This window comes from Halorientalis sp. LT38 (genome assembly GCF_037031225.1).
GTDB lineage: Archaea > Halobacteriota > Halobacteria > Halobacteriales > Haloarculaceae > Halorientalis > Halorientalis halophila.
The window spans coordinates 274,430-328,295 of the sequence record NZ_JAYEZN010000001.1 but is presented as its reverse complement, the minus strand read 5'-3'; the positions used below and the strand labels follow the sequence as shown (position 1 = coordinate 328,295).

61 protein-coding genes (1 of these 61 only partly in view) are annotated in these 53,866 nt (G+C 66.8%); 36 read left to right on the top strand and 25 right to left on the bottom strand.

Translation table 11 applies throughout. The features are described from left to right. From U5918_RS01785 to U5918_RS01760, 6 genes are all read left to right on the top strand, one after another. A protein-coding gene (locus tag U5918_RS01785) for a class I adenylate-forming enzyme family protein (protein ID WP_335999031.1) crosses the window boundary here: on the top strand, positions 1-1,434 show its 3' portion. 144 nt of this gene lie to the left of the window's left edge; the window shows 1,434 of its 1,578 coding nt (coding positions 145-1,578); its start codon lies off the left edge, out of view; the stop codon is at positions 1,432-1,434. 161 nt (positions 1,435-1,595) lie between these two features. Continuing rightward, complete coding sequence (locus U5918_RS01780; RefSeq protein WP_335999029.1) at positions 1,596-2,585, top strand: MBL fold metallo-hydrolase; 990 nt, start codon at positions 1,596-1,598, stop codon at positions 2,583-2,585. Then, complete coding sequence (locus U5918_RS01775) at positions 2,582-3,337, top strand: HAD family hydrolase (RefSeq protein WP_335999027.1); 756 nt, start codon at positions 2,582-2,584, stop codon at positions 3,335-3,337. The genes U5918_RS01780 and U5918_RS01775 overlap by 4 nt, the downstream gene beginning before the upstream one ends. Positions 3,338-3,488: 151 nt before the next feature. Then, positions 3,489-4,265 carry an SDR family NAD(P)-dependent oxidoreductase gene (locus U5918_RS01770; protein WP_335999025.1) on the top strand — a complete coding sequence of 259 codons (777 nt, stop codon included), beginning with the start codon at positions 3,489-3,491 and terminating at the stop codon, positions 4,263-4,265. A 322-nt stretch (positions 4,266-4,587) separates the two neighbouring features. Then, on the top strand, positions 4,588-6,495 hold the full coding sequence (locus U5918_RS01765) for a PAS domain-containing sensor histidine kinase (protein WP_335999023.1): 1,908 nt from the start codon (positions 4,588-4,590) through the stop codon (positions 6,493-6,495). Next, the gene (locus U5918_RS01760) at positions 6,488-6,955 is read left to right on the top strand and encodes a response regulator (RefSeq protein ID WP_335999021.1); all 468 of its coding nucleotides are present in this window, start codon (positions 6,488-6,490) and stop codon (positions 6,953-6,955) included. Before U5918_RS01765 ends, U5918_RS01760 begins: the two co-directional genes overlap by 8 nt. A gap of 51 nt (positions 6,956-7,006) precedes the next feature. Here U5918_RS01760 and U5918_RS01755 read toward each other — a convergent pair whose 3' ends face one another. Beyond that, positions 7,007-7,987 carry an LLM class flavin-dependent oxidoreductase gene (locus tag U5918_RS01755; RefSeq protein ID WP_335999020.1) on the bottom strand — a complete coding sequence of 327 codons (981 nt, stop codon included), beginning with the start codon at positions 7,985-7,987 and terminating at the stop codon, positions 7,007-7,009. 184 nt (positions 7,988-8,171) lie between these two features. Between U5918_RS01755 and U5918_RS01750 the strand changes: the two genes are divergently transcribed. Next, positions 8,172-8,828 carry a helix-turn-helix domain-containing protein gene (locus U5918_RS01750; RefSeq protein ID WP_335999019.1) on the top strand — a complete coding sequence of 219 codons (657 nt, stop codon included), beginning with the start codon at positions 8,172-8,174 and terminating at the stop codon, positions 8,826-8,828. A 1-nt stretch (position 8,829) separates the two neighbouring features. Here the strand turns inward: U5918_RS01750 and U5918_RS01745 are convergent, their stop codons facing one another. Then, positions 8,830-9,111 (bottom strand): DUF7111 family protein, encoded by a 282-nt coding sequence (locus U5918_RS01745; protein WP_335999017.1) that lies wholly within the window; start codon positions 9,109-9,111, stop codon positions 8,830-8,832. Positions 9,112-9,249: 138 nt separating this feature from the next. On the opposite strand from U5918_RS01745, the gene U5918_RS01740 reads away from it, so the two are divergent. Then, a complete protein-coding gene (locus tag U5918_RS01740; protein WP_335999016.1) occupies positions 9,250-9,606 on the top strand; it encodes a four-helix bundle copper-binding protein in 357 nt (118 codons plus the stop codon). Between the two features lie 13 nt (positions 9,607-9,619). Here U5918_RS01740 and U5918_RS01735 read toward each other — a convergent pair whose 3' ends face one another. Together U5918_RS01735 and U5918_RS01730 are read right to left on the bottom strand one after the other, a co-directional pair. After that, entirely contained in the window at positions 9,620-9,925 is a 306-nt protein-coding gene (locus tag U5918_RS01735; protein WP_335999014.1) for a chorismate mutase, read from the bottom strand. Further along, on the bottom strand, positions 9,883-10,734 hold the full coding sequence (locus U5918_RS01730; RefSeq protein ID WP_335999012.1) for a shikimate kinase: 852 nt from the start codon (positions 10,732-10,734) through the stop codon (positions 9,883-9,885). Before U5918_RS01730 ends, U5918_RS01735 begins: the two co-directional genes overlap by 43 nt. Before the next feature lie 90 nt (positions 10,735-10,824). On the opposite strand from U5918_RS01730, the gene U5918_RS01725 reads away from it, so the two are divergent. Then, a complete protein-coding gene (locus U5918_RS01725; protein ID WP_335999010.1) occupies positions 10,825-11,253 on the top strand; it encodes a DUF5796 family protein in 429 nt (142 codons plus the stop codon). A 10-nt stretch (positions 11,254-11,263) separates the two neighbouring features. Here the strand turns inward: U5918_RS01725 and U5918_RS01720 are convergent, their stop codons facing one another. Both U5918_RS01720 and U5918_RS01715 read right to left on the bottom strand, forming a co-directional pair. Continuing rightward, entirely contained in the window at positions 11,264-12,265 is a 1,002-nt protein-coding gene (locus U5918_RS01720) for a DUF5784 family protein (RefSeq protein WP_335999008.1), read from the bottom strand. Between the two features lie 73 nt (positions 12,266-12,338). Beyond that, entirely contained in the window at positions 12,339-12,464 is a 126-nt protein-coding gene (locus U5918_RS01715; RefSeq protein ID WP_335999007.1) for a hypothetical protein, read from the bottom strand. Between the two features lie 103 nt (positions 12,465-12,567). On the opposite strand from U5918_RS01715, the gene U5918_RS01710 reads away from it, so the two are divergent. Continuing rightward, positions 12,568-14,496, top strand: a complete 1,929-nt coding sequence (locus U5918_RS01710) for an ABC transporter ATP-binding protein (protein ID WP_335999005.1) — start codon at positions 12,568-12,570, stop codon at positions 14,494-14,496. Between the two features lie 108 nt (positions 14,497-14,604). After that, a complete protein-coding gene (locus tag U5918_RS01705; protein WP_335999004.1) occupies positions 14,605-14,988 on the top strand; it encodes a hypothetical protein in 384 nt (127 codons plus the stop codon). A gap of 14 nt (positions 14,989-15,002) precedes the next feature. On the opposite strand, the gene U5918_RS01700 is transcribed toward U5918_RS01705, so the two are convergent. Continuing rightward, complete coding sequence (locus U5918_RS01700) at positions 15,003-15,461, bottom strand: VanZ family protein (RefSeq protein ID WP_335999003.1); 459 nt, start codon at positions 15,459-15,461, stop codon at positions 15,003-15,005. Between the two features lie 305 nt (positions 15,462-15,766). Between U5918_RS01700 and U5918_RS01695 the strand changes: the two genes are divergently transcribed. Both U5918_RS01695 and U5918_RS01690 read left to right on the top strand, forming a co-directional pair. Next, positions 15,767-17,764, top strand: a complete 1,998-nt coding sequence (locus U5918_RS01695; RefSeq protein ID WP_335999001.1) for an AMP-dependent synthetase/ligase — start codon at positions 15,767-15,769, stop codon at positions 17,762-17,764. Between the two features lie 272 nt (positions 17,765-18,036). After that, complete coding sequence (locus tag U5918_RS01690) at positions 18,037-18,339, top strand: hypothetical protein (protein ID WP_335999000.1); 303 nt, start codon at positions 18,037-18,039, stop codon at positions 18,337-18,339. On the opposite strand, the gene U5918_RS01685 is transcribed toward U5918_RS01690, so the two are convergent. After that, on the bottom strand, positions 18,336-18,815 hold the full coding sequence (locus tag U5918_RS01685) for a peroxiredoxin family protein (protein WP_335998999.1): 480 nt from the start codon (positions 18,813-18,815) through the stop codon (positions 18,336-18,338). The genes U5918_RS01690 and U5918_RS01685 overlap by 4 nt on opposite strands. Positions 18,816-18,928: 113 nt before the next feature. On the opposite strand from U5918_RS01685, the gene U5918_RS01680 reads away from it, so the two are divergent. Continuing rightward, positions 18,929-19,168 carry a glutaredoxin family protein gene (locus U5918_RS01680; protein WP_335998998.1) on the top strand — a complete coding sequence of 80 codons (240 nt, stop codon included), beginning with the start codon at positions 18,929-18,931 and terminating at the stop codon, positions 19,166-19,168. A gap of 4 nt (positions 19,169-19,172) precedes the next feature. On the opposite strand, the gene U5918_RS01675 is transcribed toward U5918_RS01680, so the two are convergent. The 4 genes from U5918_RS01675 to U5918_RS01660 form a co-directional block, all read right to left on the bottom strand. Beyond that, positions 19,173-19,571 carry a cupin domain-containing protein gene (locus U5918_RS01675; RefSeq protein WP_335998997.1) on the bottom strand — a complete coding sequence of 133 codons (399 nt, stop codon included), beginning with the start codon at positions 19,569-19,571 and terminating at the stop codon, positions 19,173-19,175. 69 nt (positions 19,572-19,640) lie between these two features. Continuing rightward, positions 19,641-20,405 carry an SIR2 family NAD-dependent protein deacylase gene (locus tag U5918_RS01670; RefSeq protein WP_335998995.1) on the bottom strand — a complete coding sequence of 255 codons (765 nt, stop codon included), beginning with the start codon at positions 20,403-20,405 and terminating at the stop codon, positions 19,641-19,643. Between the two features lie 102 nt (positions 20,406-20,507). Beyond that, complete coding sequence (locus tag U5918_RS01665) at positions 20,508-20,777, bottom strand: DUF7538 family protein (protein WP_335998994.1); 270 nt, start codon at positions 20,775-20,777, stop codon at positions 20,508-20,510. Between the two features lie 266 nt (positions 20,778-21,043). Further along, on the bottom strand, positions 21,044-21,493 hold the full coding sequence (locus U5918_RS01660) for a universal stress protein (RefSeq protein ID WP_335998993.1): 450 nt from the start codon (positions 21,491-21,493) through the stop codon (positions 21,044-21,046). A gap of 100 nt (positions 21,494-21,593) precedes the next feature. On the opposite strand from U5918_RS01660, the gene U5918_RS01655 reads away from it, so the two are divergent. Next, complete coding sequence (locus tag U5918_RS01655) at positions 21,594-21,842, top strand: DUF7385 family protein (RefSeq protein ID WP_335998992.1); 249 nt, start codon at positions 21,594-21,596, stop codon at positions 21,840-21,842. Between the two features lie 37 nt (positions 21,843-21,879). On the opposite strand, the gene U5918_RS01650 is transcribed toward U5918_RS01655, so the two are convergent. The 3 genes from U5918_RS01650 to U5918_RS01640 all read right to left on the bottom strand — a co-directional run bounded on the left by U5918_RS01650 (position 21,880) and on the right by U5918_RS01640 (position 25,851). Next, positions 21,880-22,272: a DUF7522 family protein gene (locus U5918_RS01650; protein WP_335998991.1), complete on the bottom strand. Its 393-nt coding sequence runs from the start codon at positions 22,270-22,272 to the stop codon at positions 21,880-21,882. A 101-nt stretch (positions 22,273-22,373) separates the two neighbouring features. Further along, on the bottom strand, positions 22,374-23,600 hold the full coding sequence (locus tag U5918_RS01645) for an acyl-CoA dehydrogenase family protein (RefSeq protein ID WP_335998989.1): 1,227 nt from the start codon (positions 23,598-23,600) through the stop codon (positions 22,374-22,376). A gap of 130 nt (positions 23,601-23,730) precedes the next feature. Beyond that, the gene (locus U5918_RS01640) at positions 23,731-25,851 is read right to left on the bottom strand and encodes a hypothetical protein (protein WP_335998988.1); all 2,121 of its coding nucleotides are present in this window, start codon (positions 25,849-25,851) and stop codon (positions 23,731-23,733) included. Positions 25,852-26,131: 280 nt separating this feature from the next. Here U5918_RS01640 and U5918_RS01635 point away from each other — a divergent pair, with 280 nt between their 5' ends. The 3 genes from U5918_RS01635 to U5918_RS01625 all read left to right on the top strand — a co-directional run bounded on the left by U5918_RS01635 (position 26,132) and on the right by U5918_RS01625 (position 29,872). Next, positions 26,132-27,298, top strand: a complete 1,167-nt coding sequence (locus U5918_RS01635) for a CaiB/BaiF CoA transferase family protein (protein WP_335998987.1) — start codon at positions 26,132-26,134, stop codon at positions 27,296-27,298. 92 nt (positions 27,299-27,390) lie between these two features. After that, a complete protein-coding gene (locus U5918_RS01630; RefSeq protein WP_335998986.1) occupies positions 27,391-28,746 on the top strand; it encodes a sulfatase family protein in 1,356 nt (451 codons plus the stop codon). 19 nt (positions 28,747-28,765) lie between these two features. Then, the gene (locus U5918_RS01625) at positions 28,766-29,872 is read left to right on the top strand and encodes a glycosyltransferase (protein WP_335998984.1); all 1,107 of its coding nucleotides are present in this window, start codon (positions 28,766-28,768) and stop codon (positions 29,870-29,872) included. A gap of 15 nt (positions 29,873-29,887) precedes the next feature. On the opposite strand, the gene U5918_RS01620 is transcribed toward U5918_RS01625, so the two are convergent. Then, on the bottom strand, positions 29,888-31,333 hold the full coding sequence (locus U5918_RS01620) for a sulfatase family protein (RefSeq protein WP_335998983.1): 1,446 nt from the start codon (positions 31,331-31,333) through the stop codon (positions 29,888-29,890). A gap of 325 nt (positions 31,334-31,658) precedes the next feature. On the opposite strand from U5918_RS01620, the gene U5918_RS01615 reads away from it, so the two are divergent. From U5918_RS01615 to U5918_RS01595, 5 genes are all read left to right on the top strand, one after another. Continuing rightward, entirely contained in the window at positions 31,659-32,633 is a 975-nt protein-coding gene (locus tag U5918_RS01615; RefSeq protein ID WP_335998982.1) for an NAD-dependent epimerase/dehydratase family protein, read from the top strand. Then, on the top strand, positions 32,623-33,879 hold the full coding sequence (locus U5918_RS01610; RefSeq protein ID WP_335998980.1) for a nucleotide sugar dehydrogenase: 1,257 nt from the start codon (positions 32,623-32,625) through the stop codon (positions 33,877-33,879). The genes U5918_RS01615 and U5918_RS01610 overlap by 11 nt, the downstream gene beginning before the upstream one ends. Positions 33,880-33,943: 64 nt before the next feature. Next, positions 33,944-35,131 (top strand): glycosyltransferase family protein, encoded by a 1,188-nt coding sequence (locus U5918_RS01605; protein WP_335998978.1) that lies wholly within the window; start codon positions 33,944-33,946, stop codon positions 35,129-35,131. A 226-nt stretch (positions 35,132-35,357) separates the two neighbouring features. Next, on the top strand, positions 35,358-36,215 hold the full coding sequence (locus U5918_RS01600) for a polysaccharide deacetylase family protein (protein WP_335998976.1): 858 nt from the start codon (positions 35,358-35,360) through the stop codon (positions 36,213-36,215). A gap of 79 nt (positions 36,216-36,294) precedes the next feature. Further along, the gene (locus U5918_RS01595; RefSeq protein ID WP_335998974.1) at positions 36,295-37,719 is read left to right on the top strand and encodes an oligosaccharide flippase family protein; all 1,425 of its coding nucleotides are present in this window, start codon (positions 36,295-36,297) and stop codon (positions 37,717-37,719) included. Positions 37,720-37,731: 12 nt separating this feature from the next. On the opposite strand, the gene U5918_RS01590 is transcribed toward U5918_RS01595, so the two are convergent. Next, a complete protein-coding gene (locus U5918_RS01590; protein WP_335998972.1) occupies positions 37,732-38,580 on the bottom strand; it encodes a TrmB family transcriptional regulator in 849 nt (282 codons plus the stop codon). A 269-nt stretch (positions 38,581-38,849) separates the two neighbouring features. Between U5918_RS01590 and aglJ the strand changes: the two genes are divergently transcribed. Then, positions 38,850-39,881 (top strand): S-layer glycoprotein N-glycosyltransferase AglJ, encoded by a 1,032-nt coding sequence (gene aglJ, locus U5918_RS01585; RefSeq protein WP_335998970.1) that lies wholly within the window; start codon positions 38,850-38,852, stop codon positions 39,879-39,881. A gap of 13 nt (positions 39,882-39,894) precedes the next feature. Here the strand turns inward: aglJ and U5918_RS01580 are convergent, their stop codons facing one another. Continuing rightward, on the bottom strand, positions 39,895-40,221 hold the full coding sequence (locus U5918_RS01580; RefSeq protein WP_335998968.1) for a DUF5789 family protein: 327 nt from the start codon (positions 40,219-40,221) through the stop codon (positions 39,895-39,897). A 135-nt stretch (positions 40,222-40,356) separates the two neighbouring features. Between U5918_RS01580 and U5918_RS01575 the strand changes: the two genes are divergently transcribed. Then, positions 40,357-40,566: a ribbon-helix-helix domain-containing protein gene (locus U5918_RS01575; protein ID WP_335998967.1), complete on the top strand. Its 210-nt coding sequence runs from the start codon at positions 40,357-40,359 to the stop codon at positions 40,564-40,566. Here U5918_RS01575 and U5918_RS01570 read toward each other — a convergent pair. Then, complete coding sequence (locus tag U5918_RS01570) at positions 40,563-40,973, bottom strand: JAB/MPN domain protein-containing protein (RefSeq protein ID WP_335998966.1); 411 nt, start codon at positions 40,971-40,973, stop codon at positions 40,563-40,565. The two genes, U5918_RS01575 and U5918_RS01570, sit on opposite strands and share 4 nt — an antisense overlap. 156 nt (positions 40,974-41,129) lie before the next feature. Between U5918_RS01570 and U5918_RS01565 the strand changes: the two genes are divergently transcribed. Beyond that, the gene (locus U5918_RS01565; RefSeq protein ID WP_335998964.1) at positions 41,130-41,423 is read left to right on the top strand and encodes a PadR family transcriptional regulator; all 294 of its coding nucleotides are present in this window, start codon (positions 41,130-41,132) and stop codon (positions 41,421-41,423) included. A 1-nt stretch (position 41,424) separates the two neighbouring features. Here the strand turns inward: U5918_RS01565 and U5918_RS01560 are convergent, their stop codons facing one another. Then, positions 41,425-42,105: a hypothetical protein gene (locus U5918_RS01560; RefSeq protein ID WP_335998963.1), complete on the bottom strand. Its 681-nt coding sequence runs from the start codon at positions 42,103-42,105 to the stop codon at positions 41,425-41,427. A gap of 154 nt (positions 42,106-42,259) precedes the next feature. Between U5918_RS01560 and U5918_RS01555 the strand changes: the two genes are divergently transcribed. Next, the gene (locus tag U5918_RS01555) at positions 42,260-42,997 is read left to right on the top strand and encodes a VOC family protein (protein WP_335998962.1); all 738 of its coding nucleotides are present in this window, start codon (positions 42,260-42,262) and stop codon (positions 42,995-42,997) included. A gap of 115 nt (positions 42,998-43,112) precedes the next feature. Here U5918_RS01555 and U5918_RS01550 read toward each other — a convergent pair whose 3' ends face one another. Further along, positions 43,113-43,382, bottom strand: a complete 270-nt coding sequence (locus U5918_RS01550; RefSeq protein WP_335998960.1) for a DUF7571 family protein — start codon at positions 43,380-43,382, stop codon at positions 43,113-43,115. A 156-nt stretch (positions 43,383-43,538) separates the two neighbouring features. On the opposite strand from U5918_RS01550, the gene U5918_RS01545 reads away from it, so the two are divergent. Beyond that, positions 43,539-43,745 carry a cold-shock protein gene (locus U5918_RS01545; RefSeq protein ID WP_335998958.1) on the top strand — a complete coding sequence of 69 codons (207 nt, stop codon included), beginning with the start codon at positions 43,539-43,541 and terminating at the stop codon, positions 43,743-43,745. Positions 43,746-43,882: 137 nt separating this feature from the next. On the opposite strand, the gene U5918_RS01540 is transcribed toward U5918_RS01545, so the two are convergent. Together U5918_RS01540 and U5918_RS01535 are read right to left on the bottom strand one after the other, a co-directional pair. Further along, positions 43,883-44,173: a DUF5779 family protein gene (locus U5918_RS01540; protein ID WP_335998956.1), complete on the bottom strand. Its 291-nt coding sequence runs from the start codon at positions 44,171-44,173 to the stop codon at positions 43,883-43,885. A gap of 55 nt (positions 44,174-44,228) precedes the next feature. After that, positions 44,229-44,918 (bottom strand): hypothetical protein, encoded by a 690-nt coding sequence (locus U5918_RS01535; protein WP_335998954.1) that lies wholly within the window; start codon positions 44,916-44,918, stop codon positions 44,229-44,231. Between the two features lie 92 nt (positions 44,919-45,010). On the opposite strand from U5918_RS01535, the gene U5918_RS01530 reads away from it, so the two are divergent. The 8 genes from U5918_RS01530 (at position 45,011) to U5918_RS01500 (ending at position 53,269) form a co-directional block, all read left to right on the top strand. Next, positions 45,011-46,249 (top strand): LeuA family protein, encoded by a 1,239-nt coding sequence (locus U5918_RS01530; protein WP_418771144.1) that lies wholly within the window; start codon positions 45,011-45,013, stop codon positions 46,247-46,249. A gap of 287 nt (positions 46,250-46,536) precedes the next feature. Continuing rightward, positions 46,537-48,330, top strand: a complete 1,794-nt coding sequence (gene ilvB, locus U5918_RS01525) for a biosynthetic-type acetolactate synthase large subunit (RefSeq protein WP_335998951.1) — start codon at positions 46,537-46,539, stop codon at positions 48,328-48,330. A gap of 2 nt (positions 48,331-48,332) precedes the next feature. Next, positions 48,333-48,980 (top strand): acetolactate synthase small subunit, encoded by a 648-nt coding sequence (gene ilvN / locus U5918_RS01520; RefSeq protein ID WP_335998949.1) that lies wholly within the window; start codon positions 48,333-48,335, stop codon positions 48,978-48,980. After that, positions 48,973-50,013 (top strand): ketol-acid reductoisomerase, encoded by a 1,041-nt coding sequence (ilvC, locus tag U5918_RS01515; protein WP_335998948.1) that lies wholly within the window; start codon positions 48,973-48,975, stop codon positions 50,011-50,013. Before ilvN ends, ilvC begins: the two co-directional genes overlap by 8 nt. After that, a complete protein-coding gene (locus tag U5918_RS18595) occupies positions 50,006-50,104 on the top strand; it encodes a DUF7989 family protein (protein ID WP_472779937.1) in 99 nt (32 codons plus the stop codon). The genes ilvC and U5918_RS18595 overlap by 8 nt, the downstream gene beginning before the upstream one ends. After that, entirely contained in the window at positions 50,101-51,522 is a 1,422-nt protein-coding gene (gene leuC, locus U5918_RS01510) for a 3-isopropylmalate dehydratase large subunit (protein ID WP_335998946.1), read from the top strand. The genes U5918_RS18595 and leuC overlap by 4 nt, the downstream gene beginning before the upstream one ends. Next, on the top strand, positions 51,519-52,205 hold the full coding sequence (leuD, locus tag U5918_RS01505; RefSeq protein WP_335998945.1) for a 3-isopropylmalate dehydratase small subunit: 687 nt from the start codon (positions 51,519-51,521) through the stop codon (positions 52,203-52,205). Before leuC ends, leuD begins: the two co-directional genes overlap by 4 nt. An 83-nt stretch (positions 52,206-52,288) precedes the next feature. Continuing rightward, positions 52,289-53,269 carry an isocitrate/isopropylmalate dehydrogenase family protein gene (locus tag U5918_RS01500; protein WP_335998944.1) on the top strand — a complete coding sequence of 327 codons (981 nt, stop codon included), beginning with the start codon at positions 52,289-52,291 and terminating at the stop codon, positions 53,267-53,269. Between the two features lie 13 nt (positions 53,270-53,282). Here the strand turns inward: U5918_RS01500 and U5918_RS01495 are convergent, their stop codons facing one another. Both U5918_RS01495 and U5918_RS01490 read right to left on the bottom strand, forming a co-directional pair. After that, positions 53,283-53,492, bottom strand: a complete 210-nt coding sequence (locus U5918_RS01495; RefSeq protein WP_335998943.1) for a DUF7576 family protein — start codon at positions 53,490-53,492, stop codon at positions 53,283-53,285. 1 nt (position 53,493) lies between these two features. Next, on the bottom strand, positions 53,494-53,823 hold the full coding sequence (locus tag U5918_RS01490) for a HalOD1 output domain-containing protein (protein WP_335998942.1): 330 nt from the start codon (positions 53,821-53,823) through the stop codon (positions 53,494-53,496). Positions 53,824-53,866 lie beyond the last annotated feature (43 nt).

The following is a 53,866-nucleotide window of genomic DNA, read 5'->3' as shown; positions in this document are numbered from 1 at the left end:
GCGCGATTCGCGGGCGGACTGCACGACTTCGGGCTCGCGCCCGACGACCGCATCGTCCTCTACCTGCCGAACTGCCCGGCCTACGTGATCGCCGCGCTGGGCGGGCTGAAGGCCGGGACGCCGGTCTCCTTCATGAACCCCCAGTACAAGCCCCGCGAGATGGTCTATCAACTGGAGGACACCGACGCCGAGGCCATCATCACCCACTGGTGGCTCCGCAGCACCGTCGACGACGCGCTCGCGGAGACCGATCTGGACCCCGTGGTGATAACCGCCGGTGACCGCGAGCAGGTCCCCGAGGAAGACCACCACGTCGACGACGTGGCCGGCGAGCCGACCCACGTCGAACGCGACGCGGAGGACGTGGCGCTGCAGCCGTACACGAGCGGGACGACCGGTCGGCCGAAAGGGGTGCTCCTGACCCACCGGAACCTGCGGGCGCAGGGGCTCGACATGCTCCGCGAGGACGACGAGAAAGCGCCGGTGACGCCGGCCGAACTGAAGAGCCTGATCTGGTTGCCGATGTACCACATCACGGGCTTCGTTCACTGCGGGTGGCAACCCCTGCTGTTCGGCGGGTCGCTCCACCTCCGGAGCGCGATGCGGTGGGACCCGACCGACGCGATGGCGACCATCGAGGAGTTCGGGATCACGCAGTTCGTCGGCGTCACGACGATGTACGTGGACGTGGTCGAGGACGACGCCTTCGGCGAGTACGACCTGTCCAGTCTTGAGGTCGCCGCCGAGGGCGGGGCGAAGATGTCCGTCGCGGTCCAGCGCGAGTTCGAGGAGACCGCCGGCGTCAAGATCACCGAGGGGTACGGATTGACGGAGACCGCCGGGGCGACCCACACCGAGGTCGAGACCGCCTTCGGCCACCGCGAGGGGACCGTCGGTCAGCCCTTGCAGATGACCGACTCGAAGATCGTCGACGAGTCCGGCGAGGAAGTGCCCCCCGGCGAGGAGGGAGAACTGCTGGTCCGCGGGCCCCAGGTGATGACGGGATATCACGACATGCCCGAGGCGACGGCCGAGTCCTTCACCGAGCGCGGCTACTTCCGGACCGGCGACGTGGCCCGGCGCGACCGGGACAACTACTACGAGATCGTCGACCGGAAGACGGACATCGTCGTCACGGCGGGGTACAACGTCTACCCCAGCGAGGTCGAGGAACTACTGGGCGAACACGACGCCGTGTCCGAAGCCGCCGTCGTCGGCGTCGACGACGACCGGCGCAACGAGGTCCCGGTCGCCTACGTCGTCCCGCATCGCGACGTCGAACCCGGCATCGACGTGACCGAAGACGAGATCCAGGCGTTCGCCCTCACGGAACTCGCCGAGTACAAACACCCGCGAGAGGTGACCTTCGTCGACGACCTCCCGCGGACGACCAGCGGCAAGATCCAAAAGTACAAACTCGGGCCCGACGAGTGACCGATACGCGCGGTCGCGGTGCCCACCGCAACCCCTTCCCACTGAGATTGTAAAATAAATGGCCTCAAATAAACGGCTCTGTTAACTGTGGGGCGTGCGAATACTACCATCGTTGTCTTTCAGGGTAAGGTTTAAGCGTCGGAAGGCTCTCGTACTCGGAAATGAACGAGCGAGGAGAGCAGATGCAGGAGTCCCACTCGGTTCACCGACTGGAGACGACCGTGGACTGGCCACCGGGGAACGTGGCGGGGTATCTCGTGGACTGCGACGAACCCGTCCTCTTCGACACCGGCATGGCCGGGGACGACCGTCGTGAGGAACTGATCGCGGACCTGTCCGAGCACGGCTACGAACTGGCGGACGTCGAGCACCTGGTTCTCACCCACCCGCACACCGACCACGTCGGCCAGGTGCCGGCCGTCCTCGACGCCGCCGACCCGGAGGTCTACGCCCCGGCCGGCGTCGAGGAGCGGTTCGAGCGCGACGTCGACGAACTGGAGGCCGCCGTCCGCGAGAACGCCCGCCTCGCCGGCGTCCAGGGCGGTTTCCTCGACAAGGCCGTCGAGATGTCAGTCGAGTCGCTCGAACGCGACCGGGGGCTGCTCCCGAGCGACGCCGTCGATCACTGGCTCCCGGCCGGCGAGACGGTCGAGATCGGCCCGCTCACCGCCGAGACGATCCACACGCCCGGCCACCAGGCCGACCACCTCTGCTACCGGACCGAACTCGATGGGGACCGCGTCCTCTTCTCCGGCGACATGGCGCTCGGCACGTTCCGCCCGGTCGCGATGCACAAGGGCTTCGACCACGGGTACGAGGACGCCATCAGCGGGTTCTACACCGCCCTCGATCGGTTGGGAGAGCGTGACGTCGACAGAGTGTTCACCGGGCACGATCAGCCCCACGCCGAGTTCGACGAGGTCGTCGAGCGCGACCGCGAGGGGCTCGACCACCTGCTCGAACGGACGGCGGAGGCCCTCGAGAACGGGAGCGGCGAGACGGCCGTCGACATCGCCTACCAGCGCTCGGGCGACCGGAACATGGAGTACCTCGTCATCGAGACGGCGAGCGCGCTCGCCCACCTCGAGGCCGAGGGCGTCGTGACCGGCGAGACCGACGAGCACGGCGTCCGCCGCTACGAGACGGCATGACCGAGTACGACGCCGTCTTCTTCGACATCGGCGGCGTGATCGTTTCGCTCCCCTCGATCCGGCAGGGCTACGTCGACTATCTCGAGGCGTTCGCCGCCGAGTACGACCTGGAGCCGGGACCCGCCCTGGAGACCTGGCGCGAGACGCTCGGCGAGCACTTCAAATCGGCCGAGGGGACGGAGTACATGTCCGCCGCCGAGGGGTACCAGAAGGCCTTCGACGCCATCGTCGACGGGGACGTGACCCGCGAGGACTGGGAACCCGGCTTCCTGCAGGCGACGAAGGCCGCGATGGAACCGGAACCGAACGTCGTCGAAACGATCCAGGTGCTCGACGAGGCAGGGCTGTACCTGGGGATCGTCTCCGACATCGACACGGACGAGGCCCACCGGATGCTCGACCTGTTCGGCCTGGACGATTCCTTCGACGGCGTGACCACGTCCGAGGCCGTCGGCTACAAGAAACCCGACCGCCGGATGTTCGAGGACGCCCTCGACCGCGCCGGCGTGGATCCCGCCGGTGCGATACACGTGGGCGACCGCTACGACCACGACATGCAGGGCGCGTCCGAGATGGGCATCCGCACAGTTGCCTACAACGGCACCGCCTTCGAGCGCGCCGAGGAAATCGGTCGTGAGGGCTACCGGGTCGACGGCGACGAGGCCATCGACTTCGCCGTCGCGGATCACCGCGAGTTGCTCGACGTTGTCGGCGTGCGTTCGGCCGACGACGCGACCGGGGACGGGAACTGATCGGCGAGGGGTACCGATCATCACGGGTCGACCGGCGAGCGGAACGGCCCGCTACCGCCCTAATTCGACGGCGTTCGGGGTCGGCCTCATAAACCCCCCTCCCTTCTGAGGACAAACTGTTAACAAAGAGGGTAGGAAACACCACGTTGCAATGGACTTCGGACTTGACGACAAGACGGCCCTCGTTACGGGGGGTGCGGGCCGCATCGGAACCGAGGACTGTCTCACACTGGCCGAGGAAGGCGCGGAAGTCGTCGTCCTCGACGTGGACCAGGACGGCGCCAAGGAAGTCGCCGACCAGATCGAGGAGGACGGCGGCGACGCCATCGCCCTCGAATGTGACCTGACCGACCGCGAGGAGGTCGCTGGGGTCGTCGAGGACCTCCAGGACTCGACCGGCGGCGTCGACGTACTCGTGAACAACGCCGGTCTCGTGGACGCCGTGGGCACGGTCGGCGACCTCGACCCGAGCATCTGGGACCGCGACCTCTCCGTGAACCTGACGGGCACGTACAACATCACAAAGGAGATCTTCCCCAACATGTGCGACCGCGGCTGGGGCCGCATCATCACGATGTCTTCCCTCGCCGGGTGGGAGGGCGGGTACGGCCAGATCTCCTACTCGACGACCAAGGCCGGCCTCATCGGCTTCGGGAAGACGCTTGCCCTCGAAGGCGCGCCCAAGGGCGTCACCTCGAACATCCTCGCGCCGACCATCGTCGTCGGCGACCTGGCGGAGTTGCCCCACGACCAGCTCGAGAACATCAACGAGCACTGGGCCGACATCGCCCGCGCGACCCCGATGGACAAGCTCGGCAGCGAGGAGGACGTCTCCAACCTCGTCGCCTACCTCTCCTCCGAGCAGGCAGAGTACATCACCGGGCAGGTCATGGGCGTCACCGGCGGCGTCGACCTGTTCACGTACTGATCCCTGTGTACGGCCCGCGAGCGAAGCGAGCGGGGCGTTTTTGGTCCAGCTTTTTCGACGCGGGTGCGGCGCACCGCGTCGCACCCAAGGAGAAAAAGGTGGGGTGTCACCGGCGGCGTCGACCTGTTCACGTACTGAGCGGCGCGCGGTTCCCGTCCCACTAGGATCGCTCCGCCCGTCGACGCGCACGGACGGTGTTCGTCGCGGTGCCTGACCGCTTGTTTCCAGTTGGCAAACGAAGCGCACACAACGGACGAGAAAGTCTGCAATACGATCTCAGGACGTCCGAGTGCTTATCCAGTTCCGGGGGTTCTGTACGGGCATGAGTTCACGGTCAGGCGCGACTGCGGGGACCTTCTGGGACGAGGCCGACGACGCGGACGCGCGCGCTCGCTACCGGACCCTCATCAATGCGGTCGACGACGGCATCTATCAGCTCGACGCCGACGGCCGCTTCGTCGCGGTAAACGAGGCGATCACGGCGACGACGGGCTACTCGCGCGAGGAACTGCTCGGCGAGCACGTCGGACGCCTGCTCACCGACGAGGCCCTGGCCCGCGTCGAGCGATCGGTCGCGGACCGCCTCCGCGCGGACCAGCCCACGTCGACCGACGAGGTCGACGTCCGGACCGCAGACGGTGACACGATCCCGTTCGAGGTACGGAGCACGCTCCTGATCGAGGACGGTGAGTTCAGGGGGAGTTGCGGCGTCGCCAGGGCCCTGACCGCGCAGACGGAACGGGCATCGCCCGGCGGACGGATTGAACGCCACTCGGAAGTCAGTGCCACCGAACGCACCGCGGATGCCCTCCGGGAGACCGAGGAACGGTTCCAGTCGCTCGTCGACGCCGTCGAGGAGTACGCCATCTTCCGGCTCGACCCCGACGGCCACGTCACGAGCTGGAACCGGGGCGCGAAGGCGATCAAGGGCTACGAGGCCGACGAGATTCTCGGCGAGCACTTCTCGACCTTCTATACGGAAGCCGACCGGGAGGCGGGCGTTCCGGCCCGAAACCTCGCCGCGGCGACGGAGACCGGATCCGCCGAAGACGAGGGCTGGCGCGTCCGGAAGGACGGGAGCCGGTTCTGGGCTACCGTGACGATCACGTCGGTGTGGGGTGACGACGGGACCCACCGTGGCTACCTCAAGGTCACCCGGGACATGACCGACCGGTACCGCCACGAGCAGGAACTGGAGAGCGAACTCCGGCGCATCCTCGGCCGGATCTCCGACGCGTTCTACGCCGTCGACGAGGCGTTCGAGTTCACGCACGTCAACGAACGCGCCCAGGAACTCCTCCAGCATCCCGAGGAGGAACTCCTCGGCGAGACGCTCTGGGAAGTCTTCCCGAACGTCTCCGACGACGACGAGGTCCGGCGGGCCTTCGAGACCGCGATGAACGACCAGGAGCCGGTCAACCTCGAGTTCTACCACGAGGCGCTCGACTTCTGGGCGGAGGCGAACCTCTACCCCTCCGAGACCGGCATCTCGGTGTACTTCCGCGACGTCACCGACCGTCGGGAGTACGAGCGGAAACTGGAGGCGTCGAACGAACGGCTGGAGCAGTTCGCCTACGCCGCCTCGCACGACCTGCAGGAGCCGTTACGGATGGTGTCGAGCTACCTCCAGCTCGTCGAGAGTCGCTACGGCGACGCGCTCGACGAGGAGGGCCGGGAGTTCCTCGCGTTCGCCGTCGACGGTGCCGATCGGATGCGCAACATGATCGACGGCCTCCTCCAGTACTCGCGGGTCGACTCCCGCGGCGACCCGCTCGAACCCGTCGCGCTGAACGACGTCTTCGCGGACGTGCGGGACAACCTGCAGGTAAAGATCGACGAGCACGACGCCGAGATCACGGCCGAGGACCTCCCCTGGGTCGTGGGCGACGCCGAACAGCTCGGCCAGCTGTTCCAGAACCTGCTCGACAACGCAATCGAGTACAGCGGCGACGAGTCGCCACGGGTCCACGTCGCCGCGAAGCGGGCCGGTGACCGGTGGCGGATCGCCGTCAGCGACGAGGGAGTCGGCATCGATCCGGACGATGCCGACCGCATCTTCGAGGTGTTCCAGAGCCTCGAGGGCGCGAGCGCAGAGGGGTCCGGAATCGGGCTGTCGCTGTGCGAGCGGATCGTCGAACGCCACGGCGGCGACATCGAGGTCGACTCGGCTCCGGGCGAGGGGGCGACCTTTACCGTTACCCTCCCGGCAGTGGGTGAGGGCGATGCGTGACCGGATCCGGTCGGCCGAACCGGCCGACATCCTGCTCGTCGAGGACAACCCCGGCGACATTCGGCTCACCCAGGTGGCCTTCGAGGAGAGTCGCATCGCCAACACGCTCCACGTGGTGACCGACGGCGTCGCAGCGCTCGACTTCCTCCACCAGCGCGGCGAGTACGCCGACGCGCCGCGGCCGGACGTCGTCCTCCTCGACCTCAACCTGCCGCGGAAGGACGGCGACGAGGTACTCGCGGACATCGGGGCGGGCGACACCGATCTCTCCTTGATCCCCGTGATCGTGCTGACCAGTTCGAAATCGGAGGAGGACATCGTCCGGTCCTACGACCTGCAGGCGAACGCGTTCCTGACCAAGCCGGTGGATCCCGCGGAGTTCATCGAGACGATCAAGCGGTTCGAGGCGTTCTGGCTGGAAGTCGTGCGCCTGCCGCCGGAGGGGTCGGATCGCTCGTGAGCGAGTGCGTCGTCGCCAGCCTGGCCGCCCGGCTCTCGGCGCCGACGTCGTTCAGGCGTCCGGCGCGAGCGCCTGAATCGTCTCCATCGCCATCTCGCCGGCCGCCTGCCGCGGCACGGTGATCATCGGCAGGTCGACGACCCCCTCCAGCAACTCGTCCAGGCGCGCACGAGCCTGCTCGCTCGTCCCGGCGACCCCGAGCGCGTCGACCATCTCGTCGGTGACCGCGTCGGCGGCGCCGCTCCGGTCGCCCTCGCGCCACTGCGTCGTGACTGTCTCGGCCCCCTCCGGGAATCGCTTCGCGACGGCGTTTCGGTATCCCTCGGCGTTCCCGACGTAGTAAGCGACGTGTCCACGGATCGCGTCTCGGGCGGCCTCGGGATCCTCGTCGCTGACGGCCGACGGCACGTAGGGAGCGACCGTGATCTCCTCGGCGTCGCGACCCGCCTCGGCGGCCGTCTCCTCGATGTCGGCGAACGCGTCCGGCAGATCGGGGAAGGGGACGTTGTGCGGGATCCACCCGTCTGCCAGCCGCGCGACGACGCGCCTGTTGGCCGGCCCGAGCGCCGCGTGGTAGATCGGCACCTCTCGACCCAGCGGCTCGAAATCCTGCACCTGGATCAACTCGCCCTCGTAGGAAACGCGCTCGTCGTCCGCCGAGAGATACCGTTTCGCCACGGCGATGCTCTCGTGGGCGCGCCGGACGGGGTTCTCGTAGTCGACGCCGTGGAGGTCCTCGACGGCTTTCTCGGTGCTGACGCCGGTCCCGAGGACCATCCGGCCGTCGGCGTAGCGGTCGACGGTCGCGGCGGCCATGGCCAGGACCGCCGGCGAGCGGGAGAACACGTTCGCGATCGCGGTGCCGAGACGTACCTCGTCGGTGGCTTCGGCCACGGCGGCAAGCTGGACGAAGGCGTCGCTGCCCCACAGTTCCGGCATCCAGACGGAGCCGTAGCCGAGTTCTTCGGCCGTGGTCGCAACGCCTGTCGGGTCCATCACGTCGGCCGGCGGCAGGAGCAAGCCCGGTCGCATGGTCACGTTCGACGCCGGCCCGGCACAAAAACCTCCCTCCCGCGGCGACGCGACGCCGCCGCGAAACACCGGAAGGGTTTTGCCAGTGCTGCCGATTTATTTCGGCCATATCCGTCGCGGAACGGGACGGGGGTCCCGCGGGGCGTCACAGCCGACGGACCCGATCGCGCGGAGGGGAGCACGCATGAAAGCGACCGATATCAGACTCGAACCGCCGGGGGGAGCCTTTCCGGGCGTCGATGACACGCTCGCGGAGACGCCCGGCGTCACCCGGGACGCGGTCCTGAACATCGAGTGGATGGACGACGGCGGCCTGTCGGTCCTCTACCGATTGGGCGCCGACGAACCGGCGACGGTCAGGGACGCACTGGACAGCGACGAGACCGTGCGGGAGTACGAGATCGTCGAGACGGACGGGCCCTGGCTCTATGCGTTCATCCTCGCCGAGCGGAGCGACCTCATGGGCGAACTCCTCGACATCGCAGACGAGTTCACACTGGTGATCGACGGCCCCTTCGAGTGGACCGACGAGGGGGTCGACATCACCGTCGCCGGGCGGATGGAGGACATCCAGCGGGCCCACGCCCGCGCCAGCGAGCACTTCGACCTCACTATCGACCGGCTCCGCGAGTACGAACCGGCCCACGTGGGCCCGCTGGCGCAGTTGACCGACCGCCAGCGTGAGGCGCTCCGGACCGCCTACGAACTCGGCTTCTACGAGACACCGCGCCGGACCAGTTACGAGGAGATCGCGACCGAACTGGGCTGTGTTCCAAGCACCGCGAACGACCTCCTGCGCCGGACCGAGGCCCGACTCGTCGGGGCCGTCCTCGACCCCTGAGTCACATCCCCATGTCCGCGGCGGCGTCGGGGACCGGCAGGTCGGTCGGCCGGACGCCCAGCAACTCCGCGGCGTGGTCGAGGGCCATGTCGAACCCGTAGTATCGCTCTAGTTCGTCGCCGTCGCGCGACGGGCGCACCTTCAGCATGGCGTAGCCCTCGCGGTTCTGCGCGACGACCGCCGTCGCGCCGTCGCGCTCGAACGTCAGGACGCGCTCGGCCGCCGTCTCGTCGTAGCGGGCGGTGATGCCGTTCCCCGTCGCCTCGGTGTCGCCGTCCGTCATACCCCCGACTTCGGGCGTGGGCCTGTCGTACCTGTCGGTCCCGGCCGACCTCACGCAGGGCGACCGCGGATCAGTCCGGCGGGCCTGCAGTGGCAGGCAGACGGCTTACGCGACTCCCTCGCCAACGCTTACGGTGCAATGTCACTCGCAGAAACCGTATCCCGGATCGACAGCCTGAGCGACGACCAGCGCGAGTGCGTCGAGAACTGCAACGAGGCCACGGACGTCTGCGAGTGGTGCGCAGACGAGTGTCTCGGCGACCCCGAGATGGAGGAGTGTGCCCGTCTGTGTCGCGACGTGGCCGACCTCACCTCGATGCACGCCCGGTTCATGGCCCGCGGGTCGGCGTACAGCGCAATCCTCGCCGAGGCCTGCGCGGAGGCCTGCGAGGACTGTGCCGAGGAGTGCAGCCAACACGACGCCGACCACTGCCAGGTCTGCGCCGACGTGTTGCAGGACTGCGCGGAGACCTGCCGGCAGATGGCCGGCGCCTGATCGGCGGTTCCGATCAGCGCGACTCTCGCTGCTCGACCTTGTTGAGCTCGATCAACAATCTAAATACGGCCTTCACGAGGTTCGAGTCGACGTCGAACCGCTCGGCGTTCTCGCCGGCCCGGTCCATGACGGCCTGTTCCTGTTCCTCGTCGGTCGTCGGGAGGCCCTGTTCGTCCTTGACCGCGGCGATGGTCTCGGCGACGTAGGTGCGCTGTGCGATCAACTCCACGAGTTCCCGGTCGATGGTCCGGATCTCCTCGCGGAGTTCGTCCAGGTTCATCTCGTCCGTGCGCCGTCGGTCTGTGTCGTTGTCAGCCATGTGTTGCCGTCTCGTTCCCGCCAGCGTTCCGCAACCTGTTCGAGCGCGCTGTGCTCCCCGACCGCAGTGAAACTCGGACCGGTCCCCGACAGCGAGACGCCCTCGACGAGGGGCATGGCCTCGACGAGGGGATCGGTGGGAAAGTCCAGGGCCGCGCAAAAAGCGAGCCCGTTGACCGTCATCGCCCGGCCGAAGTCGCCGTCCAGCGCGAGGTCCGCCACCAGGTCCGCCATCGGGGCTATCTGTCGGCACCGATCGACGTCCGCGTCCGCGGAGAAGGACCGTTCTGGCGGCGTCCACACCAGCACGTCCCAGTCGCGTTCCTCGCGGGCCAGCAGTTCGTCTTCGTCGTTGTCCGTGACCGTGACGCCGCCGAGCATGCTCGCGCTCGCGTCGTCGAACGCGCCCGTGACCGTGACGCCGGCGTCGCGAGCGGCCTGCACGCCGATGCGGCAGGCGTCCTCCCTGCTGATCTCGTCGGCGGCCCCGAGCGCCGACAGCGTCGCCAGTACCGTCGCGTTCGCTGCGGCGCTCGAACTCTTGAGTCCGGAGGCCATCGGCACCTCGCTCTCCGTGCTGACGAGTCCGCCCTGGCCGTCGCCGAACCGGTCGGTCACGAGTTCGACGCAGCGCTCGATCAGGCGGGTGTCCGCGTCGGGCGCGTCGGCGATCTCGCCGTCGACGCCCTCGTCGGATCGCAACTCGACGGTCGCCGTCGTGTAGGCGTCGATGGCGAACGCCGACCCGGTCCCGGTCGCGAGGGCGTTCAACACCGTCCCTGCCGCGGGGGCCTGTGCCCGGCCTTCCATCACCAGTTCCTCTCGTATCTCGGTACTTACCTGTGATGGTTGCGACCGGGCGTCCGACGGGATTTTGCCCCCGCGCCCGAACGTCGAGGTATGACCACCCGCGAGGAAGTCTCGCCCGAGACCCTGCCGATCGAACTCACCGAGGACGGGATCGAGGTCCGGTACACCGACGGCCGCGAGGCCTTTTACCGCGGCGTCCCGCAGAAACGCGAGTCGCCGCTCCGGACCGCGCCCGGCCGCGACGTGCACGTCCTCGTCACCGACGCGAGCGAGGAGCAGGGCGTGTTGACCTACGTCAACGACCTGAAGACTCACGCCGACATCCTCCGGGACACCGGCGTCGGCCGGGTGATGCTCGACCTGGACGAGCAGACGACCGTGTTCCCGGGCGTGACGGTCCGTAACGAACAGCATCGGATCGTCGTCGACGCCGACCTGGACCGGGCCGACGGCCGCGTGTTCGTCTTCGAGGAGAACCAGATGGGCGAGCGCTCGTTCGAGGTCGTCGCAGAGGCCTGACGGCCGCGGTTCACTCCGTGTCTATCCCGTCGGGCAGATCCAGCGGGACCGAGCCCTTGGTGTAGCCCTCGACGCTGCCGTCGGGCCAGGCCCGGAAGACGACCGCCGGGCGGTGGCGGACCTCCGGGCGTCGGTCCATCAGGGTCGCCCAGTGGTCGTCGGCGAAGGAGGAACAGTCGACGAACAGGGTGACCCCGCCCTCGTGAGATTCGAGCTGGCCGCTGACCTTCGTCTCGGCCGTCTCGCGGATCGACTTCGTCGGCGAGGAGGCCGCCCGTTCCGAGGGGGGCTGGGGCCGGGTCACCTCGACCAGCAGGCCCTCGCCGTTGGCGTCGGCGCGGAAGTCGATGGAGTGACCGGTCGTCACCTCGATCTCCGGGGTGACGTCGTAGCCGGCCTCGAAGAGCAGTTTGGCGACGGTGAACTCGCTCATGGTCGAGCGCATCCGGCCGACGTTGAGGCGCTCGCTCGTCCCGAGTTTCGACGCCATCTCGTAGCGCTCGTCGAACGCGCCGGTCGCGAGGAACTCCTCGTAGTAGGAGAGGCCCGCGTCCGGATCGGCGTCGGGGAAGCCCGCGGCGTGGTCCCGCAGGAACTCCCGGGTCGTGTGCCGGCCGTCCTTCGAGAGCAGGACGGGCAGGAAAAAGCGGGAGATGGTCGGGTAATCGGCCAGCCAAGGGGACTCCTCGTGCAACTGCGCGAGAAGCTCCCGTTCTGCCCACGCCGAGAGCGGTTCGGGCACCTCCTGGAACGTGTACTTCTCGGTGCGCCAGAGGGTGCTCGGCGTCTCGGTGTTGCCCATCCAGTAGCCCGTCCCGTCGGTCCAGGCGAACAGGGCCAGATCGCCGTTGTCCATCTCGAATCGACGCGCATCGTAGCCGTCGGGCTGTTTGTACCACGGGCGGCTCATCGTCGCGCCGAGGTTGGCGTCGAGGGGGCCCAGCAGCTCGGATCGGACGCGGCCCTCGGTCCAGTGTTCGTTCGACTTCCGGAATCGCAGCGGCTTCGCCACGGTCGATATAGCGTATCGAGCGCTTTACGTGTTCCGTGACGGTCCGGAAAAAACGGGCGGTCACGACCCTTCGTCACGGCGTCGCGGCGATCGGGGACGGATCGTCGCCGCCGTTGATGATCCGTTCGACCACGTCGCCGATGTCCGGAGCGGTTCCGTCGCCGTCCTCGTCTCGCGGGACGTGCGGAGCGATCGGCATGGGAGTCTCACCCACACGAACGTCGACTCCCCGGCGAAAAAACGCTTGCGCCGGGCCGACCGAGTGCGCGCCTTACTTCCGGCTGGAACCGCTTCCGAGGGATATGGCGGACGAACACGGCGGGTTCGAGCACGTCCGCGAGAACGTCGACGGGAACGCGGTCTGGCGGCTGGTCGGCTACGCGAAGCCCTACTGGCTCACCCTGACCGTCGGCGTCCTCGCCTCGTTCCTGACCCGCTTCGCCCGGCTCGTCCCCCCGATCATCGTGGCGACGGCCATCGACCGCGTCGTCCTCCAGTCCGGCGACCCCGGCCTGCTCGCGGACGCGGGACTGGTCCCCGCCGGGGCTATCACCGGCGAGGCCGCCCGGATCGCCTTCCTCGAACGCCTCGTCGTCATCGCGGCGCTGGCCTACCTCGTCCGGTCTGTCACCCGTTTTGCAGGCCGCTACCTGATCCAGGCGACGGCCCAGAAGATCCAGCGCGACCTCCGGAACGACAGTTACGACCACCTCCAGCGGCTCTCGATGGACTTCTTCGCCAACCACCAGACCGGCGGGATGCTCTCGATCCTCAACAGCGACGTCAACAGGCTCGAACAGTTCCTCAACACCGAGTTCCGGCAGTTCATCCGGATGATCGCGACGGTGAGCGGCATCGCCATCGTCCTCTGGTACTACTCCCCGAAACTCGCGCTGATCGCGCTCGCGCCGGTCCCGCTGATCGGCCTCGCCAGCGCCGTCTTCCTGCGGTGGATCGAACCCCGCTACCGGGAGATCCGTCAGACGGTCGCCCGGCTGAACACCCGCCTCGAGAACAACCTCGGGGGCGTCTCGGTGGTCAAGGCGTTCAACCGCTACGGCTTCGAGAGCGACCGCGTGGCGACGCAGAGTCAGCGGTATCACGACGAGAAGGTCGCCGCGCTCCGGATCCGGCGGGCCTTCTTCGCGTCCCTCCGACTCCTGACCGGCGTCGTCTTCGTCCTCGTCCTCTACATCGGCGGCCGGGACATCATCCTCGCGACCGGGGGGGAGGCGATCATCACGACCGGGGCCTTCGCCGCCTTCTTCCTCTACCTCCGGCGCCTCTATTCCCCGATGCGCCGGATCGGCAAATCCGCGAACAAGTACAAGCTCGCCGATTCCAGCGCCGAGCGGGTCTTCGGCCTGCTCGACACCGATCCGGAGATCACCGAACCGGACGATCCCCATTGCCCCGAACGGATCGAGGGCGACGTGGCGTTCGAGGACGTCACGTTCGGCTACCGGGAGGACGAACCCGTCGTCCGCGACGTGTCCCTCGACGTTCCCGCGGGCGCGACGGTCGGCCTCGCGGGGCCGACGGGGGCGGGCAAGTCGACCCTCCTGAAACTCGTCCCCCGGCTCTACGACGTGGATTCGGGGGCCGTGACCGTCGACGGGACCGACGTCCGTGAGTACGACCTCCGGCGGCTCCGCGAGGAGATCGCCGTCGTCGAGCAGAATCCCTACCTGTTCTCCGGCACCGTCGCCGAGAACATCGCGTACGGCGACGAGGTCGCACTGGAGATCGAGAGCGACCGGCGCGAGGTGCCGCCGGAGCGTGAGGCCGAGATCCGCGACCGTGTCGTCGAGGCCTCGGAGGCCGCCGAGGCCCACGAGTTCGTGAAAGACCTCCCTGACGGCTACGACACGCAGGTCGGCGAGCGGGGCGTCAAGCTCTCGGGCGGACAGCGCCAGCGGGTCGCCATCGCTCGCGCGCTGCTCAACGATCCCGCGATCATCGTCTTCGACGAGGCGACGAGCGACGTCGATACCGAGACCGAGGAGCTGATCCAGGAGAGCCTCGACCGGCTGATCGAGGACCGCACCGCCTTCGTCATCGCCCACCGGCTCTCCACGATCAGGGACGCCGACCGCATCGTCGTGATGGGCCAGGGGGAGATCGTCGAATCCGGAACGCACGAGGATCTGCTGGCGGCCGACGGGGAGTACGCGGGGCTGTGGACCGCCCAGGCAGAAGGCGGCGAGTCACCCTCGATCGCGGACGATTGAGGGGCGCGAGGTCGACCGGCAGGAGGCCTCGGACGGGCGTGCCGGAAACCGCCCCTCGGCGCTCGAACCGGGTCGAAGACTTATCCGCACCAGGTGGCTAGATCGTGTATGGTATTGTCACCCGAGGACGACGGCGAGCGCGACGACGGGACGGCGGAGGCGGCGGGACCGGCCGCCGCGGACGGGTTCGAGGCCCTCGCTCGACGACTCGGCGAGCTGGCTGCGGTGTTGCCCTGGTCGCTCGAAGGGGCCGTCCTGTTCCGGGACGACGAGCGGGTCGTCCTCGCGCGCGGGGCGTCCAGCGGGCCCGCGATCACGGGTCCGACGACGGCTCCCGGGCCGGAAACGGACGCGGTCGACGGCGACGCGGGCGTCCTCGTGGTCGCGGAAGCGGAGGACGGGCTGTCGGTCGAGCGCTGCGAGGCCGCCGCCGTGGATTTCGACGTGCTAGAACGGATCCCGGGCGGGCTGGAATCCGTCGCGCCCGAGTGACCCGTTTCTCTGGGCTACGAGACGTCTTCGGGGGAGGCACTCTCCCCGCGTGAGAGGACCGTCAACACCGGCCGGTAGTCCAGTCTGGGCTCGATGGCGTACCAGGCCACGACGAGCGCGGCACCCAGGGCGTTGGCGTACGCGTCTGCGAGGCTGAAGAAGCGGTTCGGGATCGTCCACTGCCAGAGTTCGATCCCGATCCCGTACAACACGGTCAGGCAGACGACGCCGACCGCCAGCTGGATTCGTGGGCGGTCCGAGTCCGCGAGCGCGTAGGCCAGCGCGTAGGCGATCGCGGCGTACGCGAGGAAGTGCCGCCACTTGTCGAGCGGGACGGGATCGACCTTCCCCGGGACCACTGGCTCGGACGGCGGCGCGACGAGCACCGAGGTGGCGAACACGAACCCGGCGACGGCGGCCACGCCGAGCCACCGCACCCAGGTCGGAACGAGCGGGACTGGAAGCCTTCGCACGTCCGCCACCGCGACCGAACGGGGCAAAAAACACGCGGTCCCGATCGGCGGACGCCCGTCGACCGCCGGGAGGTTGAAGACGCTCCCTCGCGTTCCGACTGTCGTGACTCTCCTCGTCGACATCGCCTGCCCGTCGTGTAGTCGGACGCGCACGCTCGGGAAAGTCGGAATCGGCACGTACCGGTGTCGTGACTGCGGTCGCGAGTTCACCGTCGCCGACGTTCGGTCGGGTGGATAGCCTCTTTTCTTCGGTTTCGAAGTCATTTCACCACGTATTATAATGTGGGACCGCCTGGGTATCCATAATGACCACCACCGCGGAGTTGTTGGAACGAGAGCGGGAGTACAGCGACGAAGTCACGGGGACGGGGACGATCCCCCAGCTATTCGAGCAAAGCGCCGAGCGCCACGCGGACCTCCCGGCCCAGCAGTACAAGGGCGGCGTCTACGACCGGTCGCTGACCGACGACGTGCTCCCCGAACCCGCCGAGGGCGAGTGGGGGCTGGTGACCTACGACCGGATGGCCGAGATCGTCCGCAACCTCGCGGCCGGCTTCCGCGAACTCGGCGTCGACCACGGGGAGAAGGTGGGGCTCTTCTCGAACACCCGCATGGAGTGGGCCCAGGCCGACCTCGGCGTGCTGGCCGCCGGCGGCGTCGTCACGACCATCTACACCGAATCCTCGCCGCGCCAGGTCCGCTACCTCCTCTCCGATCCGGGGGCGACGGGGGTCGTCGTCGAGAACGAGGAACTGCTGGCCCGCGTCCTCGACGTGCAGGACGACACCGACGTCGAGTTCGTCGTCATCGTCGACGACGTGGACGTCTACGACGAGAACGACGACATCTACACGCTGGCTGAAGTCCACGAACTGGGGCGCGAAGCCTTCGACGAGGCCGAGTACCAGTCCTGGCTCGACCAGCAGTCGCCCGAAGACCTGGCGAGTCTCATCTACACGTCCGGGACGACGGGGAAACCCAAGGGCGTCCAGTTGACCCACGCCAACTTCCGGGCGAACGTCTCGCAGATCCGCAAGCGGTTCGGGCCCCGACCGGACAAGGACGAGGACCTTCCGGTGCTGGATTCGGACGTGAAGACGCTCTCCTTCCTCCCGCTGGCCCACGTCTTCGAGCGGACCGCGGGCCACTTCTCCATGTTCGGTGCGGGAGCGACGGTGGCCTACGCCGAGAGTCCCGACACCGTCCAGGAGGACATGGCGGCGGTCCAGCCCTCGACGGCGACGAGCGTGCCACGGGTCTACGAGAAGGTGTTCGACGCCATGCGCGAGCAGGCGGCCTCCTCGGACCTCAAGGAGAAGATCTTCAATCGCGCCCTCGAGATCGGCCGGGAGTACGGTCGGACCGACGATCCGAGCAAGCGACTCAAGCTGGAGTACTACGTCGCGAACAAACTGGTCTTCCAGCAGGTCAAAGACCAGCTCGGGGGCAACATCGACTACTTCGTCAGCGGCGGCGGCAGCCTCAACAAGGACCTCGCCGAGCTGTTCCGCGGGATGGGACTGGAGATCTTCGAGGGCTACGGCCTCACCGAGACGTCGCCGGTCGTCTCCACGAACCCCGCCGAGGACCCCCGCCCGGGGACCCTCGGCCCGCCGGTCGTCGACATGGAGACCTACCTCGACGACACCGTGATCGGCCCGGACCGGAAAGAGAAAGCCGACGGCGAGATCGGCGAACTCCTCGTGAAGGGCCCGAACGTGACGCAGGGCTACTGGAACCGGCCGGAGGCGACCGAGGACGCGTTCACGACGATCCCTGACGACCCCGAGGACGCCGACCCCGAGTGGTTCCGCACCGGCGACATCGTCGAGCGGACCGAGGACGGCTACCTGATCTACCACGACCGACTCAAGCAGTTGCTGGTCCTCTCGACCGGGAAGAACGTCGCGCCCGGCCCCATCGAGGGCGCGTTCGCGACCAGCGAGCGGGTCGATCAGGTGATGGTCATGGGCGACGAGCAGAAGTTCGTCAGTGCGCTGATCGTCCCCGACTTCGAGGCCATCGAGCGCTGGGCCGACGAGGCGGGGATCGACCTGCCCGAAGACCCGGACGACATCTGCGACGACGAGCGCGTCCGGGAGTGGGTCGCCGAAGCGGTCGACGAGGTCAACGAGGGGTTCGAGAAACACGAGCAGATCAAGCAGTTCGAACTGGTCCACGTCGAGTGGACGCCGGAGAACGACATGCTGACCTCCTCGATGAAGCTCAAGCGCCGGAACATCCGCGACGAGTTCTTCCACAAAGTCCAGGCCATCTACGGCGAGGAAGCCAGCGCGGACTGAGAGACCACAAGACCCATTCCAGGACCAGTTGTTTCGCCGACGTGAACCGACGTGAGTTGCTCGTGAGCCTGGCCGTAACTACACTGGGAAGCGCGGGCTGTCTTGGCCTGGACCAGTCGGCCGGGGATGGCCGAACACCCGGCTGTCGGCAGGTGATGCCCCACCGACTCTCGGCGGAGCGGGTCTCACCGTCACGGCAACGGCGACGACATCTGTTCCCGATAGCGTATTCTGAACAACCGGAGGCGGTACGGGACGTGCTCCGGACTACGATGCACGAAGGGGAATACATCGTGTGTCTGCAGGGGACTGTGACGGCAGCGGTCGACCGGGGGATGGGTGCTCTGGCGGGGACGATCCGTGACGCCCTGGAACGCCAGGCCGAGGCCTACCCGGGCGATCCCCCGAAGTGGGTCGCACAGTCGGCCTACCTGAAGTACGACGGCGACCTCTACGGGCTGGAATACAGGGCGTCGGACGTCGTGGTCTCGACGGTCACTCTGAATCCGGCGTCACATCGGCCGACCGCTACCGACACGGCGACCACAGCCGGTCTCGAAACCCGAACCGATTAGAGCTGCGCGACGGCGTCCTCCACGTCCTCGTGCGGCAGCGGCCCGATCCACTCGTCGGCGACGTAGGCGTACTGTACGTTCAGCTCCGGGTCCACGACGAACACCGACCGCCAGGGCGTGGCGACGTTCGCCATGTGCTCGCGCTCGGTCAGCAGGTCCAGCGCCTCGGAGACGCCGCCGTTCACGTCGGCGAACATCTCGAAGGGCGGGCGGCCGAGCCAGCGGAGGAAGTCGTTCTGCGCGTAGGGGCCGTCCCGGCTGATTCCCAGGACCTGGACGTCCTCGAAGTCTTCCCAGCCGTACTTCTGGAAGCGCTTCCACCAGTTCTGCGCGATGGCGCTGTAGACGAAGCCGGTCGAGACGAGGACCGCGCCCCGGTCGCCGACCGCGTCCGAGAGGTGGGTCGACCGAAACGTCTCGCCGTCACAGCACAGTGCCTCGAAGTCGGGGAGTTCGTCGCCCTCGGCGGGTGGCATACCCGGGCATCGCACGCGACCCCCAAAAACCCCTGGCGAGCGCTGGCGATCCCTCCGCGCCCCAGCGGCGGGACAGCCGCAGACTTTTGCCGACCGCCCGCCTATGGACTGGCATGTCGATGACACTGTACCGTCTGGAGGGCTGTCCGTACTGCGAACTCGTCGTCGACCGCCTCGAGGAACTCGACGTCGACTACGAGAGCGTCTGGGTCGAGGGGCTCCACTCCCGGCGCAACGAAGTGGCGCGGGTCTCCGGCCAGCGACAGGTCCCGGTCGTCGTCGACGACGACCGCGGGATCACGATGGCCGAGTCCGAGCGGATCCTCGAGTACCTCGATCGGAGTTACGCCTGACGGCTCAGTCCAGTTCGTGGGGGTCCAGTCCGGGGTCCTCGACGGGCGGCGCGCCGACGGCCAGGACGACGCCCTGATCGTCGCCGATATAGCGGTGGCCGTGGCCGGTCTCCGGCCCCGCCGCCCAGAACGCGCCCGGGCCGACTTCGACGAACTCCTCCTCGCCCGAGCGGCCGAGTTTCAGCGAGAACTCGCCCTCGATGGCGTAGTAGAGCTCCTCCTGCTCGCTGTGAGCGTGATACTGGATCTCCTCGCCCGGGTCGAAGTACCAGAGCGTCAGGTGCATGTTCTCAAGGCCCATGGTCCGACCGACCGGGCGGATGTCCAGATCCGGTGGCACGCCCTCGACTTCGGACAGGTCGGTGACCGGTACGTCCTCGGTGTCGAGCACTTCGTACTCCATACCGACGGAACCCACGCGGGGTTGCCCCAAAAGCGTGGGGGCACGCTGCCGAATCCGAACCGCCGGGCCTCACTCGGCGACGGCGTCGCGCAGTCGCGGGAGCGCGTCGGTCACGTCCGCCCGGAAATCGAAGTCCGCGCGCTCTGACAGTGGCGTCGATTCGAGGTTGACGAGCGCGAGCGTCGCCCCTCGCTCGGCGGCGACCCGGGGGAGCGAGGCGGCCGGTTCGACCGTCAGCGACGACCCGACCGCGAGGAACACGTCGGCGTTCTCCGCCTTCGCCTGCGAGCGCATGAGCGCGTGCTCGGGCAACTGCTCGCCGAAGAGGACGGTGTCGGGCTTGAGCGTCCCGTCGCACTCCTCGCAGGTCGGGGGCAGTTCCCCGTCCCGCGCCCGATCCATCGCGGGTTCGGCGTCCGACCTGCCGCCGCAGTCACGGCAGACGACGCGGGCCGCCGAGCCGTGGATCTCGATCACCGACTCGGAGCCGGCGTCCTGGTGGAGGCCGTCGATGTTCTGGGTGACGACGGCGTCGAGGTGGCCGTCGGTTTCGAGGGCGGCCATCGCCTCGTGGGCGGCGTTGGGTTCGACGTCGCCGTCGTCGAACGCAGCGGCCTGCAATTCGACGCGATCGGCCCAGAACCCGGCCGGGTCGGCCCTGAACCGGTCGATGTGGAAGTCCATCGGATCGTGTCGCTCCCAGATGCCGTCCTCGCCGCGGAAGTCCGGGATCCCGGAGGCCGTACTGACGCCGGCCCCCGTGAGTGCGACGACCGAGTCCGCCTCCCGAATCGCCGTCGCGAGTTCCCGCACGTCCGACTCGTCGACGTTCATACGACCGGGTGCGGCGGCGAGGCAGAAAAGCGTCCCGTCCGCAGACACCTCACACGAGCGGGCTGGCGAGGCCGCGTGACTGTCGCGGGAGCCGTCTCCCGGTCAGAGCGACCGGCGCTCGACCTCGGGATCCACGTCGGCGGCGGCGAGGTCCTGCCTGATCCGCTCTCTGAGCGGCGTCGGCACGGTGTCCCGGCCGACCGGCACCGCGACGTCGCCCTCGGGTGCGACCTTCCAGTAGACGACGCAGTCGCTCGCTTCGTAGTACTCGATGCTGTACCGGTCGGTTCCGCCGTCGTAGTGCACCCGTGCGGCGCCGTTCTCGACGCGCCACCCCTCTCTGCCCGCCAGTCCGTCGAGCGCGCTGGTCATGCTCGCCCGTAGCAGCGGGACCCACTAGTGGTTTCGGTCGCCGGACGGATCCGTCGGTGACGAGCACTGATCGACCACGGAAGCGTGTGAGGGAGGGGGAGCGGAAAGAGGGAGGGGGAAAACCGGTTCGGGATTGGGAGCGAACCGCAACTGAACGAACGCCCCCTAACTGGTTGAGGCTTCTTCACGATATCATCGGTCAATTAAATGATCCTGCCGTCACGTCGAACGAAACGGGGCAGGAGCCGGACGCGTCCTGCACCGAGTCACTCGGCGTGCCGGACGATGTGTACGTCGTACCGCGGGTCCTCGGAGACGGGGTTCCCGACGCTCGTGACGGGCGTGGAGACGCGGCCCGCGTTCTCGCTGCCGATGAAGACGATGGAGGCCGAGACGTCTGCGGCGACTTCCCTGATCGTCCGCGTGATGTCGTCGATGAGGGTCGCGGTCATAGAATCGCTCGTGCGTGGGTGCTCACACCGGTAGGTCGCGTCCGGCGCTAGCGCCGCGACCGCCTCCTCGAAGTCGTCGCAGACCGCCTCCGGGTCGTAGTCCTCCCCTTCCTCGATCCAGCCGCGCTCGACGGCGAACTCCTCGTCGCTCGGGACGAGCGTGAGCACGACGACGTCCTCGCCGCGGTACTCGGCGAATTCGCGGGCACGTTCGAGCGCCGTTCGTGACAGCGCCGAGTCGTCGAACGGGACAAGAACCGTCATGTATCGGCCTTCCGCAGCCCCGGCCTTAACGCCGCGGAACCCGGCAACGCTACGCGAGTCCGTCCGCACATTGATACCACTGCAGGTCCAGCACCGCCCCATGGAGCGACTGGGCGACGACACGGGCCCGATCGACGTCCACGACTACCGGCACGGCCTCAAACTCCTCAAGGAGACCCGCGAGACGAGCCACTGGGCGAACAAGAAGCCATACGCCTGTCCGGGCTGCGACGAGCCCTTCGAACAGCTGTTCGTCTCCGAGAAGACCCACAACGCCTTCACCCCGTCGTCGGCCACGCCCTTCTGCATCCGGCACGAGGAAGACCGGATCCTCCTGTTCCGGCACTGAGTGACCGTCCTGGGACCCAGTAGAACTCCGGACGGGGTTACAGCCGGGGTTCGATCTCCTCGTTCAGATACTGGATACAGTACTCGACGTCGGCCATGGTCGCGTCGTACCCGTCCCGCTGGATGGAGACGAAAAAGCCCGACTTCACGTCGTCCGGTTCCCGCCAGGAGATCACCCAGGCCCGATCGAACTGTCGAACGAACGCCGAGAGCTCGCCGACCTTCATGTCGCTCTCCTCGCCCGTCAGGCCGAGCTGCCGGATTATCGTCTCGTCGATGATACGCTCCCGCTCGTCGCTGTCGTAGGTCTCCGCGACGTCGGATCGCAGTTGCCCATCGTAATCCGTCGGCGTGAACCGGACGACCGCCCTGAGGTCGTGCTGGACGCGTTCGTACAGCTCGTCCCAGACGTCGTTTGCCAGCGCCTCCATGCGCTCTCCTGACGCCTGTGACCCTTCAATCATTCGCCAGGTACCCAGACCGAACGGTGCGTTCCCGTGGAGCGTGGCGGTCGTCCAGCCGCTCGATCCGATCAGGACACGCCGAGCTGTTTGGCGATCGTGTTGAGCTGGATCTCGTCCGTCCCCTCGACGACCCGCAGGATCCTGGCGATGTGAAGGTGATCCATGAACGGGTTGTCCTCGGAGAGGCCGTTCGCGCCGTGGACCTGCACCACGTCGTCTGCCACGTCGAAGTAGACGTTCGTCGCGAGGTACTTGAAGATCGACGAGGCCTCGATGGCCTGCTCGCCGTCGTCCATCAGCCAGGCGAGCTTCAGCCCCGCGGCGTCGGCCGCGAAGTTCCGTGCCCGGCCCTCGGCGAGCTTGTGAGAGATGCCCTGGAACTTCCCGATGGGGCGCCCGAAGGCCTCCCGCTCGTTGGCGTACTCGACGCCCCGTTCGAGGAGGTGTTCGGTGTACCCGACCGCCTCGGCCCCGAGTTCGAGTCGCCCCAGCGAGAGGAAGTCCATCGCGTTGTAGAAGGCGGCGTCGGGTTCGCCGAGCACCCGATCCTCGGGGAGGCGCACGTCGTCGAACAGCAACTCGGCCTGCATCCCCTCGAACCCAACCGCGTTGTTCATCGACCCCAGCTCGAACTCGTCGGCCTCCACGACGAAGCAGGTGATCCCGCCGTAGCGGCCCATCTCCTCCTGTGGCGTCGTCCGCGCGAAGACCTGCACGAAGTCAGCGTACGGGGCGTTCGTGATCCACTGCTTGCGGCCGTTCAGCACCCACTCGTCGCCGTCTCGCTCCGCGTGCGTGCTCATGCTGGGCGAGTCCGACCCCACGCCGGGTTCGGTCTGGGCGAACGCGGTCGACTTCTCGCCGGCGACGGCCGGCTTCAGGTACTTCTCGATCTGCTCGCCCTCTGCCTGCATGAGCAGCGGTTTCGGGCCCTCGGGACCCGCCAGGACGTACTCGGTCAACCCGATGCCGTGACTCGCGACGCGTTTTTTCGCCCGGTACCAGGTGACGTTCGAGACGCCCTCCCCGCCAACCTCCTCCGGGAGGTTCATCGCGTAATAGCCCGCGTCCGCGCTCTTCTTCCGGATCGTCTCGATGGCCTCGCGCACCTCCGGGACGAGTCGCCCGTCCGCTTCGTGCCGCCGTCGCGGGTTCGACCAGGTGTCGCCAAGTTCGTCCGCGAGCGGTTCGACCTCCTGTGCGACGAACTCGTCGAGGCTGTCGAGGATCAGGCGCGTCTCTTCCGTCGTCCCGAATCCGACCCCGCCGTCCCCGCCCGTGTCTGACGTTGGCATGCACCGACCGTGCGGCCGACGGTGCTTGAAACCACTGCCTCTCTGCTGGGCGGTCGGATCACGGGACCGCAGAACGCATGGAAACCGATCCCGGTAGGTACCGCGGCCATCCGATCATCGACGGTCGCGGTTACTCCGCTTCCGGTGGCTCGGTTTCCTCGGGTTCTTCGGGTTCCGGTTCCTCGGTTTCGGGCTCCTCGGGCTCCTCCGTCGCGGGCTCCTCGGGTTCCGGCTCTTCGGTTTCGGGTTCGACGGGCTCCTCCGTCACGGGCTCTTCGGGCTCTTCGGTTTCGGGTTCGACCGGCTCCTCCGTCTCCGGTTCGGTGGGTTCGGTCGGCGTCTCTTCTTCGACTGGTGTCTCGGTCGGGGTTTCAGTCTCGGTTTCGGTCGGGGTTTCAGTGGTCGTCGGCGTCTCCGTCGGCGTCTCAGTTTCCGTCGGTGTCTCCGTTGGCGTCTCGGTTTCGGTCGGGGTCTCAGTAGTCGTCGGCGTCGTCGGCTCCTCGATCTCGATCACCAGCCGTTCCTCGCCATTGACCGGGACGGGATCGCCGGCTTCGGTCTCGGCGGTCACCTCGTACTCGCCGGGATCGAGCAGGTCGGTCACGTTCTCTCCCGCTGGCACGTCGAGCAAGAGCGGCTCGCCCGTCCCGTCGGTCCTCGTCACCGTCACGACGACCGCCACGTCGTTGGGGTTCTCGACGGTCACGTTCGCCTCGTCCTGGGTCAGGTTCAGACTCTCGAGTTCCTGCTCGTCCTCGGCCTCGGCGTCGTCGGTCACGGCCGATTCGGCGTTCGAGGCGATCTCCTCCGTGTCGGTGATCCCCTCCTGGGCTGCCTCGTCGGCCGCCGATGCGGCAGATTCGCTGGCGATCTCCTGGAGCTGAGTGACGCTCACCTCCTGGCGCTGACTCAGTTCCGTCGCACCCGCACAGGCCCCTCGTGCGGCGGCCTGGATCTGCTCGGCGCTCGCGTCCTGTGCCTGGGAGAGCGCCCCCTCGGCTGCGCCCTGCGTGATGGCCTGGATCTGGACGATATTGACGACCTGAATCTGGACGACGGCGCCCTCACCTGCGCCCGCCGCCGCGGCCTGGATCTGCTCGACGGTGGCGGCCTGTTGCTGACTCGCGGCGGCCGCGGCGCCGGCGGCCGCACCGGTCGCAGCCTGCTGGATCTGGACGACGTTGACGACCTGCACCTGCGTCAGGGTGCCCCGCGCGGCGCCCGACGCCGCGGCCTGGATCTGCTCGACCGTGGCGGACTGGTGCTGGGAGATCGCCCCTTCGGCCCCACCCGCCGCGGCCTGTTGCAGCTGGGTGATCGTCACGCGCTGTCGCTGCACGATCGCGCCCTCGGTCCCGCCGCGTGCGGCGGCCTGCACCTGCTCGACGCTGGCCCGCTGGCTCTGGACGAGCGCGCCCTTCGCGCCGCCGATGGCGGCGTCCTGCACCTTCTTGGGGTCCGCTTCGTCGTCGGTGACGGCGCCGCCCGCGCTCCCGAAGGCTGCGGCCTGCAACTGTTCGACAGTCACCCGCTGGGTCTGGACGAGGGCGCCGTAGGCCCCGCCCTGGGCAGCTTCCTGGATCTGACTGACGCCGACCTGTTGCTTCTGGACCGCCGCTTCGACCGCGCCAGCGGCGGCCCCCGCCGCGACGAACTGCCGCTGGTCGACGGTCACGTTCTGGCGCTGTGCGAGCGCGCCGTGGCTGGCGCCATGGGCAGCAGCCTGCACCTGTCTGACGTCGGCGTTCTGCGTCTGCGACAGCGCACCGACCGCGCCGCCGTAGACGACGGACTGAATTTGCTCGACGTCGGCGTCCTGCCGCTGGACGAGGGCGCCGTGCGTCGCACCCTTCGCGGCGGCCTGGATCTGCTCGACGTCAGCGTCCTGGCGCTGGCTCGCGGCCGTCGCGGCCGCGTCGGCCGCCGCGTCGATCTGCTCCTGGCTCACGTTCACGCCCTGTTCCTGCGCGAGTTGGGCGCCGGCTCGCGCGCCCGCTTGCGCGGCGTCGGGCCCTTCCTGCCCGTCCGCGGCCGACTCCCCGGCCGATCCCTGACTGCTGACTGCCGCGAGGTCGCGCAACTCGTCGTCGTAGCGCTGGATCGCCGCCTCCCCGTCGGCGTCGCCCTGACCGTCGGCCACGGCCTCGTCCCCCTGGCCGTCGAGGAGCGTCGCCGGACCGCCCAGGGCGAGTATCGCGAGGCCGCCCAGGACCAGAATCGCGGCTCCCAGGACTGCCGTGTGTGCTCTCATGTCTGGTCACCCCGACTCGGTCGGGGGCGCAGCCGTACTCCCTCTGTTTGGTGGGCTTCTGTGGACATCGTGACTTCACCGTGGGGTGTGAGCAGAAACGGCACAGCACGCCCGTACACCGAACCGGCGAATAAATCCGGCCGACCGTTGCACGCCGGCAGTGGTATCCGGCGAAACCGTTCGCGCGTAAGCCCGCCTTTCCGCGGACGCCGGAGGTCGTTCAAGGTGACCGGACGTGACCGTGACCCAGGCTTAAGGTGGTGGCCTCGGGAACGTCGGTATGCGACTCGACGGAGTCAGGATTCTCGATCTCTCCCGACTGTTGCCCGGTCCCTACGCGACCCAGTTGCTCGCAGACGCCGGTGCCGACGTGATCAAGGTGGAGGACGCGGAAGGCGGCGACTACGCCCGGATGCTCCCGCCCTACACCGACGAGGGCGTCGGCGCCATCTTCGACGCGGTCAACCGGGGGAAGCGAAGCGTCGCTCTCGACCTCAAGTCCGACCGGGGCCGCGAGGCGTTCCTGGATCTGGCGGCCGAGGCCGACGTGGTGTTCGAGCAGTTCCGGCCCGGCGTCGTCGACCGCCTCGGCGTCGACTACGACTCGGTTCGCGAGCGCAACCCCGAGGTCGTCTACTGCTCGTTGTCTGGCTTCGGCCAGGAGGGCCCGTACGCCGACCGGGTGGGCCACGACCTCAACTACGTCGGCATGGCCGGCCTGCTGGATATGACTCGGGCGGACGAGGAGCACAAACCCCAGATGCCCGGCTACCCCGTCGGCGACATGGCCGGCGGACTGTTCGCCGCTTTCTCTATCGTCGGCGCGCTGCTCTCGCGGGAACTGGGCAACACCGGCGGCGAGTACGTCGACGTGGCGATGACCGACGTGGTGGCGTCGTTCTCACAGGCCGTCGCCCACGACGCACTCACCGGCGGCGACCCGAGGCCTGGCGAGACGGAACTCACCGGTGACCTCCCCTGGTACGACGTCTACGAGACCGCGGACGGCGGGTACGTCACGCTCGCCGCCCTCGAACCCAAGTTCTGGGAGTCGTTCTGCGAGGCCGTCGAGCGCGAGGACCTCGCGGACGCTCACATGACCATGGACCCGGCCGAACGCGAGGCCCTGCGCGAGGAACTAACGGCGCTGTTCGCCGACCGGACTCGGGACGAGTGGGAAGACGCGCTCGGGGACGTGGAGGCGATGGTCGCTCCCGTGCACACACCGGCCGAGGCTCTCGACTCGGAGCACGCCACGGCCCGTGATCTGCTCGACCGCTCCGGACCGGTCCCCCGGGTCGGCTTCCCCGCGCAGTGTTCCGAGGGATCGGATCGCGAAACCGGCCCGGCGCCGGGCCACGGCGAACACACTGAAGCCGTCCTGTCCGCGGTGGGGTACGATCGGGACCGGCTGGACGCGCTTCGCGAGGACGGCGTGATCGAGTGATCGGCCGATCGAAGAATCCGCGGACTGCGGGGGCGTCGCGGTGCATTCGAGGTATCACAACCGTAAAATACTCCCCGTAACACCGTAGTCCCATGAAAGACGTGTTGCTGATCACGATCGATTCTCTGCGCGCGGATCACGTCGGGTGTTTCGGGTACGATCGGGACACGACGCCGGTGATCGACGAGTTCGCCGCCGACGGGCACACGTTCGAGCGGACCTTCGCCCACGCCTGCAGCACGCGCCCCTCCTTCCCCTCCATCATGTCGTCCTCGCACGCCCTCATGCACGGCGGCTTCGAGATGATGACCGAGGGCCGCACGATGGTCGCCGAGGTGTTCGACGACGGCGGCTACCAGACGGCCGGCTTCCACTCCAATCTCTATCTCTCCGCCGACTTCGGCTACGACCGCGGCTTCGACTTCTTCTACGACTCGAAGACCGACCCGGGGACGACGGCCCGGATCCGACAGTTCGTCAAGGACCGACTCGATCAGGACGGTCTGCTCTACAAGCTCCTCGCCTCCGCGTTCGACACCGCGGAACGGACCGCCGGCATTAACGTCGGGTCGGCCTACGACACCGCCACGGAGATCACGGACAACGCGCTGGAGTGGGTCGAGACGGCAGACGAGGGTGGCCCGCGATTCCTCTGGGTCCACTACATGGACGTCCACCACCCGTACGTCCCGCCCGCCGAGTACCAGCGGGAGTTCCGCGACGACCCCATCTCCGAGAACCGGTCGATCAAGCTCCGCCGGAAGATGATCGAGGAACCGGAGAACGTCACGGATTCGGAGCTCGAAGAGATCGTCGACCTCTACGACGCGGAGATCAAGTACACGGACGCCGAGATCGGCCGGCTGATCGAGGAGGTCACCGAGGCCTGGGGCGAAGAGCCGGTGACGGCGATCACCGCCGACCACGGAGAGGAGTTCCTCGATCACGGCCAGTTCAGCCACTACACGCACTTCTACGACGAGGTGATGCAGGTGCCGCTCTTCCTCGGCGGGATCGAGGGCTCGGGCCGGTACGACGAACTCGTGGGCCTGCAGGACGTCCCGGCAACTCTCGTCGACTACGCGGGACTCGAGGTCCCCGATGCCTTCCAGGGGTGGAGCGTCAGGCCCATCGTCGAGGGCGGCGACTGGCCCCGGACTCACGTCATCGGCGACTGGAGCGACCGACAGGGGGAGAACCGGTTCGGCTACCGCGACGAGGAGTGGAAGTTCGTCCGCCGCGACTCCGGCGAGGAGCTATACGACCTCGAGGCGGACCCCGACGAGAACCGGAACGTGATCGACGACCACCCCGAGGTCGCCGAGCGACTGGGCGAGACGATCGACGACCACGTCCGGGCCATCGACGAGACGGGTTCGGACCTCGTCGAGGTCGAGATGGACGAGGACGTGAAAGCGCGACTCCGCGACCTGGGATACAAGGAGTGAGGATGGCGGGGCCGATTCGATGAGTGCCGACGACTCCCGGACCGTCCTGCTCGTCTCGAACCGCCGACTCGACGAGAACTCCGGCCGGGCGGCCAAGTTCCAGACCCGGGCGGAACGGCTGGCCGAGCGCGGCTGGAACCTGCGAGTCGGGTACGTCGAGCCGACTCCGGTCGGGACGCCGCTCGGGATCGTACGGAATCTCCGGGCGGCCCGACGGGCGGACGTGATCAACTCCGTCAGCAATCCGCCCCAACTCCAGATCGCCGGCGGGATTCTCGCGCGTCTGACCGGCACCCCATGGATCGCCGAGTTCCGGGACCCACTGGTCGAGAACCCCGACGTCGAACCCGACTCCGTCGCGGCGCGGATCCGCCGGCGGCTGGAAGGCTACATCCTCACACACGCGGACCGCGTTGTCTGGTACGACGGTATCCAGATCCCCGACGATTACTTCGAACAGACGTATCCCGACGTGCCGAGTGATCGAGTTCGCAAGCTCCCCCCGATCGGGTTCGACGAGCAGAGCTTCGAGTCGGTCGACCCCGCGAGTCACGAGGAGTTCACCGTCACCTACGCCGGGTCGTTCTACGAGGGTTGGATCGAGCCCTACACGTTCCTCCGGGGGCTGAGCGACTACGTCGAATCCCGCGGCGAGCACGCTGACGTCCGGGCTCACTTCTTCGGCGACTGGAACGAGTCCTACGCCGAAGCGGCCGCGAATCACGGCGTCACGGACTACGTCGAACCACACGACTTCGTCCCGCACGAGGAGATCGTCGCCGAGCTGAAGGGCTCGGACGCGCTTCTATACGTCGGCGGCGACGACCCGCGGAACGAGCACAACCTCCCCTCCAAGCTGTACGACTACATCGGCGCGCGTCGGCCGATCGTCGCCATCGTGGACCCGAGCTTCCGGGTCGCCGACGTGATCACCGAGAACGGGTTCGGCATCGTCGTGGATCCCGACGACCACGCCGGCGTCGCCGACGCCCTCGAGCGGATCCGGAGCGGCGAGTTCGAGTACGCTCCCGACGAGGCCGACGTCGAGCGGTTCACGCGCAGCCACAGCCTGGACGCGTATCTGGAAGCATTGAACGCGGTGGCCGACGCGACCGACGAGGAGTGAGCTCGGCTCCCAGTCCTACACGTTCCCGTCGTCGGCGTACCCGAGCGCGTTGAGACGGGACTTGATGTCGTCCATGTCGTCGTCCTCGATGTCGACGTCACGGCTGCTCCCCGAGCGGGCGTTCTCCTCCTGCCGGTCGAGTTCGTCGGTGAGCATCCCCTCCAGTCGCTCGCGCACCTCGGGGTTCTCGGCGGCGACGTTCGTGGTCTCGCCCGGGTCGGCCTCCAGGTCGTAGAGTTCTGGGGTGCCGTCGCCGTCGTACCACCGGCGGCTCTGCAGGTAGTCCACGTCGCGGGGGACGATCAGCTTCCAGCGGTCCGTCCGGATCATCTGCATCCGGTGTTCGATGCTCTCGGCGAACGCGTACTCCCGGGTTTCCGGGAGGACGTTCCCTCGCACGTCGTCGGGGATCGGGACGCCAGCGTAATCCATGATCGTCGGCGCGACGTCGGTCAACTGGACGATCCCGTCGATTCGGTGGGGGTCGTGCTCCGGGTGGGAGACGATAAGGGGGACCTGAATCGACGTGTCGTAGAGGCCGACGTTGTCCGAGAAGATGTCGTGTTCGCCGAAGTTGTGGCCGTGATCGGCGGTGACGACGACCAGCGTCTCCTCCTTGAGGCCTTCCTCGCGGAGGTAGTCGAGCAGCCGACCGAGTTGCTCGTCGACCCAGGAGATAGCCCCGTCGTAGGCCTCCTTCGCGTCGCTCATGTGGGTCTGCTCGCCGCGAGCGTAGGCCTGGAACGCCGCCGAGAGCGGTCCCTTCGCGCCATCGCCGAAGTACTTCGATAGGTGTTCGTCCTCTCCGTCGTACTCGAACTGCTCCTGGTGTTCCTCCGGTGGGAGATAGGGCGGGTGGACGTCCCAGTAGTGCAGCAGGGTGAAGAAGGGGTCGTCGGCGTCGTCGATGCGGTCGATGGCGATGTCGGTCAGTCCCTCGCAGTCGACGCGGAAGTCGTCGTAGCCCATGCGTCGGTAGTACTGCTTCATGATCGGCGTCAGGAGCGGGTCGGGCAGTTCGAGAACGGCGTCCTTGGCGTGGTTGAACGCCTTCTCGGCGAGGGTGTCACCGGTGTCCTGGACGTTGCGTCCGCCGCTCTCGACGCCGTAGTCGTCGTAGCCCCACTCGTGCCAGCGCCCCATCCAGTCGACGCCGATGGTCTCGTACCCCGCGTCCTGAAGCAGTTCGGGGAGGAACTTCGGCGACCGCTCCTCCAGACGCTGCAGGTTCCCCTCGTTGTGGCGGGTGCCGTGGTGCGTGATGCCGTGTTCTCGCGGGTACTTCCCGGACATGAGCGAGGACATGCTCACGTCGGTCTTGTTCGAGGCCGCGAAGCAGTGCTCGAAGACCATCGACTCCTCCGCGAGCGCGTCGACGTTCGGCGTGATGTCGGCGTCGCGCCCGTAACACCCCACGTCGGACGCCCGGAGCGCGTCGACGACGACCACCACTACGTTCATGGGTCCGAGTATCGCGTCCCGAGGTTAGTCTGTTTGGGTTCGACAGTGGCGGTGTCTAGGTTGGCGGTCGACGGGTGTCAGCTCTCCCGACTCAGCTGGCCCGCATCTAGCCCGGCCGATCGACGGATTCGATCCAGTGCCTTGCGGTCATGCAGGTTACATTCCCCAGCGAGGCACGAACCACCCCAGCCCCAGTGATCCAGGCGGAGAGGAATGTTTCCTGATCGACCGAAGAGTAGGATCGAAACCTATGTAGCAACGAACGGAAAGAGACCTGTTTGATAATAGCGAAATTGCTATGGGTGTCGACCTCCCTTACATTTCTATGAGTACGTTAGTGACAGGGGGGGCCGGCTTTCTCGGTTCACACCTCGTTGAGTTGTTGTTGTCTGAGGACCATACGATCACGGTCGTTGACGACAAGTCGCGGGGAGCTCCGGAGAACCTCGCCACCGTTGCCGACCACCCAGACCTGACGGTGATCGACGCAGATTTGACGACGTACGAGGACCTGGAGAGTCTCGTCGCTGATCACTCGAAGGTCTATCACCTCGCCGCCCGTATCGGCGGTGTCGGCTACCTCCGCGAGAAACCGGCCACGATCATCACCGAAAACGACCGCCTCAACCATCGTCTCATCGAAGCCTGCGTCGATGCCGACATCGATCGTTTCCTGTTTGCCAGTTCGTCCATGCTGTACGCCGAAGCCGAGCGTTTCCCGACGCCGGAAACGATGACTACTGAGATTCCACCGCCGCCAGGTAGCTATGGGTTCCAAAAGCTCAACGGAGAATACTACTGCGACGCGTATCACCGCGAGTATGGCCTCGAGTATGTCGCCCCGCGAATCTTTAACGCGGTCGGACCGCGCGATTGGCCTGCCGACGAGGTCGGGCATGGACACGTCATTCCTGACATGGTGCGCAAGATTGATACCGAGGAACAGGATCCCGTCGTAGTGAAAGGGAGCGGACAGCAAACTCGCTGTTTCACTGATGTTCGCGACACCGTGCGGGGACTCTACCGTTGCATGGAGGCATCATCGGCCGCCAATGAAGCGATCAATATCGGAGCTACACGTGAGACCAGCATCATCGAACTAATCGAACTGGTCTGGGACAAGGTCGGCCGATCCGGGGAGCCCCGAATCGATACTGAATCCAGTTTCGAGAAGGACGTAACGCGTCGCGTGCCTGACTGTTCGAAAGCTGAACGGCTCCTGAATTGGACGCCTGAGTACGACCTGGAAGAAACGCTTGAATGGTACATCGATGCCTACAGGACTCGCTATGACGAATAACACCGACATCTGTGTGATCGGAGCCGGGCGAATTGGGCTTCCCTGGGCGGCCGTGCTGGCCGATGAGGGTCACACCGTCACCTGTGTCGACGTGGACGAGGAGATCGTTGATGCGATCATGGCCGGCGATGCACCCTTCGAAGAGCCGGGCCTCGACGAGCTAATCTCCAGAACAGTGGCAGAGGGCCAGCTAACCGCGACGACTGAACGGAGTCGGGTCGCCGACGCAAACGTCGTCGGCGTGACGCTGAACGCGCCCGCAGACCAGATCGAGTCCTATCTCGATGTCCTGACTGGCTACTGTGAGCACATCGATCCGGACCAGACGATTATCAATCGGACTACCCTTCCAGTAGCGATCACAGAGCGAACCCGAGTCATGATTGCAGACGGTGTCGGCACGGAACCCGCCAACCTCGACTACGTTACGTTCCCTGAACGGTTGGCGGAGGGACGTGCAATCGAGGAGTTGCGGTCGCTCCCGAAGATCGTTGGGACGAATAATGGACGACCTCACGCCGTTATCGACGTATTGCTGGAAGATCTCCCTGGGAACCCGCGGTACGTAGACCACGAAACGGCCGCGTTCATCAAACTGATCGACAATGCCTACCGCGACGCGCGTTTCGCCATCGCCAATCAGTTCGCACTCGCAGCCGACCGCCTCGGCGTCGACGCTCATCGTGCTATCGCGCTCGCCAATGACGAGTACCCCCGTAACGACATCCCGACACCCGGGACTGTCGGTGGGAAGTGCCTGACGAAGGATCCCTACTTCGTAACCGAAGAGTGGGTCGATGACCTGCCAGCGGACCTCTTTTCGGAGGCCCGCGCAGCGAACGATGCCTACGCGGACCTGGTGGTAAATCGCGTCGTTGAATTGGATCCGTCCTCCGTCGTAGTTCTTGGACGCGGGTTCAAGCGTGACGTACCCGACGAAGTCGCCTCGCCTACGATCGATATCATCTCCGATTTGGAACGGGCGGGCATCGACGTCGAATCGGTGGAGCCCCTCTCGATCGAACCCAGCGAACGCGACGCGGCCTTGAAAACGGCCATCCCAGGTTCCGATGCAGTCATTCTCGCCGTCGATCACACGTACTTCCGCGATCGCGAGTCCATGATTCGAGATCTGTCGGATGGGTTGATCGTTGACTTATGGGGTGCCTTCGAACTCGGCGGTCGAGTCGAACGAATCGGAAGTGGGCCTCTCACCCGGACCGAGTCTCCGCCGGCTAACGACTGAACCTGAGTCCAACGCCGTCAACCTCCCGAAATTTTGATCTGTGGGGCACGATTCCGGGCTACTAATGCAGGATGTCTCCAGAGTTGGCTTTTTGGAACTTACCAACAACCACGGGCACCAGGAACTGCTCACCCGGTATCTTCGTATCGCCGCCCACGGTGACGGTCAGCCAACGCTATTTACCACCGAAGTGGGAATGGAGAAGGTCGATGAGAACGTCCCTACTGACGACATCGAGACCGTCGTCGGCGAGCCCAGTCGAGAGTTCTTCGACCGAATCGAACGCCGGTGTAAACGGGACCTCGACGTTTTGTTCATCAACACGATTGAGGGAACCATCGGAGATTACGTGAAATACCTACGGTTCAACCCCGACTGCGCGACTGTACTCTGGCCCCACAATGCGCGCGCTTGGTTTGAACGCCAGCTCGTCTTCTCTACGGGGGGTGGATTGACCACGACAATCAGTACGAACTGTAAAAACATTTTTCGACCGCCCATCCTGAAGCGGATGGACGGGATCCTCGTCCCGTTCGAGCAGTCACGACGACATATCGAATCTACCTACACTTTATCACAGTCTATTCATGCGCTCTCGCCGTCGGTGTACGACCCCGTCGAGACTGACGAGGGAGCAAACTCCGGTACGACATCGGCAGCAACCGACGACGGTCCGGTCCGGGTAACTATCCCAGGGAGCATCGTCGATCGTCGCGACTACGATGTCGTCTTGGACGCATTTGGTACCGAACTGCTTCCTACATTCGGTGACGATATCCGACTTACGTTATTGGGTCGGCCGCAAGGTGATTATGGCGAGCGGATCGTTGAACGGGCAGCAGATCTCGCGGACCGGGGCTACGATGTCCAGTATTTCACAGAATGGATCGAGACCGACACCTACGCGGAAGTCTTTCAGGGGTCGGATCTCCTGCTCAATCCGATTTCCAAGGACGAGGGTGAACGAGCTGAACGTTGGGGGCTGACCTGGAACTCCGGCGTCCTCTTCGACGTGCTCATGCACCCCTGTCCCATGATTCTTCCGGACCGTTACTCTATTCCCGACGAGTTGGATGGCGCGGCGCTGTCCTACTCCAACGGCGCCGACCTCGCTACGACTGTGGCCGCTATCGTGGAATCCTCCGATCGACAGAACGAGTTAGCCACCGCGGCGGTGAAGAATGCCGAGCAGTGTACCGTCGATCGTCAGTTCCAGCGGTTCTCGCGTATCGTCGACGCCCATACGTCCTAAATCACGGAACAGGTGAGTCGTTTGCCCGCTTGGGCTGGGAACACTCTCGATCACCCTCCTCTGGAAGCATGTGGTTCTGCTCGCACACCCCAGTCGGCACGAATTGATTACCTAAACACGACCTACATTCCTCCCTGATGGAACGCTCGGCGGACGATGGGGGCAGGACGTCGTCCGGACCCTCGCCGACCGAAGAATTATGTGGCCATCCTGCCGAAATCGACCCGTGACGCCAGTTCCGGCCCCGTTCGCCGAGTCCGCCGATTCGCGGTCGTGGCCCGAGTCCCGGCCCGGGGCCTGGCACGCGCTAGCGTCTCTCGAACAGCGCACCCGATTCGCGTCACTGTTCGGAAACCGTCGTGACGCGGTGCTCCTCTACCACTCCGTCGGCGGCGTCCCAGGCATCGACTACCGCTGGGACGTCCCGGTGCACGTGTTCCGCGACCAGATCCGTCGGATCGCGGCCCGGTACGAACTCGTCGACCTGGAGACGCTGGCGACGACCGAAACGTCGACGAAACGCGTCGCGATCACGTTCGACGACGGCTTCCGGAACGTCTACGAACACGCCCTCCCGGTCCTTTCGGAGTTCGACGCGCCGGCGACGCTTTTCGTCAATTCCGCGTTCGTCGACGACGAGAATCTCGATCGGTTACGGGAGCGCCACGACCTCGGCGCGGCGGCACACGATGTATCGCTGACGACCGACCAGCTCCAGGAGATCGCCGCCCAGGACCGTTATACGATCGGGAACCACACGTTCTCCCACGCCAACCTCGCGGAGTTGCCCGACCGGGGCGCCGTGGCAGCCGAGATCCTGGACGCGAAGGAGTGGCTCGAAGACCGCCTCGACGTGGCAGTCGACTGCTTCAGCTACCCCTACGGAGGGTTCGACGAGCGCGCGGCGGAAGTGGTCGCCGAGACCCACGAAATCGCCGTCACCTCCGAGCCGTCACTCGTCGGTCCCTCGCCGAACCCGCTCGCGATCCCGCGACTCGACGCCTGTCTCCCCGCCTCGACGGTCGCCTTCGAGGTGACGGACGTCGCCGCCCGGCTCCGATCGCTGGTTCGGCGGGTCGGGTGATCGCCTGGGAACCGCGGTGGGGAACCGTCCGGTCGGATGTTTCACGACGCTTATTACGGAGGCCCGTGCCAAGTGACCTGTGCGAATCGGCCAGACCTCGGTGGTTCACTTCGGGTCCGAGATGCTCGCCTCGCTCGCGGGCTTCGTCGCGACGCTGTATATCGCCCGCGAGCTCGGCAGCGCCACCCTCGGGACCTACGCCCTCTTCATCGCCGTCCTCGTCTGGTTGCGGACGGGCTTCGGCTCCGGTCTCCACCAGGCGGTCATCAAGCGGGTGAGCGAGGTCGGCGATGGTGACCGTTACCTCGGCGCCGGCATCCTGATCCAGGGGGCGCTGTACGCCGTGGTCGTCGCCCTCCTCATCGCGGGCCGCCCGTACCTCGACGACTACCTCGGGTTCGAGGGGACGCTGCTGTTGATCGTCGCGCTGGCCGCCGTCCTCGCGTTCTCGCTCGTCTCCTCGACGCTCCACGGTGAGCAGAAGGTCCACTACGCCGCACTGCTCCGACCGATCGACCGAGTGGTCCGGAGCGGCGTGCAACTCGCCGTGGTCTTCCTCGGGATCATCGGTGGCGGCGTCGCCGGCCTCGTCTGGGGCTACGTCGCCGGCGCGGTCGTGGCGATCCTCGCCGGCCTCCTGCTGCTGTCGACCCGACCCCGGCTTCCCTCCCGTGAGCACTTGGAGAGTGTGCTCGGGTTCACCAAGTACTCCTGGTTGTCAGGGATCGAGCAGCGGTCCTTCTCGGCGATGGACACGGTGGTTCTGGGCGTGTTCGTCGGCTCCAGTCTTATCGGCTACTACGAGGTGGCGTGGAACCTCGCCTCGCTGCTCGCCATCTTCGGCAACTCCATCTCCGAGTCGCTTTTCCCGACGATCAGTGAACTCGACAGTTCTGACGAGCGCGACGCCGTGGGCGAACTCCTCGGCAACGGTCTGGCCTACACAGGTCTCTTTCTGATCCCCGGGTTCGTCGGCGTCCTCGTCGTCGGCGAGTCCGTCCTCGGGCTCTACGGACAGGAGTTCCAGCGGGCCGCGACCGTCCTCGCGATCCTCGTGCTCGCGAGGCTGATATACGCCTACGGGGCCCAGTTCATCATGACGCTGAACGCGATCAACGAGCCCGACGTGGCCTTCCGGATCAACCTCGTCTTCGTCGCCGCCAACGTCGTGCTCAACGTCGCGCTCGTCTCTCTCTACGGCTGGATCGGCGCCGCGGTCGGGACGGCCACAGCTGCCCTCATCAGCCTCGTGATCGCTTACTACGCGCTGACGGGCTTCGTCGCCTTCCCGATCCCGTGGGGCGAACTCGCTCGACAGTTGCTCGCCGCGCTCGTCATGGCTGGCGTCCTGTTCCCGGTCCGTGACGTGGTGCTGGAGCTCTCCCAGCGCGGACTGGTCGAGGCGATCCTGCTCGTCTCCGTCGGCGCGGCGGTGTACTTCGCCGTCCTGGTCGTCCTCTCGGCCCGGTTTCGAACCACTGTCAGGCAGAACGTCACGCTCTGAGGGGTGTCGTCCTCAGAGATCCGTCGGCGGGACGCTCTCGTGTTCCCAGACCAGTTCGAAGTACCGGGAGAGGCCGGCGACGAACGACCCGTTGTCGGTGATCGCGGCCTGGCGCATGTGCAGCGGCACCTCCTTCTCCTCGACGAGGATGATCGCCCGCCCGGTCTCGTAGTCCATGCTCGGGTCGGCGACGGTGCCGCGCCAGGGGAGCGGTTCTTCGCTGAACCGCAGGTCCACGGCGGGATACGACTCCCGCATCCGCTCGACCATCTCCGACTGGATCGGTCGATTCTCCGGCTCCAGCAGGTCGGGGTGGAGAAAGAGCGCGTCGACGTCTATCCCCCGGTCGATGGCGTCCTCGAAGGCCGGCCGGACCGAGCCGAAGTACTCGAAACTCTTGGTGATGACGCTGATTCGCTCCGCGGCGTCGCCGTAGAGCTGGCGAGTCTCGCGCTCGCTGGGCTGGCCGACGTCGACGACGTGGAACAGCTCCTCGGTGGGGGTGATATCCTCGCTCGCGCGCTCGAAGCGCGGTCCGAACTCCGCCAGGAACGACTCGCGGAGGTCTTCGATCTCCTGGGCGAACTGCTCGAACTCCTGGCGGCGATTCTCCCGCGCGCGATCGAGGATTTCGTCCGGGGGCTTTGGCTGGTACTCCTTCGGTCGGCCGGGAATCGTCTTGATGAACCCACGGTCCGACAGCGCGTCGAGCACGCCGTAGATCCGCGCTTTCGGGATGCCCGTCGCTTCGGCCAGGTTCGGGGCCGTGGTTCGCCCCAGGGTCAACAGCTCCCGCAGGGCCGTCGCCTCGTACTCGGTGAGGCCGAGCCGATCCAGCAGGCCCGCCGCTTCGTCGCTCATGTCGGCCGAATTGGCCGGCCGGCCTTGTAAACCCGCCGAAAGGTATTTAATGCTGCTTGCGTATAGAGTTACTCAGAGTCTGAGTAACCATGTCGGACAACCGGACGCCGGACGACGCGGACGAGCATCTACAGGACGTGACCGACGGGTGCGGGTGTACCGAGATGTGGGAGCACATGAGCGAGAAACGCGACGAGGACTGACCGTCGGGGGACGGGTCCGCGTCGGGAACCGTACCTTTTTGCGCTCGCCGTGAGGAGTGGGCGACGATGCCCGATCGCTCGGAGGTCTGTGTACTCGTGCCGACGCTGAACGAGGCAGAGACCATCGCCACGGTGCTCGAGTCGTTCTCCGAGCACGGGTTCGAGAACCTGCTGGTCGTCGACGGCGACTCCACCGACGGGACCCGCGACATCGCCCGCGAGCACGGCGCTCGCGTGATCCGGCAGTCCGGATCGGGGAAGGGCCAGGCCGTCCGAGAAGCCCTCCGGCACGTCGAGGCCCCCTACGTCCTGATGCTCGACGGCGACGACACCTACAGGGCGGAGGACGCCGACGCGATGCTCGAACCGCTGTTCGAGGGGCGCGCCGAACACGTCATCGGCGACCGCTTCGCCGACATGGAAGCGGGGGCGATGTCGCGGCTCAACCAGACCGGCAACCGCGTCATCAACCGCGCGTTCCGCTGGATCCACGGCCGCGACCTGGCGGACATCCTGAGCGGGTATCGCGCGTTTACACTCGAGTCGGCCGAACGCCTCTCGCTCACCGCCTCGGGCTTCGGCATCGAGACGGAGATGGCCGTCGAGTGCGTCAAACACGGCGTCCGGACCGAGGTCGTCCCGATCCGCTACGAGGCACGTCCCGACGACTCGGAGACGAACCTCCACCCGTTCCGCGACGGCGCGACGATCATCCTCACGCTCTACCGGATGGCCAAGACCAACAACCCGCTCTTTTACTTCGGGAGCGTCGGCACGCTCAGTTCGCTCGTCGGCGTCGTCCTCGGGGCCTACGTCGCCTACGACTGGTTCGTCCCGCCCCGGACCTCCCACGAGGTCATCGCCATCGTGAGCGTGTTCACGATCATCGTCGGCATTCAGCTACTGATCTTCGGCGTCCTCTCGGACATGATCGTCACGCTGAACCGCGAACAGACCCGCCGACTGGAGGATCTGGCCGAACAGCTGGGCGGAGACGACTCGGGCGCCGGCGCCGAACCGGTGTCGGAGCGCCCCTCCGCCGTCGAGACGGAGGCCGACGCCGAACCGGACGAAGTGGCCTCGACCGGCGATCGATAGAACGGGCGTCGAGCTAGAAGGGGACCAGCGCGCGCAGTTGCATGATGACGCTCGAGGAGGCGGACTCGCGCATGTCCTCGAACACGGGGTGGAGGACGTTGAGCAGTTCCTGTTCGGACTCGAAGGTCTCCCGGCCGGCGCGGTCGATCACCTCGCCGATGGCGACCTCGTTGCCGGCCGCGTTGTAGGGGATCTTCCGGTCGCCGAGCGCCGCGACCAGGGTGTCTCTATCGGCCGGGAACGACACCCCGGTCTCGGAGAGCCGGGCGTCCAGCGCCGCGATGCCGAATGCGATGGCATCCGGTTCGTCGTCGTCCTGTTGTGGTGGCCGAACTCCCATCGTACCCCACTATCGATTCCAGCCCCGAAAACCCTATCCCTCGGCGCTCGTCGGGGCGCATCCGTGCAGCGGGAGCCTCCCCGGCGGACCGTCGACAACACAACCCCTATCCGGCCGGTGGCCCTGCCTGCGTGTATGACCGACTACACCACCGTCTCGATCCCCCAGGACCTCGCCGAGCGCGTCGAGGAGACCATCGAAGGCACCAGCTTCTCGAGCACGAGCGACCTCGTGCGATTCCTCCTCCGAAGCATCGTCATCCAGCACGAGAAACGCGGGGAGCTCACCGAATCGGAGTTCCAGGAGATCACCGAACAGCTCCAGGACCTGGGCTATCTGGACTAGGCGACCGTCTCCTCCGGCGGTTCGGCGTCGACGACGGTCAGGTCCTCCCGGTCGCCACTCCGGTCGAAGGCAGCGAAGGAGGCCTCGTCCCACGGCGGCACGCCGACGAAGACGACCTCGGCGAGGTCGTCGCGCTCCGAGATGGACAGTTCCCCGACCGGGTGCGAGACGAACACCCCCTGGGTCTGGCCGGCGGGCGTCCCGAGGTCTATGCCGAACACGGCGCGGACCGATCCGCCCGCCTCCGGCATGTAGAAGTGCGTGAACACGGGGAGCTCCGGCGGGAGGTCGGCGCCGTCGAGGTCCCCGGCGCGGGTCACCGAGAGCCGGATGGTGACCGAATCCGGGTCGCGCTCTTCGCCCAGCCTGAGCAACGTCTCGGCCAGCCCCCGCGTAATGTAGACCATGGTGGACGTTCTGGATACGGCGGTTTAACTGCATCGCCGGACCGTGGTAGCGGGGCGAGCGCGGGCGGGCGACAGGGAACCCGCTACCAATCGACTGGAAGATGGTGTCTCCCTGCCAACACGTTTTTCTCCGTCAGAACGGAACGATTACCGACGATGCACGACCTGACCGCGTTCCAGCGCGACGTGTTGTACGTCCTGGCCGGCCTCGACGAGGCCTACGGACTGGCCATCAAAGCGGAACTCGAGGACTACTACGAAGGTGAGGTCAACCACGGACGACTCTATCCGAACCTCGACGATCTGGTCGAGCGTGGGTTCGTCGACAAGGGACAGATCGACCGCCGGACGAACTCCTACGAACTGACCGACACCGGCACGGAGGCGATCAGCGACCGTCGCGAGTGGGAGAACACCTATCTCGACGACGTCGAGATCGCCACCGCGTAGCTCACCCGAGGACCAGTTCCTTGCCGATCTTCGCGTACAGCGCCGGCGTCCGCGACCGGGAGCCGGAGACGGCCTCGTGGAGGTGTTCGGCCGCGTCTTCGTGGACGCCGGCGCCGTGGCCGACGAGGACGCGGTCAGGGGAGAACCGCCGGAGCTTCGTCGGCGGTTTCAGCCGCAGCATGGGGTGGACGCCCAGCTTTTCGGTCGCCGACAGGAAGTAACTCGCCGTGCCGACCGATTCGGGGACGATCAGCGTGTCCTGCTCCTCGATCGAGACGACCGCTTCCTGCCAGAACCGGTTGTCGACGAGTTTGTGCACGCCGACCCCCGTGTCGTCGAGTTCGACGTGGATCCGCTCGACCGGTGCGTCCAGTTCCTCGGCGACGCCGTCCATCCAGTCTGGGACGTGGACCGCCACGTCGTGGCGATTCGCGATCGCCGCCGAGTCGCGTTTGTGTCGATCAAGCAGCGTCAGGACGCCCGCGACCTCGCCGAACTCGGCGAGCAACTCGTCCAGTCCCTCGACGTCGACCGGATCGACGACCCACACGTCGCCGTCCACCTCGAAGGCGTGACTGGCACGCTGCATCCGCTCGTTCGGGTAGGCGAGCCAGCCGACGCCGTGTTCGCGACGGTCGATCTCCCGGTACTCCGTGGCCGCCCCCGAGCCTTTCATCGGCATGTGGACGGCCTATGGGGTCCGAGCCCAAAAAGAACCGTAAACTGGCAACGAAACGCAGCCCGTTGGCTACCAGTGTTAACCGCCCGGGCGAGTCGTGATCTCTCGGTCCAGCGACGTCGCCCACCGTTAAGACCGGACGGAGCCAAGGTGGCGTATGCTCACCGACCTGCGGTGGCTGGCGCTCGAAGCCAAGTACCTCGACCGCGCGCAGTCGTTCTACGAGTCGTTCCTCGACCTCGACGTACGTCGGGAGAGCGAGGGGGAGGTCGCGCTGGCGGCGGGGGACACCGACCTGCTCCTCCGGCGCCCCACTGCCGTTCCGCGCGGCGGCGTCCACACCCACTACGCCTTCTCGACGCCGCCCAGCGCGTACGACGGCTGGTGGGACCGGCTCTCGGAGTCCTTCGACCTCGTCGAACACCAGTTCGGCGACGCGAAGTCGCTGTACTTCTACGACGTGGAGGGCAACTGCGTGGAGATCGGGCAACGCGAGACGCCGAAGGCGTCTCGGAACGGAGGCGGCGAAGCCGCCGACCGCGAGATGGACGACGTCCCGGCGGACGGCATCACCGGCATCTTCGAGGTCGTGTTCGAGGTGGCCGACCTCGAGCGGGCCGAATCGTTCTACCGCGACCTCGGGCTGGACCTCATGGGGCGGGGCGACGACCGCAAGCGCGTTCGCCTGACGGCCGGCCCCTTCGACTTCGAGCTGTGGGAGCCCCAGCTGGGCCTCGCGGACGGCCGCGGCGGCGTCCACGTGGACGTGGGACTGGGGGCGGAGAATCCGGCGGCTGCCGTCGACGCGGTGGCCGACCGGGCACGGTCGATAACGGAACTGGACGACGGCGTCCGGATCGAGGATCCCGACGGGCACCAGTTGACGCTTCGCTGACGGTGAAAGAGACGGTTCTCGCAGAACAGGTTCGCACGGGCCGTCTCGACCCGGCCGACGGATCGTCCGTCGGCGAGTCGGCGGATGACAGCGCCACGGCGACGCGCGTCGCCGGTCAGGTCGTCGTCGGACCGGCGTGCCAGCCGGGGTCCCGGCCGGTCCGCTCGATGTGGTCCGACCGACACGCCGGACACCGGTCCGGAGTGCCCGACTCGCTCCGGGGAACGTAGACCGCGCCGCCGCAGTCCACGCACGCGTCCGCGACCACGGTCGCACAGTCCGCACAGACGTTGAAGTCGTCGACTGTGAGCTCACGCAGGGGTTCGAGTTGTTTGTCCAGGACGTACTCGTCGATGACCGCCTGACAGCTGTGGCACGGTTTCATGGCGATGCTTCTCGGACGAGGCACTCGGCTGCTAAATACCTGCCCCCTGTGTCAAACTTTGACACGGGAAGCGACGAGCCGCCGATCTCCGGCCGGGGGTCGTGGTACCTCGACCCTCGGAAGGGTTATCCCCCACTCGGGGGTAGGTAGGGTGTAATGGCAAACGGTACGGTTGATTTCTTCAACGACACAGGCGGCTACGGATTCATCGAGACTGACGACGACGACGTGGACGACGACGAGGACGTCTTCTTCCACATGGAGGACGTCGGCGGCCCGGACCTCGAAGAGGGAACGGAAGTCGAGTTCGACATCGAACAGGCCGACAAAGGCCCCCGCGCGACGAACCTCGTCCGCAAGTAACACCGTCCCTCGGTCGCCTCCGGCGATCGGGACGGACCCAGATATTTTATCGACGACTCACTCCCGAGCGGTAGCCCTGTCGAGAAGATAGCAGGTCGTGGCTCCGTCGCATAGAGAGGCGCCGGCCGGCAACCGGTTCAGAGTCGTTCGGTGTCGATGACGACGCCGGGGGGCGTCACGAGCAGGAAGTCCCGGAAGCGCATCAGTTCGCCACCCAGTTCGGTGACCTGGCGGGCGAAGCCGGCGGCCAGTTCGTTCACGTCGCCTTCCACCGAGAGCGCGAGGACCGCGCCCCCGTCCACGGCGGCGACCCACTCCTCGTCGGCCGTGGACCCGTCGAGGATGCCGAGCACGATTCGCCGGCCCTCGCCCTCCTCGTCGTCCATCTGGTCCTCGACCGCCTGCAGGTCGAGGTCGAAATCGCTCATACCGGGTCCCTCGCACCCGGTCGGCAAAAATCCTCGCCATGTCGACACGCCCGCGTCAGCCGAACAGCCGGAAGGGTCGGCGGATACGACCGAGGACGCCGTCTACGCGCTCTCTCGTTCGGCCCGGGACGTCCCGGAGCGCGTCGGTGATACGTCGATCCTCGTGCGTCGCCTCGTACTGGTCGCCGCGTTTCTCGACGACGTTCGCCTCCTGGAGCGTGTCGAGCGCTTCGTCGATGCGCGAGCGTGGAAGGTCCACTTCGGCTTCGAGTTCCGCGGCTGCGCGGGGACCGTCTTCGAGCGCCTGCCCGACGATGGCAGCGTCGCCGAACCGGTCCATCGGCCCGGGTTCGCCCCGTCGGGTCCGACCGGCCCCCGACCGCAGGTCGTACGCGCCGTCGAGGGCGAGCCAGCCGCCGACGAGGACGAAGGCGAGCTGCAGGAGGATGGCCCCGTCCGCGAAGGTGAACGTGAACACGCCGAGCCCGGCCAGGGCGAGGCCGACGGGTAGTTTCCCCCAGCCTCGGTTGACCCCGTAGCGGCGGCGGACGTACGGCCACACCGTGGCCGCGGTGATCCCGACGCCGGCCCCGAGCAGGGCGTCCTTGGAGCGGGCTGTGAAGTTCCAGAGGGCGAGGAGGGCTGTGAAGTTCCAGAGGGCGAGGAGGGCTGTGGCCGTCCCCGCCAGTTCCAGCACGAGCGCGTACCGCCGGAGGAGGACGAGGGGGCGCGGGACGGGGGACATGGCCGTCAGTTCTGCCGCTTCGTTCAAAAATCCTCCCGAGACGGGGGCGGAAATCGCCGGGACACGGACAGGTTTATATATGATACGCGGCTTTGAACCAAGTGCTACAATGTCCAACGATACAGAGGGCACGTCGGGATCCCCGGCGGATCGAGTTCTTCCAGGGCACACTGGATTCCACTTCTGAGATAACAGAAGCACGCATTTTCGACACCACGCTGCGCGACGGTGAACAGTCGCCACGCACGTCGTTCTCGTACGAAGACAAACGCGAGATAGCGGCCGTGCTGGACGACATGGGCACCCACGTCATCGAGGCGGGGTTCCCGGTCAACTCGGACGCCGAGTTCGAGGCCGTTCGCGACATCGCCGAGTCCGCACAGAACAGCGAGGTCTGTGGGCTGGCGCGCGTGGTCGACGAGGACGTCGAGGCTGCACTCGACAGCGGCGTCGACCTGGTACACGTGTTCGTGTCCACCAGCGACGTCCAGCTTGAAGACTCCATGCACGCCACTCGCGCGGAGGCCAAGGCGGCCGCCGTCGAGTCCGTCGAGCGCGTGACGGAGGCCGGCGTCGAGTGCATGTTCTCGCCGATGGACGCCACGCGAACGGACGAGGACTTCCTGATCGAGGTCGTCCAGGCCGCCGACGAGGCCGGCGCCGACTGGGTGAACATTCCGGACACCTGCGGCGTCGCGACCCCGCGGCGGTTCTACGACATGGTCGGGAACGTCGTCGACGCGATCGACGCGCGCGTGGACGTCCACACACACGACGACTTCGGGCTGGCGGCAGCGAACGCGCTGTCGGGCTTCGAAGCTGGCGCGAGCCAGTCGCAGGTGTCGGTCAACGGGATCGGCGAGCGGGCGGGCAACGCGGCCTACGAGGAGGTCGTGATGGCCCTCGAGAGTCTGTACGACGTCGACACGCGGATCGACACGACCCGGATCACCGAGCTGTCGCGGCTCGTAGAGGACCGGTCGTCGATCCCGGTGCCGGCGAACAAGCCGGTCGTCGGCGAGAACGCCTTCTCACACGAGAGCGGCATCCACGCCGCTGGCGTCATCGAGAACTCGGACACGTTCGAGCCGGGGGTCATGACGCCGGAGATGGTGGGCGCCGAGCGCGAACTCGTCCTCGGGAAACACACCGGCCAGCACTCCGTCAGGGAGCGGCTGATCGACGCCGGGTTCGATCCCTCGGAGGACGAGGTCCGCGAGGTCACCCGCCGCGTCAAGGACTACGGCGCCGAGAAAAAGCGGGTCACCATGGACGTGCTGGAGAAGTTCGCCCGCGAAGTCGGCGTCACCGAGGAGGAGGTCAGGGTCTGAGATGACCTCCGCTTCGGACGCAAGCGTTCGCCAGCGGCCGGTACAGCCCGCCACGACTCGGAAGAGTTATACTGCTGGCCGGGAGATTTCGGCACACGATGACCGCGCCGCTCGGGACCGGATCCGATCCGTTCACCAGCCGCGCGCTCGTGATTCTCGCGGGTATCGTAGGGGCCGTATAGCCCCTGCAACCTGCCACAACTCCGATTCTGCGGTACAGCCGATAGATTTCCGGAGGCCACACATGCAACGACCACACACCACGCGGACACGACGGAGGAATCGACATGAGCGATAGCGCACAGACACCGCACGCGGACGAAGTCGAGGCGGAAGCGACCGACGAGAAACCCGGCCAGCCCGAGGGCGAGAGCCACGTCGAACCGATCGAGAACGGCGCGGACGCCGTCGTCGCGGCGCTGAAGAACGCCGGCGTCGACTACCTGTTCGGCGTCCAGGGCGGGGCGATCATGCCCGTCTACGACGCGCTCTACAGCGAGACGGACATGACTCACGTCACGATGGCCCACGAGCAGGGCGCGGTCCACGCCGCCGACGCATACGGCATCGTCACCGGCGATCCGGGGGTCTGCATGGCGACCTCTGGCCCGGGCGCGACGAACCTCGTGACCGGCATCGCGGACGCCAGCATGGACTCGGACCCGCTGATCGCCCTGACGGGGCAGGTGCCGACGGACCTGGTGGGCAACGACGCCTTCCAGGAGACCGACACCATCGGCGTCACCCAGCCGATCACCAAGTACAACCACTTCGCCGCTTCGCCGGACGAGGTGGGCGACGACGTGAGCACGGCCTACGCGCTGGCCGACGAGGGCCGTCAGGGCCCGACGCTGGTCGACCTGCCGAAGGACGTGACCCAGCCCGAGACCGACGTGGAACCGGGCAAGCCGGAGACCCCGGACACGTACAACCCGCCGGAGAAGGCCGACGAAGACGCCGTCTCCGAGGCGGCCGACGTGATCTCCGACGCCGATAAACCTGTGATCCTGGCCGGCGGCGGCGTCATCAAGGCCAACGCGAGCGACGAGTTGCGCGCGTTCGCCAAGAAACACGAGATTCCGGTCATGACGACGATGCCGGGCACCGGTGCCTTCGACCAGACCCACGAGCTGTCGATGGGCATCGCCGGAATGCACGGCACCGGCTACGCCAACATGGCCATCACGCTGACCGACTGCATGCTGGCCATCGGGACGCGCTTCGACGACCGGCTGACCGGCGACGTGAAGACGTTCGCGCCGGACGCCGACGTCGTCCACGTGGACATCGACCCGGCCGAGATCAGCAAGAACATCGAGGCCGACTACCCCCTGCTGGGCGACGCGAAGGCGGTGCTCGACCAGCTGGGCGACGCGATGACCGACTCCCCCGAGGCCGAGGCCTGGCGCGAGCAGTGCCAGACCTGGAAGGACGAGTACCCGCTTGACTACGAGATGCCCGAGGATCGCCCGCTCAAGCCCCAGTACGTCGTCGAGCAGTTCGACGAGGCGATGCCGGACGACACGATCGTCACGGCGGGCGTCGGCCAGCACCAGATGTGGGCCTGGCAGTACTGGACCTGGACCGAACCCCGGACGTGGGTCACCTCCCACGGTCTGGGGACGATGGGCTACGGGTTCCCCGCGGCCATCGGCGCGAAGATCGCGGAGCCGGACCGCGAGGTCGTCGCCTTCGAGGGCGACGGTTCCTTCCTGATGACGAGTCAGGAACTGTCGGTGGCGGTGCGGGAGAACCTCGACATCACCATCGTCGTCCTGAACAACGAAGCGATCGGGATGGTTCGCCAGTGGCAGGACGGCTTCTACGAAGGCCGGCACATGGCCTCGGAGTACCCGTGGGTTCCGGAGTTCGACAAGCTGGCGGAGGCCTACGGCGCTCGCGGCTTCCGGCTGGAGGACTACGAAGAGGTCGACGAGGTCATCGAGGCCGCGATGGAGTACGACGGCCCGTCGGTCGTCGACGCGATCATCGACCCCGAAGAGAACGTGTATCCGATGGTGCCCAGCGGCGGTGACAACAGCCTGTTCGCGCTCTCGGAAGCCGATCTGGACGAGATCTAACGATGACAGGAAAACTCCCAGGGCCGGGCCCGGGCGAACGGATGCGTCCCGAGGGCCGGCGCAACGAGGACGGTATTCGCATCGACCCCGAAGCCGAGGCCAGACACGAGCCGCGCCGCGCCGTGCTGTCGGCGCTGGTCGAACACCAGCCGGGCGTGCTGGCGGAGGTCTCCGGCCTGTTCAGCCGGCGGCAGTTCAACATCGAGAGTCTCACCGTCGGCACGACGGTCGACGAGAGCCGCGCCCGGATGACGATCGTCATCGAGGAGACGCGGCCGGGGATCCAGCAGGCCAAAAAGCAGCTGCGGAAGCTCATCCCCGTGGTCTCGGTGCGGGAACTGGATCACGATTCGATCCAGCGCGAACTGGTGATCGTGAAGGTAAACGGCGACGAGCCGGACAAGGTCCACGCGATCACCGAGATGTACGGCGGTGAGACGCTTGACGCCGGGCCGCGGACGATCACGGTCGAGATCACGGGCAACGTCCAGAAGATCGACGACGCCATCGACGCGTACAAGCAGTTCGGCATCCGCGAGATCGTCCGGACCGGCTACGCGGCGCTCTCACGGGGCGAACAGCAGACCGCCGAGGTCGAAGAGACAGTGAAACTGACTGCGGAGACGGAGACACCAGCCGACGATGACTGACGAATTCACCACCGAGATCTACTACGACGAGGACGCGGACGTATCACACATCGACGACAAGACCGTGGCCGTGCTGGGCTACGGTAGCCAGGGCCACGCACACGCGCTGAACCTTCACGACAGCGGGGTCGACGTCGTCGTCGGCCTCCGCGAGAGTTCCGCCTCTCGGGCGGCCGCCGAGGACGAGGGGCTGGAGGTCGCGACGCCCGTCGAGGCCGCCGCCCGCGCGGATATCGTGAAGATGCTGGTCCCCGACACCGTGCAGCCCGCGGTGTTCGAGGAGATCCGGGACGAACTCGACGCGGGCGACACGCTCCAGTTCGCCCACGGGTTCAACATCCACTACGGCCAGATCGAGCCCCCGGAAGACGTGGACGTCACGATGGTCGCGCCCAAGTCGCCGGGTCACCTGGTCCGCCGTAACTACGAGAAAGGCGAAGGGACGCCCGGTCTGCTGGCCATCTGCCAGGACGCGACGGGCGACGCGAAGGAAGAGGGCCTGGCCTACGCGAAAGCAATCGGCTGTACGCGTGCCGGCACCATCCAGACGACGTTCCGCGAGGAGACCGAGACAGACCTGTTCGGCGAACAGGCCGTCCTCTGTGGCGGCGTGACCGACCTCGTGAAGGCCGGTTTCGAGACGCTCGTCGACGCGGGCTACTCCCCGGAGATGGCCTACTTCGAGTGTCTGAACGAACTGAAGCTCATCGTCGATCTGATGTACGAAGGCGGCCACATGGAGATGTGGAACTCCGTCTCCGACACCGCGGAGTACGGCGGTCTCACGCGCGGCGAAGACGTCATCAACCGCGAGGGGATGGAACAGATCCTCGAAGAGGTCCAGGAGGGCACCTTCGCTCGCGAGTGGATCGCCGAGAATCAGGCCCACCGGCCCTCGTACAAACAGCTTCGGGAGGCAGAAGAGAACCACCAGATCGAGGAGGTCGGGGCACGGCTCCGCGAACTGTTCGACTGGCAGGCCGAGGAGGACGCCGAGGAGGCCGAACAGGAGGAGGTGCGCGCGGATGACTGAGATGCGCGACGTGGACCACACGCCGCCCCACGGCGAGGGCGTCGACCGCGTCTTCGAGCGCGGCACGGAGGGACGATCCGACACAAAATGAGTCGAGGCACACTGTACGACAAGGTCTGGGAGAATCACAAGGTAACCACGCTGCCGAACGGGCAGGATCAGCTGTTCGTGGGCCTGCACCTCATCCACGAGGTCACGAGCCCGCAGGCGTTCGGCATGCTCCAGGAGCGGGACCTGGAGGTCGCCCGACCGGACCTGACGCTCGCGACCGTGGACCACATCGTTCCCACGGCCGACCAGTCCCGGCCCTACAGCGACGACGCGGCCGAGGAGATGATGGCCGAACTCGAAGAGAACGTCCGCGACGCGGGCATCGAGTTCCTCTCGCCCGACACCGGCGAGCAGGGCATCGTCCACGTCATCGGCCCGGAGCAGGGGCTGACCCAGCCCGGAAAGACCATCGTCTGCGGCGACAGCCACACCTCCACGCACGGCGCGTTCGGCGCGCTCGCGTTCGGGATCGGGACCAGCCAGATCCGCGACGTGCTGGCGACCCAGACCATCGCGATGGAGAAGCAGAAAGTGCGGAAGATCCAGGTCGACGGCGAACTCGGCGAGGGCGTCGAGGCCAAGGACATCATCCTGGAGATCATCCGCCGGTTGGGCACCGAGGGCGGCGTCGGCTACGTCTACGAGTACGCCGGCGAGGCCATCGAGGACCTGGGCATGGAAGGGCGGATGTCCATCTGTAACATGTCCATCGAGGGCGGCGCTCGCGCGGGCTATGTCAACCCAGACGAGACCACCTACGAGTGGCTGGAGCAGACGGACTACTTCCAGGAGAATCCCGGGAAGTTCGAGGAGCTCAAGCCCTACTGGGAGTCCATCCGCAGCGACGAGGACGCCGAGTACGACGACGTCGTCACCATCGACGCGGGCGAACTGGAGCCCGTCGTCACCTGGGGTACCACGCCCGGCCAGGGCGTCGGCGTCACCCAGCCCATTCCGGCCCCGGAGGACCTGCCCCCGGAGAAGCAGGACACGGCTCGACGCGCCCAGGAGCACATGCGCGTCGAACCCGGCGACACCATGGAGGGCTACGACATCGACGTGGCGTTCCTGGGCTCCTGTACCAACGCTCGCCTGCCCGACCTGCGACGCGGTGCGAAGATCGTCGAGGGCCGACAGGTCCCCGACGACGTGCGCGCGTTCGTCGTCCCCGGCAGCCAGCGCGTCCAGCGCGCCGCCGAGGAGGAGGGCCTGAAAGACATTTTCGAGGAAGCCGGCTTCGACTGGCGTAACGCCGGCTGTTCGATGTGTCTGGGCATGAACGAAGACCAGCTCGAGGGCGACGAGGCGTGTGCCTCCTCCTCGAACCGGAACTTCGTCGGCCGCCAGGGCTCGAAGGACGGCCGGACGGTCCTGATGAATCCGCAGATGGTCGCCGCCGCGGCGGTCACTGGGGAAGTGACTGACGTGCGCGACCTGGAAGAGGTGGTCTCCGTATGACGCGCGAGGACGAGCGAAGCGAGTCCTCGGAACGAGTGAGCGGTGACCGCAGGGAACCGCGAACTGACGGTGGCGACGAAGTCGAGATCCCCGAAGTGAAGGCGGTCTCCGGGAGCGGCGTCCCCATCCGCGGGAACGACATCGACACCGACCAGATCATCCCCGCGCGGTTCATGAAGGTCGTCACCTTCGACGGCCTCGGGGAGTTCTCCTTCTTCGACCAGCGCTTCGACGAGGAGGACAACGAGAAGGACCACCCGCTCAACGAGGAGCGGTTCCAGGACGCCAACGTCATGGTCGTCAACGCGAACTTCGGCTGTGGCTCCTCCCGGGAGCACGCCCCGCAGGCCCTCATGCGCTGGGGCATCGACGCGTTCATCGGCGAGTCCTTCGCCGAGATCTTCGCGGGCAACTGTCTCGCACTCGGGATGCCGACGGTCACCGCCGACCAGGAGACCGTCGAGGCACTGCAGGACTTCGTCGACGAGAACCCCGACGCCGAGATCGACATCGACGTCGCGGCCGAGACCGTTACCTACGACGGCAAGACGGTCGACGTGACGGTCGACGAGGGCCAGCGGAAGGCCCTCGTCGACGGCATCTGGGACACGACGGCCCTGATGAAGGCCAACCAGCAGGCCATCTCCGATACGGCGGCCGGCCTGCCCTACGTCGACGGCTGACATTCGACCAGCGGACGGGACGGCAGGCCAGGCGATTTCGACGGATCGATACCCTCTTTTCGGGCCACTTCGCAGGTACCGGCATGACAGACACGATTGCAGTCATTCCCGGCGATGGGATCGGCGGCGAGGTACTGCCAGCGGCGGTCGAAGTGCTCGAAGCCCTCGACCTGGATCTCGAGTTCGTCGAGGGCGAGGCCGGCGACCACGTGAAAGAAGAGCGGGGCGAGGCGCTGCCCCAGGAGACCTACGACCTGGCCGCCGAGGCCGACGCGACGCTGTTCGGCGCGGCGGGCGAGACCGCGGCCGACGTGATCCTCCCGCTTCGGGAAGCCGTCGACTCCTTCGCGAACGTGCGGCCGGCCCGCGCCTATCCGGGCGTCGACGCGGTCAAACCGGAGACCGATCTGGTCTTCGTCCGCGAGAACACGGAGGGCGTCTACGCCGGCATCGAGGACGACCTGACCGACGACGTCACGACGCTGACGCGACTGATCACGGAGTCGGCGTCCCGGCGGATCGCCGAGTTCGGCTTCGAGTACGCGGAGGAGAACGGATTCGAGGACGTGACGGTCGCGCACAAGGCAAACGTCATGCAGAAGACCGACGGCAAGTTCCTGGCGGCGTGTGAAGCCGTCGCTGCAGAGGGCGGCCACGAGTTCGACGACGCGCTGATGGACGCGCTCGCGATGCACCTGATCATGCACCCTGAGGACTACGGGGTCGTGATCTGTCCGAACCTGGCCGGCGACATGCTCTCGGATCTGGCGGCGGGCCTGGTGGGCGGACTCGGCCTGCTGCCGAGCGCGAACGTCGGCCCGGACAACGCGCTGTTCGAGCCGGTCCACGGCTCCGCGCCCGACATCGCCGGCGAGGGCGTCGCCAACCCCTCGGCGATGATCCTGAGCGCGGCATTGCTGTGCGACCACCTCGGCTACGACGATTCGGCTGCGCGCGTTCGCGCGGCCGTCGAAACAGTGCTCGAAGACGGTCCCCGGACGCCCGATCTCGGCGGCGACGCCGGGACCGAGGACGTCACGCGAGCCGTCGTCGACGCGCTCTAGCCCCGCGGTCGATTCACTCCGTCCAGGTCGTCTGACAGTCCTCGTCGCAGAATACGTGGAGGACGAGGCCACCGTCCGGATCGGTCCCCGTTCCGACGGGATGCCACTCGCCTGTTTTCAGTATTCGTCCGCAGTTCGAACAGGTTCGATCGGTGGCTGACGCGTCGCTGCGCTCCGGATGGCTCTCCGATTCGATGCGCGTCACGCCGCGCTGCGGTCGCATCTCACCACCCGCCGGAATCCGCGGTGTCCGTCCCCTCCGGCGTCGTCACGCTGTCCCGGACTTCGCCGTCGATGCTGACGTCGCCGTCGCCGCTGACGCCGATGTCGTGCCCCCACGCTTCGAAGGTGATCGAGAGGTTCGTGTCGGCCGTCGCGGACGCGACAACGGCGTCCAGCGCGTCCGGATCGATGAACTCGAAGACCGGTTCCGAGAGGTCGATCGGATCGACGTTCTCGAAGGTCGCTACCGCCTCGACGATCCGCTGGGCGATGGATTCGGTCGGCTGTTCTAGCTCACTGGTGTCGATCAAACTGGCGCGCATGCTTCCCATTCGTAGGGTATCGCCCACGCCCCTATGGGGATATCCGCGATAT

What these genes read in the sequence shown, in the direction of transcription:
- aglJ (WP_335998970.1), top strand. Translation starts at nt 38,850, where the DNA reads ATGCCCGATCGCTCGGAGGTCTGTGTACTCGTGCCGACGCTGAACGAG.
- U5918_RS01605 (WP_335998978.1), top strand. Translation starts at nt 33,944, where the DNA reads ATGCAGGATGTCTCCAGAGTTGGCTTTTTGGAACTTACCAACAACCAC.
- U5918_RS01580 (WP_335998968.1), bottom strand. Translation starts at nt 40,221, where the DNA reads ATGGGAGTTCGGCCACCACAACAGGACGACGACGAACCGGATGCCATC.
- U5918_RS01725 (WP_335999010.1), top strand. Translation starts at nt 10,825, where the DNA reads ATGACCACCCGCGAGGAAGTCTCGCCCGAGACCCTGCCGATCGAACTC.
- U5918_RS01500 (WP_335998944.1), top strand. Translation starts at nt 52,289, where the DNA reads ATGACAGACACGATTGCAGTCATTCCCGGCGATGGGATCGGCGGCGAG.
- U5918_RS01780 (WP_335999029.1), top strand. Translation starts at nt 1,596, where the DNA reads ATGAACGAGCGAGGAGAGCAGATGCAGGAGTCCCACTCGGTTCACCGA.
- U5918_RS01565 (WP_335998964.1), top strand. Translation starts at nt 41,130, where the DNA reads ATGCACGACCTGACCGCGTTCCAGCGCGACGTGTTGTACGTCCTGGCC.
- U5918_RS01665 (WP_335998994.1), bottom strand. Translation starts at nt 20,777, where the DNA reads ATGACCAGCGCGCTCGACGGACTGGCGGGCAGAGAGGGGTGGCGCGTC.
- U5918_RS01675 (WP_335998997.1), bottom strand. Translation starts at nt 19,571, where the DNA reads ATGGAGTACGAAGTGCTCGACACCGAGGACGTACCGGTCACCGACCTG.
- U5918_RS01740 (WP_335999016.1), top strand. Translation starts at nt 9,250, where the DNA reads ATGTCACTCGCAGAAACCGTATCCCGGATCGACAGCCTGAGCGACGAC.
- U5918_RS01555 (WP_335998962.1), top strand. Translation starts at nt 42,260, where the DNA reads ATGCTCACCGACCTGCGGTGGCTGGCGCTCGAAGCCAAGTACCTCGAC.
- U5918_RS01765 (WP_335999023.1), top strand. Translation starts at nt 4,588, where the DNA reads ATGAGTTCACGGTCAGGCGCGACTGCGGGGACCTTCTGGGACGAGGCC.
- U5918_RS01620 (WP_335998983.1), bottom strand. Translation starts at nt 31,333, where the DNA reads ATGAACGTAGTGGTGGTCGTCGTCGACGCGCTCCGGGCGTCCGACGTG.
- U5918_RS01750 (WP_335999019.1), top strand. Translation starts at nt 8,172, where the DNA reads ATGAAAGCGACCGATATCAGACTCGAACCGCCGGGGGGAGCCTTTCCG.
- U5918_RS01535 (WP_335998954.1), bottom strand. Translation starts at nt 44,918, where the DNA reads ATGTCCCCCGTCCCGCGCCCCCTCGTCCTCCTCCGGCGGTACGCGCTC.
- U5918_RS01715 (WP_335999007.1), bottom strand. Translation starts at nt 12,464, where the DNA reads ATGCCGATCGCTCCGCACGTCCCGCGAGACGAGGACGGCGACGGAACC.
- U5918_RS01560 (WP_335998963.1), bottom strand. Translation starts at nt 42,105, where the DNA reads ATGCCGATGAAAGGCTCGGGGGCGGCCACGGAGTACCGGGAGATCGAC.
- U5918_RS01590 (WP_335998972.1), bottom strand. Translation starts at nt 38,580, where the DNA reads ATGAGCGACGAAGCGGCGGGCCTGCTGGATCGGCTCGGCCTCACCGAG.
- U5918_RS01660 (WP_335998993.1), bottom strand. Translation starts at nt 21,493, where the DNA reads ATGACGGTTCTTGTCCCGTTCGACGACTCGGCGCTGTCACGAACGGCG.
- U5918_RS01540 (WP_335998956.1), bottom strand. Translation starts at nt 44,173, where the DNA reads ATGAGCGATTTCGACCTCGACCTGCAGGCGGTCGAGGACCAGATGGAC.
- U5918_RS01545 (WP_335998958.1), top strand. Translation starts at nt 43,539, where the DNA reads ATGGCAAACGGTACGGTTGATTTCTTCAACGACACAGGCGGCTACGGA.
- U5918_RS01735 (WP_335999014.1), bottom strand. Translation starts at nt 9,925, where the DNA reads ATGGCTGACAACGACACAGACCGACGGCGCACGGACGAGATGAACCTG.
- U5918_RS01760 (WP_335999021.1), top strand. Translation starts at nt 6,488, where the DNA reads ATGCGTGACCGGATCCGGTCGGCCGAACCGGCCGACATCCTGCTCGTC.
- U5918_RS01495 (WP_335998943.1), bottom strand. Translation starts at nt 53,492, where the DNA reads ATGCGACCGCAGCGCGGCGTGACGCGCATCGAATCGGAGAGCCATCCG.
- U5918_RS01705 (WP_335999004.1), top strand. Translation starts at nt 14,605, where the DNA reads ATGGTATTGTCACCCGAGGACGACGGCGAGCGCGACGACGGGACGGCG.
- U5918_RS01630 (WP_335998986.1), top strand. Translation starts at nt 27,391, where the DNA reads ATGAAAGACGTGTTGCTGATCACGATCGATTCTCTGCGCGCGGATCAC.
- U5918_RS01745 (WP_335999017.1), bottom strand. Translation starts at nt 9,111, where the DNA reads ATGACGGACGGCGACACCGAGGCGACGGGGAACGGCATCACCGCCCGC.
- ilvC (WP_335998948.1), top strand. Translation starts at nt 48,973, where the DNA reads ATGACTGACGAATTCACCACCGAGATCTACTACGACGAGGACGCGGAC.
- U5918_RS01670 (WP_335998995.1), bottom strand. Translation starts at nt 20,405, where the DNA reads ATGAACGTCGACGAGTCGGACGTGCGGGAACTCGCGACGGCGATTCGG.
- U5918_RS01730 (WP_335999012.1), bottom strand. Translation starts at nt 10,734, where the DNA reads ATGGAAGGCCGGGCACAGGCCCCCGCGGCAGGGACGGTGTTGAACGCC.
- U5918_RS01640 (WP_335998988.1), bottom strand. Translation starts at nt 25,851, where the DNA reads ATGAGAGCACACACGGCAGTCCTGGGAGCCGCGATTCTGGTCCTGGGC.
- U5918_RS01550 (WP_335998960.1), bottom strand. Translation starts at nt 43,382, where the DNA reads ATGAAACCGTGCCACAGCTGTCAGGCGGTCATCGACGAGTACGTCCTG.
- U5918_RS01635 (WP_335998987.1), top strand. Translation starts at nt 26,132, where the DNA reads ATGCGACTCGACGGAGTCAGGATTCTCGATCTCTCCCGACTGTTGCCC.
- U5918_RS01645 (WP_335998989.1), bottom strand. Translation starts at nt 23,600, where the DNA reads ATGCCAACGTCAGACACGGGCGGGGACGGCGGGGTCGGATTCGGGACG.
- U5918_RS01570 (WP_335998966.1), bottom strand. Translation starts at nt 40,973, where the DNA reads ATGGTCTACATTACGCGGGGGCTGGCCGAGACGTTGCTCAGGCTGGGC.
- U5918_RS01755 (WP_335999020.1), bottom strand. Translation starts at nt 7,987, where the DNA reads ATGCGACCGGGCTTGCTCCTGCCGCCGGCCGACGTGATGGACCCGACA.
- leuD (WP_335998945.1), top strand. Translation starts at nt 51,519, where the DNA reads ATGACGCGCGAGGACGAGCGAAGCGAGTCCTCGGAACGAGTGAGCGGT.
- U5918_RS01650 (WP_335998991.1), bottom strand. Translation starts at nt 22,272, where the DNA reads ATGGAGGCGCTGGCAAACGACGTCTGGGACGAGCTGTACGAACGCGTC.
- U5918_RS01685 (WP_335998999.1), bottom strand. Translation starts at nt 18,815, where the DNA reads ATGCCACCCGCCGAGGGCGACGAACTCCCCGACTTCGAGGCACTGTGC.
- ilvB (WP_335998951.1), top strand. Translation starts at nt 46,537, where the DNA reads ATGAGCGATAGCGCACAGACACCGCACGCGGACGAAGTCGAGGCGGAA.
- U5918_RS01625 (WP_335998984.1), top strand. Translation starts at nt 28,766, where the DNA reads ATGAGTGCCGACGACTCCCGGACCGTCCTGCTCGTCTCGAACCGCCGA.
- U5918_RS01775 (WP_335999027.1), top strand. Translation starts at nt 2,582, where the DNA reads ATGACCGAGTACGACGCCGTCTTCTTCGACATCGGCGGCGTGATCGTT.
- U5918_RS01655 (WP_335998992.1), top strand. Translation starts at nt 21,594, where the DNA reads ATGGAGCGACTGGGCGACGACACGGGCCCGATCGACGTCCACGACTAC.
- U5918_RS01615 (WP_335998982.1), top strand. Translation starts at nt 31,659, where the DNA reads ATGAGTACGTTAGTGACAGGGGGGGCCGGCTTTCTCGGTTCACACCTC.
- U5918_RS01710 (WP_335999005.1), top strand. Translation starts at nt 12,568, where the DNA reads ATGGCGGACGAACACGGCGGGTTCGAGCACGTCCGCGAGAACGTCGAC.
- U5918_RS01695 (WP_335999001.1), top strand. Translation starts at nt 15,767, where the DNA reads ATGACCACCACCGCGGAGTTGTTGGAACGAGAGCGGGAGTACAGCGAC.
- U5918_RS18595 (WP_472779937.1), top strand. Translation starts at nt 50,006, where the DNA reads ATGACTGAGATGCGCGACGTGGACCACACGCCGCCCCACGGCGAGGGC.
- leuC (WP_335998946.1), top strand. Translation starts at nt 50,101, where the DNA reads ATGAGTCGAGGCACACTGTACGACAAGGTCTGGGAGAATCACAAGGTA.
- U5918_RS01575 (WP_335998967.1), top strand. Translation starts at nt 40,357, where the DNA reads ATGACCGACTACACCACCGTCTCGATCCCCCAGGACCTCGCCGAGCGC.
- ilvN (WP_335998949.1), top strand. Translation starts at nt 48,333, where the DNA reads ATGACAGGAAAACTCCCAGGGCCGGGCCCGGGCGAACGGATGCGTCCC.
- U5918_RS01610 (WP_335998980.1), top strand. Translation starts at nt 32,623, where the DNA reads ATGACGAATAACACCGACATCTGTGTGATCGGAGCCGGGCGAATTGGG.
- U5918_RS01770 (WP_335999025.1), top strand. Translation starts at nt 3,489, where the DNA reads ATGGACTTCGGACTTGACGACAAGACGGCCCTCGTTACGGGGGGTGCG.
- U5918_RS01680 (WP_335998998.1), top strand. Translation starts at nt 18,929, where the DNA reads ATGTCGATGACACTGTACCGTCTGGAGGGCTGTCCGTACTGCGAACTC.
- U5918_RS01690 (WP_335999000.1), top strand. Translation starts at nt 18,037, where the DNA reads ATGCACGAAGGGGAATACATCGTGTGTCTGCAGGGGACTGTGACGGCA.
- U5918_RS01490 (WP_335998942.1), bottom strand. Translation starts at nt 53,823, where the DNA reads ATGGGAAGCATGCGCGCCAGTTTGATCGACACCAGTGAGCTAGAACAG.